This window comes from Pseudomonas sp. B21-041 (assembly GCF_024748675.1).
In the GTDB taxonomy this organism is placed as follows: Bacteria; Pseudomonadota; Gammaproteobacteria; order Pseudomonadales; family Pseudomonadaceae; genus Aquipseudomonas; species Aquipseudomonas neuropathica.
Map to the genome: position 1 here is coordinate 1737702 of NZ_CP087175.1, position 57671 is coordinate 1795372.

54 protein-coding genes and 1 pseudogene (2 of these 55 cut by a window edge) are annotated in these 57671 nt (G+C 60.1%); 53 read left to right on the forward strand and 2 right to left on the reverse strand.

Annotation, left to right across the window (positions count from 1 at the left end):
* The 53 genes and pseudogenes from LOY43_RS07720 to LOY43_RS07980 form a co-directional block, all read left to right on the forward strand.
* Nucleotides 1–41, forward strand: the 3' end of a protein-coding gene (locus tag LOY43_RS07720) for a sigma-54-dependent transcriptional regulator (RefSeq protein WP_220558314.1). 1525 nt of this gene lie to the left of the window's left edge; 41 of the gene's 1566 nt are visible here — the last part of the coding sequence; the start codon falls outside the window, past its left edge; its stop codon occupies nucleotides 39–41.
* Between the two features lie 299 nt (nucleotides 42–340).
* A complete protein-coding gene (locus tag LOY43_RS07725) occupies nucleotides 341–1081 on the forward strand; it encodes a flagellar basal body rod protein FlgF (protein ID WP_093439577.1) in 741 nt (246 codons plus the stop codon).
* Nucleotides 1082–1126: 45 nt separating this feature from the next.
* On the forward strand, nucleotides 1127–1912 hold the full coding sequence (gene flgG / locus LOY43_RS07730; protein ID WP_095050156.1) for a flagellar basal-body rod protein FlgG: 786 nt from the start codon (nucleotides 1127–1129) through the stop codon (nucleotides 1910–1912).
* 52 nt (nucleotides 1913–1964) lie between these two features.
* On the forward strand, nucleotides 1965–2660 hold the full coding sequence (gene flgH / locus LOY43_RS07735; protein ID WP_038363773.1) for a flagellar basal body L-ring protein FlgH: 696 nt from the start codon (nucleotides 1965–1967) through the stop codon (nucleotides 2658–2660).
* Nucleotides 2661–2687: 27 nt separating this feature from the next.
* Complete coding sequence (locus LOY43_RS07740) at nucleotides 2688–3776, forward strand: flagellar basal body P-ring protein FlgI (protein ID WP_176091703.1); 1089 nt, start codon at nucleotides 2688–2690, stop codon at nucleotides 3774–3776.
* An 11-nt stretch (nucleotides 3777–3787) separates the two neighbouring features.
* Nucleotides 3788–5080: a flagellar assembly peptidoglycan hydrolase FlgJ gene (gene flgJ / locus LOY43_RS07745; protein WP_220558315.1), complete on the forward strand. Its 1293-nt coding sequence runs from the start codon at nucleotides 3788–3790 to the stop codon at nucleotides 5078–5080.
* 24 nt (nucleotides 5081–5104) lie between these two features.
* Entirely contained in the window at nucleotides 5105–7150 is a 2046-nt protein-coding gene (gene flgK / locus LOY43_RS07750; protein WP_095050158.1) for a flagellar hook-associated protein FlgK, read from the forward strand.
* A 13-nt stretch (nucleotides 7151–7163) separates the two neighbouring features.
* Nucleotides 7164–8732: a flagellar hook-associated protein 3 gene (locus tag LOY43_RS07755; RefSeq protein ID WP_099758333.1), complete on the forward strand. Its 1569-nt coding sequence runs from the start codon at nucleotides 7164–7166 to the stop codon at nucleotides 8730–8732.
* Between the two features lie 108 nt (nucleotides 8733–8840).
* On the forward strand, nucleotides 8841–12434 hold the full coding sequence (locus LOY43_RS07760) for a glycosyltransferase (protein ID WP_258709426.1): 3594 nt from the start codon (nucleotides 8841–8843) through the stop codon (nucleotides 12432–12434).
* A gap of 938 nt (nucleotides 12435–13372) precedes the next feature.
* Nucleotides 13373–14146 carry a glucose-1-phosphate cytidylyltransferase gene (gene rfbF / locus LOY43_RS07765; protein ID WP_093439605.1) on the forward strand — a complete coding sequence of 258 codons (774 nt, stop codon included), beginning with the start codon at nucleotides 13373–13375 and terminating at the stop codon, nucleotides 14144–14146.
* Complete coding sequence (gene rfbG / locus LOY43_RS07770; protein ID WP_095050161.1) at nucleotides 14128–15210, forward strand: CDP-glucose 4,6-dehydratase; 1083 nt, start codon at nucleotides 14128–14130, stop codon at nucleotides 15208–15210. The genes rfbF and rfbG overlap by 19 nt, the downstream gene beginning before the upstream one ends.
* Entirely contained in the window at nucleotides 15207–15767 is a 561-nt protein-coding gene (gene rfbC / locus LOY43_RS07775; protein ID WP_095050162.1) for a dTDP-4-dehydrorhamnose 3,5-epimerase, read from the forward strand. The genes rfbG and rfbC overlap by 4 nt, the downstream gene beginning before the upstream one ends.
* On the forward strand, nucleotides 15764–16990 hold the full coding sequence (locus tag LOY43_RS07780) for a class I SAM-dependent methyltransferase (RefSeq protein ID WP_258709427.1): 1227 nt from the start codon (nucleotides 15764–15766) through the stop codon (nucleotides 16988–16990). The genes rfbC and LOY43_RS07780 overlap by 4 nt, the downstream gene beginning before the upstream one ends.
* Nucleotides 16987–17838 (forward strand): NAD(P)-dependent oxidoreductase, encoded by an 852-nt coding sequence (locus tag LOY43_RS07785; protein ID WP_095050164.1) that lies wholly within the window; start codon nucleotides 16987–16989, stop codon nucleotides 17836–17838. The genes LOY43_RS07780 and LOY43_RS07785 overlap by 4 nt, the downstream gene beginning before the upstream one ends.
* Complete coding sequence (locus LOY43_RS07790; RefSeq protein ID WP_258709428.1) at nucleotides 17835–18905, forward strand: class I SAM-dependent methyltransferase; 1071 nt, start codon at nucleotides 17835–17837, stop codon at nucleotides 18903–18905. Before LOY43_RS07785 ends, LOY43_RS07790 begins: the two co-directional genes overlap by 4 nt.
* A gap of 17 nt (nucleotides 18906–18922) precedes the next feature.
* Complete coding sequence (locus LOY43_RS07795; protein ID WP_093439633.1) at nucleotides 18923–19660, forward strand: cephalosporin hydroxylase family protein; 738 nt, start codon at nucleotides 18923–18925, stop codon at nucleotides 19658–19660.
* A 54-nt stretch (nucleotides 19661–19714) separates the two neighbouring features.
* Entirely contained in the window at nucleotides 19715–22630 is a 2916-nt protein-coding gene (locus tag LOY43_RS07800; RefSeq protein WP_258709429.1) for a TIGR00180 family glycosyltransferase, read from the forward strand.
* Between the two features lie 23 nt (nucleotides 22631–22653).
* A complete protein-coding gene (gene pseB / locus LOY43_RS07805; RefSeq protein WP_258709430.1) occupies nucleotides 22654–23655 on the forward strand; it encodes a UDP-N-acetylglucosamine 4,6-dehydratase (inverting) in 1002 nt (333 codons plus the stop codon).
* On the forward strand, nucleotides 23652–24809 hold the full coding sequence (pseC, locus tag LOY43_RS07810; protein ID WP_258709431.1) for a UDP-4-amino-4,6-dideoxy-N-acetyl-beta-L-altrosamine transaminase: 1158 nt from the start codon (nucleotides 23652–23654) through the stop codon (nucleotides 24807–24809). Before pseB ends, pseC begins: the two co-directional genes overlap by 4 nt.
* 31 nt (nucleotides 24810–24840) lie before the next feature.
* Complete coding sequence (locus tag LOY43_RS07815) at nucleotides 24841–25461, forward strand: pseudaminic acid biosynthesis-associated methylase (protein ID WP_034153278.1); 621 nt, start codon at nucleotides 24841–24843, stop codon at nucleotides 25459–25461.
* Nucleotides 25458–26153: a pseudaminic acid cytidylyltransferase gene (gene pseF / locus LOY43_RS07820; protein ID WP_258709432.1), complete on the forward strand. Its 696-nt coding sequence runs from the start codon at nucleotides 25458–25460 to the stop codon at nucleotides 26151–26153. Before LOY43_RS07815 ends, pseF begins: the two co-directional genes overlap by 4 nt.
* A complete protein-coding gene (gene pseG, locus LOY43_RS07825; RefSeq protein ID WP_258709433.1) occupies nucleotides 26150–27655 on the forward strand; it encodes a UDP-2,4-diacetamido-2,4,6-trideoxy-beta-L-altropyranose hydrolase in 1506 nt (501 codons plus the stop codon). Before pseF ends, pseG begins: the two co-directional genes overlap by 4 nt.
* On the forward strand, nucleotides 27648–28700 hold the full coding sequence (pseI, locus tag LOY43_RS07830) for a pseudaminic acid synthase (RefSeq protein WP_095050171.1): 1053 nt from the start codon (nucleotides 27648–27650) through the stop codon (nucleotides 28698–28700). The genes pseG and pseI overlap by 8 nt, the downstream gene beginning before the upstream one ends.
* Nucleotides 28701–28926: 226 nt before the next feature.
* Nucleotides 28927–29853, forward strand: a complete 927-nt coding sequence (locus LOY43_RS07835) for a ketoacyl-ACP synthase III (RefSeq protein WP_007920064.1) — start codon at nucleotides 28927–28929, stop codon at nucleotides 29851–29853.
* Between the two features lie 87 nt (nucleotides 29854–29940).
* Nucleotides 29941–31230 carry a motility associated factor glycosyltransferase family protein gene (locus LOY43_RS07840; protein ID WP_258709434.1) on the forward strand — a complete coding sequence of 430 codons (1290 nt, stop codon included), beginning with the start codon at nucleotides 29941–29943 and terminating at the stop codon, nucleotides 31228–31230.
* Entirely contained in the window at nucleotides 31227–31493 is a 267-nt protein-coding gene (locus LOY43_RS07845) for a hypothetical protein (protein ID WP_095050173.1), read from the forward strand. Before LOY43_RS07840 ends, LOY43_RS07845 begins: the two co-directional genes overlap by 4 nt.
* A 242-nt stretch (nucleotides 31494–31735) precedes the next feature.
* Complete coding sequence (locus tag LOY43_RS07850) at nucleotides 31736–32587, forward strand: flagellin domain-containing protein (protein WP_007920059.1); 852 nt, start codon at nucleotides 31736–31738, stop codon at nucleotides 32585–32587.
* 72 nt (nucleotides 32588–32659) lie between these two features.
* A pseudogene (locus LOY43_RS07855) lies at nucleotides 32660–33015 on the forward strand (flagellar protein FlaG).
* Nucleotides 33016–33097: 82 nt separating this feature from the next.
* Entirely contained in the window at nucleotides 33098–34540 is a 1443-nt protein-coding gene (fliD, locus tag LOY43_RS07860; RefSeq protein ID WP_095126505.1) for a flagellar filament capping protein FliD, read from the forward strand.
* A 129-nt stretch (nucleotides 34541–34669) separates the two neighbouring features.
* The gene (gene fliS / locus LOY43_RS07865; RefSeq protein WP_093439698.1) at nucleotides 34670–35068 is read left to right on the forward strand and encodes a flagellar export chaperone FliS; all 399 of its coding nucleotides are present in this window, start codon (nucleotides 34670–34672) and stop codon (nucleotides 35066–35068) included.
* 11 nt (nucleotides 35069–35079) lie between these two features.
* Nucleotides 35080–35376 carry a hypothetical protein gene (locus LOY43_RS07870; protein ID WP_016984299.1) on the forward strand — a complete coding sequence of 99 codons (297 nt, stop codon included), beginning with the start codon at nucleotides 35080–35082 and terminating at the stop codon, nucleotides 35374–35376.
* A gap of 172 nt (nucleotides 35377–35548) precedes the next feature.
* On the forward strand, nucleotides 35549–37024 hold the full coding sequence (locus LOY43_RS07875) for a sigma-54 dependent transcriptional regulator (protein WP_007920053.1): 1476 nt from the start codon (nucleotides 35549–35551) through the stop codon (nucleotides 37022–37024).
* A 125-nt stretch (nucleotides 37025–37149) separates the two neighbouring features.
* Nucleotides 37150–38343 (forward strand): PAS domain-containing sensor histidine kinase, encoded by a 1194-nt coding sequence (locus LOY43_RS07880; protein ID WP_175559666.1) that lies wholly within the window; start codon nucleotides 37150–37152, stop codon nucleotides 38341–38343.
* A 5-nt stretch (nucleotides 38344–38348) separates the two neighbouring features.
* Nucleotides 38349–39740, forward strand: a complete 1392-nt coding sequence (locus LOY43_RS07885; protein ID WP_095126506.1) for a sigma-54 dependent transcriptional regulator — start codon at nucleotides 38349–38351, stop codon at nucleotides 39738–39740.
* A 128-nt stretch (nucleotides 39741–39868) separates the two neighbouring features.
* Nucleotides 39869–40198 carry a flagellar hook-basal body complex protein FliE gene (gene fliE / locus LOY43_RS07890; RefSeq protein WP_038363826.1) on the forward strand — a complete coding sequence of 110 codons (330 nt, stop codon included), beginning with the start codon at nucleotides 39869–39871 and terminating at the stop codon, nucleotides 40196–40198.
* A gap of 15 nt (nucleotides 40199–40213) precedes the next feature.
* The gene (gene fliF / locus LOY43_RS07895) at nucleotides 40214–42001 is read left to right on the forward strand and encodes a flagellar basal-body MS-ring/collar protein FliF (protein WP_095050177.1); all 1788 of its coding nucleotides are present in this window, start codon (nucleotides 40214–40216) and stop codon (nucleotides 41999–42001) included.
* Entirely contained in the window at nucleotides 41994–43013 is a 1020-nt protein-coding gene (fliG, locus tag LOY43_RS07900; protein WP_016771079.1) for a flagellar motor switch protein FliG, read from the forward strand. Before fliF ends, fliG begins: the two co-directional genes overlap by 8 nt.
* Before the next feature lie 4 nt (nucleotides 43014–43017).
* On the forward strand, nucleotides 43018–43824 hold the full coding sequence (fliH, locus tag LOY43_RS07905; RefSeq protein ID WP_258709435.1) for a flagellar assembly protein FliH: 807 nt from the start codon (nucleotides 43018–43020) through the stop codon (nucleotides 43822–43824).
* Entirely contained in the window at nucleotides 43814–45172 is a 1359-nt protein-coding gene (gene fliI / locus LOY43_RS07910) for a flagellar protein export ATPase FliI (RefSeq protein ID WP_116254413.1), read from the forward strand. Before fliH ends, fliI begins: the two co-directional genes overlap by 11 nt.
* Nucleotides 45173–45178: 6 nt before the next feature.
* On the forward strand, nucleotides 45179–45628 hold the full coding sequence (fliJ, locus tag LOY43_RS07915; RefSeq protein WP_093439724.1) for a flagellar export protein FliJ: 450 nt from the start codon (nucleotides 45179–45181) through the stop codon (nucleotides 45626–45628).
* Nucleotides 45629–45786: 158 nt separating this feature from the next.
* Nucleotides 45787–46092 (forward strand): STAS domain-containing protein, encoded by a 306-nt coding sequence (locus LOY43_RS07920; protein WP_095050179.1) that lies wholly within the window; start codon nucleotides 45787–45789, stop codon nucleotides 46090–46092.
* 5 nt (nucleotides 46093–46097) lie between these two features.
* Complete coding sequence (locus LOY43_RS07925; RefSeq protein ID WP_095050180.1) at nucleotides 46098–47801, forward strand: fused response regulator/phosphatase; 1704 nt, start codon at nucleotides 46098–46100, stop codon at nucleotides 47799–47801.
* 31 nt (nucleotides 47802–47832) lie between these two features.
* Nucleotides 47833–48180, forward strand: coding sequence for an Hpt domain-containing protein (locus LOY43_RS07930; RefSeq protein ID WP_095050181.1), 348 nt, complete (start codon nucleotides 47833–47835; stop codon nucleotides 48178–48180).
* Nucleotides 48181–48284: 104 nt separating this feature from the next.
* The gene (locus LOY43_RS07935) at nucleotides 48285–49655 is read left to right on the forward strand and encodes a flagellar hook-length control protein FliK (RefSeq protein WP_095126508.1); all 1371 of its coding nucleotides are present in this window, start codon (nucleotides 48285–48287) and stop codon (nucleotides 49653–49655) included.
* Between the two features lie 1056 nt (nucleotides 49656–50711).
* Nucleotides 50712–51215 (forward strand): flagellar basal body-associated protein FliL, encoded by a 504-nt coding sequence (fliL, locus tag LOY43_RS07940; protein WP_007920033.1) that lies wholly within the window; start codon nucleotides 50712–50714, stop codon nucleotides 51213–51215.
* 9 nt (nucleotides 51216–51224) lie between these two features.
* The gene (gene fliM / locus LOY43_RS07945) at nucleotides 51225–52193 is read left to right on the forward strand and encodes a flagellar motor switch protein FliM (RefSeq protein ID WP_003222890.1); all 969 of its coding nucleotides are present in this window, start codon (nucleotides 51225–51227) and stop codon (nucleotides 52191–52193) included.
* Nucleotides 52194–52248: 55 nt separating this feature from the next.
* Complete coding sequence (gene fliN, locus LOY43_RS07950; RefSeq protein ID WP_008077656.1) at nucleotides 52249–52698, forward strand: flagellar motor switch protein FliN; 450 nt, start codon at nucleotides 52249–52251, stop codon at nucleotides 52696–52698.
* Entirely contained in the window at nucleotides 52699–53151 is a 453-nt protein-coding gene (fliO, locus tag LOY43_RS07955; RefSeq protein ID WP_093439747.1) for a flagellar biosynthetic protein FliO, read from the forward strand.
* Complete coding sequence (gene fliP / locus LOY43_RS07960) at nucleotides 53151–53909, forward strand: flagellar type III secretion system pore protein FliP (RefSeq protein ID WP_095050183.1); 759 nt, start codon at nucleotides 53151–53153, stop codon at nucleotides 53907–53909. Before fliO ends, fliP begins: the two co-directional genes overlap by 1 nt.
* Nucleotides 53906–54175 carry a flagellar biosynthesis protein FliQ gene (fliQ, locus tag LOY43_RS07965; protein WP_038363854.1) on the forward strand — a complete coding sequence of 90 codons (270 nt, stop codon included), beginning with the start codon at nucleotides 53906–53908 and terminating at the stop codon, nucleotides 54173–54175. Before fliP ends, fliQ begins: the two co-directional genes overlap by 4 nt.
* A 3-nt stretch (nucleotides 54176–54178) precedes the next feature.
* Entirely contained in the window at nucleotides 54179–54964 is a 786-nt protein-coding gene (gene fliR, locus LOY43_RS07970) for a flagellar biosynthetic protein FliR (RefSeq protein WP_093439752.1), read from the forward strand.
* A 3-nt stretch (nucleotides 54965–54967) separates the two neighbouring features.
* A complete protein-coding gene (flhB, locus tag LOY43_RS07975) occupies nucleotides 54968–56107 on the forward strand; it encodes a flagellar biosynthesis protein FlhB (RefSeq protein ID WP_093439755.1) in 1140 nt (379 codons plus the stop codon).
* 140 nt (nucleotides 56108–56247) lie between these two features.
* Nucleotides 56248–56484: a hypothetical protein gene (locus LOY43_RS07980; RefSeq protein WP_095050185.1), complete on the forward strand. Its 237-nt coding sequence runs from the start codon at nucleotides 56248–56250 to the stop codon at nucleotides 56482–56484.
* A 166-nt stretch (nucleotides 56485–56650) separates the two neighbouring features.
* Here LOY43_RS07980 and LOY43_RS07985 read toward each other — a convergent pair whose 3' ends face one another.
* Nucleotides 56651–57010, reverse strand: coding sequence for a DUF6124 family protein (locus tag LOY43_RS07985; RefSeq protein ID WP_116256755.1), 360 nt, complete (start codon nucleotides 57008–57010; stop codon nucleotides 56651–56653).
* 554 nt (nucleotides 57011–57564) lie between these two features.
* Nucleotides 57565–57671, reverse strand: the end of a protein-coding gene (locus tag LOY43_RS07990; RefSeq protein WP_258709436.1) for a hypothetical protein. The gene runs 1804 nt beyond the window's last position; the window shows 107 of its 1911 coding nt (coding positions 1805–1911); its start codon lies beyond the right edge, outside the window — the gene reads right to left on this strand; it ends in the stop codon at nucleotides 57565–57567.

The window sequence follows — 57671 nt, forward strand, 5'->3', positions numbered from 1 at the left end:
TGCGTGAATACGAAGTCGGCAAAGAGTCGGGCAGCACGTGATCGTTCCCACGCTCTGCGTGGGAATGCAGCCCGGGACGCTCCGCGTCCCAAAGCGGACGCAGAGCGTCCATTGAGGTATTCCCACGCGGAACGTGGGAACGATCATTCGAGGGATTGCCGCCAAGCGGCATAACACCGCCGGTTTTTCGACTTCGATACATTTCAAATTTCCCCTCGCCATCCCCCAAGTCCTTTGTTTACCGGGCCTTTGTGCGCCAGAAAAAAGTTGGTCTGCAAATTGCTTATGGCTCAGCAGTACAGCGGTGGGCGGCAAACGTCCGGCATGCAGAGGAAAGAGTGTGGACAAGTACCTTTATGTGGCAATGACCGGCGCCAGCCAGAACGCACTGGCGCAGAAGGCTCATGCCAACAACCTGGCGAACATCTCCACCAACGGTTTTCAGCGCGACCTGGAGCAGGCGCGTTCGATGCCGGTGTTCGGTGACAGCTTTCCGGCGCGTGCGTTTGCCATGAGCGAACGGCCCGCCACCGACTTCACCCCGGGCTCGCTGGTGCAGACCGGTCGTGACCTCGACGTCGCCGTCACCGGCAATGGCTGGATCGCCGTGCAGAACCCGAACGGCGGCGAAAGCTACGTGCGCACCGGCAGCCTCAACGTCGACGCCCTCGGCGTATTGCGCGCCGGCAACGGCATGCCGGTGATGGGCAATGGCGGTCCGATCGCCGTGCCGCCCGAGCAGCAGATCGAAGTCGGTGAAGACGGCACCATCAGTATTCGGGCGATGGGCGAAGGCCCGCGCGTCATGGCGGAGGTCGACCGGATCAAGCTGGTCAACCCGGACATCAAGAACATGAACAAGGGCCTCGACGGCTCGATCTACACCAAGGACGGCCAGCCTGCGCCGGCCGATGCCAACGTCAAACTGGTGTCGGGTTTCCTGGAGTCGAGCAACGTCAACGCCGTTGAAGAGATGACCTCGGTGCTGGCCTTGGCCAAGCAGTTCGAGTTGCACGTCAAGATGATGAACACCGCCAAAGACGACGACCAGGCCATGGCTCGGGTCTTGCAGATCAGCTAATTATCAGAACGTCGCGCCGAAAAACAGGCGCACGAGGAGAATCGAATGCTTCCGGCTCTATGGGTTGCCAAAACCGGTCTGTCCGCCCAGGACACCAACCTGACCACCATTTCCAACAACCTGGCGAACGTGTCGACCACGGGTTTCAAACGTGATCGTGCCGAATTCCAGGACTTGCTCTACCAGATCAAGCGTCAGCCGGGCGCTCAGTCGACTCAGGACAGCGAACTGCCGTCGGGTCTGCAACTGGGTACCGGTGTGCGCATTGTCGGCACCCAGAAAAACTTCACCGCCGGCAGCCTGCAAACCACCGAGCAGCCGCTGGACATGGCCATCGACGGTCGCGGTTTCTTCCAGATCCTGCAGCCGGACGGCACCACGTCCTACACCCGTGACGGTACCTTCCACCTCGATTCCAACGGCCAGATCGTCAACGCCAGCGGTTTCGCTCTGGAACCTGCCATCGTTATCCCGAACGACGCCCAGACCTTCACCGTTGGCCGTGACGGTACTGTGTCGGTGACCATCGCCGGTAACCCGGCAGCGCAAGTGATTGGCAACCTGCAAACCGCCGACTTCATCAACCCGGCCGGTCTGCAAGCAGTGGGTAACAACCTGTTCCTGGAAACCGCCGCTTCCGGCGCGCCGCAAGTCGGCACTCCGGGTCTGGCCGGTTTCGGTACCACCCTGCAGAACACCCTGGAAACCTCCAACGTCAGCACTGTTGAAGAAATGGTCAACATGATCACCACTCAGCGCGCGTACGAGATGAACTCCAAGGTGATCTCCACCGCTGACCAGATGCTCTCGTTCGTAACGCAGAATCTGTAATCAAGTCTATGAGGCGGCCATGAGGTCGCCTGCAACACCGTGAGGTAGGGTCATGAATCGCTTTGTATCTGTTCTGGCATTGAGTGGGGTCGTCTCGCTCGCGGGCTGCGTCGCTCCGACGCCCAAGCCCAATGACCCTTACTACGCCCCGGTGTTGCCGCGCACGCCGTTGCCGGCTGCCGCCAATAATGGCTCGATCTATCAGGCCGGCTTCGAGCAGAACCTGTACAGCGACCGCAAGGCTTTCCGGGTCGGTGACATCATCACCATCACCCTGAACGAGCGCACGCAGGCGAGCAAGAACGCCAACTCGCAGATGGACAAGAACAGTGACAACAAGGTCGGTCTGACCTCATTGTTCGGCTCCAGCCTGACCACTAACAATCCGATTGGGGGCAACGACCTGAGTCTGAACGCCGGCTATAGCGCCGACCGTTCGACCAAAGGCGACGCCAAGTCCGGGCAGAGCAACAGCCTGACCGGTTCGATCACCGTGACCGTCGCTGACGTGCTGCCCAACGGCATCATCGCCGTGCGTGGCGAGAAGTGGCTGACGCTGAACACCGGTGACGAACTGGTGCGCATCGCCGGCCTGGTGCGTGCCGATGACATCGCCACGGACAACACTGTGTCGTCGACCCGGGTCGCCGATGCACGCATCACCTACTCGGGTACCGGCGCGTTTGCCGATACGAGTCAGCCAGGCTGGTTCGACCGTTTCTTCCTCAGCCCGCTGTTCCCTTTCTAGGTGGCTACGTTGAATTTCAAGAGCCTCATGCTGGCTGCGGCGCTGATGTCCGCAGCCTTTGGTGCCCACGCCGAGCGGCTGAAAGATATCGCCAGCATTTCCGGCGTGCGTTCCAACCAGTTGATCGGTTACGGCCTGGTGGTCGGGCTTAACGGCACCGGCGACCAGACGACGCAAACCCCGTTCACCCTGCAGACCTTCAACAACATGCTCTCGCAGTTCGGCATCAAGGTGCCGCCGGGATCGGGCAACGTGCAGTTGAAAAACGTCGCGGCGGTGTCGATCAGTGCCGACTTGCCGGCGTTCGCCAAACCCGGTCAGCAGGTCGATATCACCGTGTCCTCGATCGGTAACTCCAAGAGCTTGCGTGGCGGTACGCTGTTGCTGACCCCGCTCAAGGGTATCGACGGCAACGTCTACGCAGTCGCTCAGGGCAACCTGGTGGTCGGCGGCTTCGACGCCGAAGGCCGTGACGGTTCGAAGATCACCGTCAACGTTCCGTCGGCCGGTCGTATCCCCGGCGGTGCCTCTGTGGAGCGTTCGGTGCCGAGCGGTTTCAACCAAGGCAACAGCCTGACGCTGAACCTCAACCGTTCCGACTTCACCACGGCCAAACGCATCGTCGACAAGATCAACGACATGCTTGGCCCTGGCGTTGCGCAAGCCATCGATGGCGGTTCGATCCGTGTCACTGCGCCGCTCGATCCGAGCCAGCGCGTCGACTACCTGTCGATCCTGGAAAACCTCGAAGTCGACCCGGGTCAGGCGGTGGCGAAAGTCATCATCAACTCGCGTACCGGCACCATCGTCATTGGCCAGAACGTGAAAGTGTCGCCAGCCGCCGTGACCCACGGCAGCCTGACCGTGACCATCACCGAAGACCCGATTGTCAGCCAGCCCGGCCCTCTGTCCAATGGCCAGACCGCTGTCGTGCCGCGCTCGCGGGTGAATGCCGAGCAGGAAGCCAAACCGATGTTCAAGTTCGGTCCGGGCACCACCCTCGACGAAATCGTTCGTGCGGTGAACCAGGTCGGCGCGGCGCCGGGTGACTTGATGGCGATCCTCGAAGCCTTGAAGCAGGCCGGCGCGTTGCAAGCCGACCTGATCGTGATCTGAGGCCGACCCTTATGGATATGCGCAAAAGCGGTCTGGTCAGCAGCAGCGATTCGGGTTCCTACTCGGACCTCAATCGCCTGAACCAGCTCAAGGTCGGCGACAAGAACAGCGATGCAAACCTGCGCAAGGTGGCGCAGGAATTCGAATCGCTGTTCCTTGGCGAGATGCTCAAGTCGATGCGCTCGGCGACCAACGCCTTGGGTGAAGACAATCCGCTGAACACGCCGGCGGCCAAGCAGTATCAGGAAATGTACGACCAGCAACTGGCCGTTTCCATGTCCCGCGAGGGCGGTGGTATCGGTCTGGCCGACGTGCTGATGCGCCAGATGTCGAAGAACAAACCGCTGGCGCCGGGCGAGGCCGCTGCCGCGTCCGCCGCCAAGCAGGAAGAAGCCAAGGCGAAAGCTGCTGCCGTGGCTACGCCGATTGCCGCCGGCACCGTTGCCACCAATGGCCCGTTGTCGCGGCTCAATGGCGAGCGACCGCTGTGGGCGTCGCGTTCGGTGAATGCGCCGAACACGCAACTGGCTCATCGCAACGATATGGAACTGATCAATCAGCGTCGCCTGGCTTTGCCACCAAAACTGGCCGATCGTTTGCTCGCCGGGCTGGTGCCGTCAGCCACGCCGGCAGCGGCAACGGCATTGCCGCAGCGTGCGACAACCGCTGCCAGCACTGGCGCCGGCCCGCTGTACAACGGCGATTGGCTGGCCCGCGCCGAGGGCGAAAAAGCTTCGGGCGGACAGATGCAGGTCTACGGTCGCGCCATGGCGCAGATTCCACTGGCGCCGGCGAAGAAAGCTTTCAGTTCCGCCGACGAATTCGTCAACACCATGCTGCCGATGGCCAAGGAAGCGGCCGACCGCATCGGCGTCGATCCGCGTTATCTGGTGGCGCAGGCGGCGCTGGAAACCGGTTGGGGCAAGTCGGTCATGCGTGCCCAGGATGGCAGTAGCAGCCACAACCTGTTCGGCATCAAGGCGAGCAGCAACTGGAAGGGCGATTCGGCCCGGGCGATCACCAGCGAGTTTCGCAATGGCGAGATGGTCAAGGAGACGGCGGAGTTCCGTTCCTACGCCTCGTACAAGGACAGCTTCCACGATCTGGTGACTTTGCTGCAGAGCAATAATCGCTATCAAGATGTCGTGAAGTCTGCCGATAACCCAGAACAGTTTGTACGCGAGTTGCAAAAGGCCGGTTACGCCACCGACCCGAACTACGCAAGCAAGATTTCGCAGATTGCCAAGCAGATGAACAGTTTCCAAAACTACGCTGCGGCGGGTGTATCCACCACGCCTTTATAAGGCACAAGGTATAAGGTCTGAACCATGAGTTTGCTCAATATCGGGATGTCGGGACTGTCGGCCAGCCAGTCCTCTTTGGCTACGACAGGCAACAACATTGCCAACGTCGACACCGCCGGTTATTCACGTCAGCAAACCGTGCAGGGCACCAAATCCTCGCAGCAGTTCGGCACCGTGTTCATCGGTACGGGCACGACCCTGGCCGACGTGCGCCGGGTGTACAACTCGTACCTGGAAAGCCAGCTGCACACCGCTACTTCGCTCGACAGCGAATCGGCTGCTTACCTGGCGCAGGCCACACCGCTGGACTCGATGCTGTCGGACACCAACACCGGCCTGACCGGTGTGCTGCAGAAGTTCTTCACCACGATGCAGGGCGTTTCGACGTCGGCGACCGATGACACCTCCCGCCAATCGGTGCTGACCGGTGCGCAGGCGCTGACCAGTCGCTTCAATACCATCGCCAAACAGCTCAACGACCAGAACACCACCATCAACGGCAGCCTTGGCGACATGACGGCCCAGGTGAACAAACTGGCCACCTCGATTGCCAACCTGAACCAGAAAATCGGCGAGATCTCCACCAGTGGCGGTGCGCCGAACGATCTGCTCGACAGCCGCAACGAAGCCGTGCGCCAGCTCTCCGAACTGACGGGTGCACAGGTCGTCGAGCGTGGCACCAGTTTCGACGTTTACATCGGCAGCGGTCAGCCTCTGGTGATCGGCAACACCACCAACACGCTGAGCATGGTCGCGAGCAAAGACGACCCGTCGCGCATGGCCATCCAGATGGATCGCGGTTCGAGCACCATCGACATCACCTCGGCGATGAGCGGCGGTGAAATCGGCGGCCTGTTGACTTACCGCAAAGAAGTCCTCGACCCGTCGCTCAACGAGCTGGGCCGCGTGGCGCTGGTGATCGCTGATCAGGTCAACAGTCAGCAAGCCCAGGGCATCGACAAGAACGGTGACTTCGGCGCGGCCATTTTCAACAACATCAACAGTGCCGCGCTGATCAGTTCGCGCAGCATCGCGCAGTCGGGCAACAGCACCGGTTCGGGTAACCTCGATGTCACCATCAAGGACACCGGCAAGCTGACCACCAGCGATTATCAAGTGACGTTCACCAGCGCCACTGACTACACCGTCAAGCGTTCCGATGGCACCGATATGGGCGCCTTCAGTACCACGACCAATCCGCCGCCTGTGATCGACGGTTTTACCCTTGCTCTCAAGGGTGGTGCGTTGAGCGCCGGTGACAGCTTCAAAGTCACGCCGACCCGCAATGCGGCGGCGAGCATCCAGACAGTGCTCACCGATCCGAAGAAAATCGCTGCGGCCGGTCCGTTGACCGGTGTGGCGAGCGCCAACGGTCTGGGCACTTTCACCCAGCCGACGCTCAACAGCAAAATCGATATCTACAACCCGACTGCCCAGGCTGACATGCAGGCGGCGCTGAAGAACTCGACGCCGGTCAAGCTGGTGTTCGGTGCGGTCACCGGGGGCAGCCAGTCCTACACCTTTGTGGATGCCAAGGGCGGCCTCATCAGCAGCGGCACTATCGTTCCCGGTCAATCGAACACGCTGGACCTGAAAGTCGGCATCGTCGATGCCAGCGGCAACCCGGTGATGGACACCAGTGTTACGCCGAACGTGCAGAAGACATTCTCCGTACAGACCACCGTTGGCGGCACGCCGAAGTCCGGCGAAACCTTCACCATGAATCTCACCGGTGCGGCGTCTTCGGACAACCGCAACGCGCAATCGCTGGTCGCCCTGCAAACGGCGCAGACCGTCGATACCGGTTCGGCGAGCAAGGGCATCAGCCTGACTGACGCCTACAACAAGCTGGTGACCAACGTCGGTACCAAAACCGCCCAAGGCAAGTCCGACAGCGCCGCGACCTCGGCGATTCTGGATAACGCCAAAGGCGCGCGCGATTCGCTGTCCGGGGTCAACCTGGATGAAGAAACCGGCAACCTGGTCAAATATCAGCAGTACTACACAGCGTCTTCGCAGATCATCAAAGCTGCGCAGGAAACTTTCGCCACGCTGATCAACAGCCTTTAAGGAGTCGTAATTCATGCGCATTTCCACCGCCCAGTATTACGGCACGCAAGCGTCGGACTATCAGCGTAACTTCAACAAGGCCGTCGCCACCGCCAGCGAGGCGAGCAGCCTGCAGCGCATCAATACCGCCGCCGATGATCCGATCGGTGCCGGGCGCTTGCTGCAACTGGGCCAGCAGGCCGCGATGCTCGATCAGTACAAGACCAACGTCGACAGCACCAAAAGTGCATTGACCGTGCAGGAATCCACGCTGGATTCGATCACCACCGCGTTGGCCCGCGCCAAGGAACTCGCCCTGGCCGCCAACAATGGCACGGCCACCGACAAGGACCGCCAGGCTTACGCTTCGGAAATGGGCCAGATCCAACAACAAGTGTTGGGTCTGATGAACGCCAAGGATGCCAGCGGCAACTACCTGTTCTCTGGTTCGAAGACTGACACCGCGCCGTATTCGCAGAATGCCGACGGCACCTACAGCTACAACGGTGACCAGACCACGATCAATCTGGGCATCGGCGATGGCATGACGATCGGCACCAACACCACCGGTTGGGCTGCTTTCCAGCAGACCATCAATACCGCGCGTACCAACGTCGCCATGACCGCGCCGGCAGTGGATGACGGTCGCGTCGTACTGTCCAACGGCACGATCGGTACCGTAGCCACTTACAACTCCAAGTTCACCGCTGGCCAGCCGTATACCGTCAGCTTCCTCAGCAGCACCCAGCTGAAAATCACCGATGCCCTTGGCAACGACGTGACGGCTGAGGCGAGCCAGAACGGTTTGGTCAGCAACAGCAGCGGTGCCAACCAGACGGTCAGCTTCCGTGGCGTCGACATGAAGCTGAACATCAACCTGAAGGCCGGTGATACCAACCCTGACGCGGTCATTGCCGGCCACAGCTTCCAGTTGTCTACCGCGCCTGACTCGTTCACTACCACGCGCAGCCCGGGTAACCCGTCGACCGCCGTGATTACCGGTTCGAGCATCACTGACCAGGCGGCGTACACTGCGGCATTCCCGCAGGGCGGCGCCGTTCTCAAGTTCACCAGCGCCACCGCATTCGATCTGTATGCTGCGCCGGTGACTGCGGACAGCAAACCGGTGTCCTCGGGCACTGTGGCCGGTAGCAACGCCACGGCGGCAGGCGTGACCTTTGCTCTGGGCAGCGCACCGGCAGCGGGTGATCAGTTCTCGATCCGCCCAAACGATCACCAGACCCAGAACGTGCTCGACACCCTCGGTCAGATGATTACTGCTCTGAATACACCGATCGATGGTGATCCGGTGGCCAAGCAGAAATTCCAGGGCGCCATGGAGGCGGGCCTCGGCAACATCGACGCGGCCAACAATCAAATCGGCGCTGCGGTGACCGAGATTGGTGCCCGTGGTCAGGCGCTGGAAATGCAAGCCACCACCAATGACAGTCTGAGCACCGCGAATACCACCACGCAAGGTTCCATTCGCGATTCGGATCCGGCTGAAGTGATGACGCGACTGACCCTGCAGCAGACCATGCTGCAAGCTTCGCAGCTTGCGTTCAGCAAGATCAGCCAGTTGGGTCTGTTCAACAAGATCTGATCCTCAACGGGCGCGTAAGCGCCCGTTTACCCTGCCACTCAGTCATGTTTTTTAGCGGAATCAAGGGCTCGCTGTTACGAGCGGGCTCGTACCGCCTGTGAGCCCGCCGTGAATTCACTCCCTCTTGTCAGTCTTGTCATTCCCGCCTTCAATCCGCGCTTCTTCGAGCGGACGCTGAACAGCGCTGTCAGCCAGAATTACGCCAATCTTGAAGTCATCGTGTGCGATGACAATCGTGGCGACGAGATTGAAGACATCGTTACGCGGGTGACGGAGCAGACCGGCTTTGCCGTGCGTTACGTGCGCAACCCTCGAACGCTGGGGCTGGTCGGTAACCTGAAGGCCTGCCTTGAGCAAGCCCGGGGCGAGTTCATCAAATTCCTGTGTGATGATGACCTGCTGTATTCGGCCTGTATCGAACAGCAAGCCCACGAGCTGCGGCGTGACGAAGTCAGTCTGGTGGTAGCGCAACGGTTGTTGTGGGATGCCAACGACATCATCCTGCCCGCACGTCTGGAAAACAGCTCATTGTCGCCGGCCAGTGGCTTGCTCAAAGGCGACGATGTACTGAGCATCTTTGAAAAATTCCCGGTCAACGTACTGGGTGGATTCAGTAGTGCGCTGTTTCGCCGTAGCGACGTTGTGGAGCTTTTGCCAGCCTTGACCGAGGAGGGGGCCTGCTTCGTTGCGACGCTGGATTTTGCCTTGTACGTCTGTCTGTTGCGGCGCGGCAATCTGGTGGTCTCCAACAACGTACTGAGTGCCGAGCGTCTCTACCCCGAGCGTCTGAGCGCGCAGCAACCGATGAAAGACGCGGCCGAGATCGAGCGCGAGTGGATCTCGCAAATGCTCAAGGTCCGCAGCGGCGAGTCGGCGCCGGCGCCGGGCTGGGTTCGTTATGTGCCGTTGACCAAGGCCGATGAGTCGCCTCGGGTCTGGCAGGAGCTGCCGCTGAGCCGTACCCTCGGCACCAAGCAGAGCCGTCAGGAGCTGGGGGTCGGAGTCGACAGCTTCAGTTTTGGCGAACTCTATGCACAATGGCTGGCGGTTCGGGTGTTGACCGAGGCGCAGCGCCAATGGCTGCCGGAAACCCTCGCTGGCTGGCCGCACCGACCGCGCATCGTGCCGATCATCATTGATGCCCAAGGCAGTCGCGATGGCCTGGAGCGCACCCTTGAGGCACTCGCCGCTCAGGATTACCCGCCGGAGCTGGTTCTGGTGCTGTCCACGGCTTGCAGCGAGGCGAAGCTGGACGATCGGGTGTTCCACATGCCGTTGCAGGGTGACGGCCTGGAGCAGATCAACGCTCTGCTGCCGCAACTGGAAGGCGCCGACTGGTTTTATCTGTTGCAGCCAGGTGACTGCCCGGTGGCGCCAGCATTGTTGGTGATGGCCGATCGCATTGCGCACGCAAGCTCATTGACATGCCTGTACAGCGACGAAGGCAGTCTGCGCGATGGTGAGTCGGCCGAGCCTGCGTTCAAGCCGGATTTCAACCTCGACCTCATGCGCAGCTACCCTTACGTCGGGCGAGCGCTGGCGTTCCAGCGCGAACGGTTCCTGGCGCTTGGTGGTTTTACCTCGACGTTCGCCGAACTCGCGCCCCACGATGTGCTTTGGCGCATGGTTGAAAGCGATGGCCTGCAAGTGGTCGGGCACATTGCTGAAGTGTTGCTGGAGTCGAAATTCGATCTGTCGCAATGGCTCACTGATCCTGGCGTTGCGCAGCAAAGTCCGCGAATCCTCGAAGCGCATCTGCAACGCCTTGGCATCGCTCACGACATTCGCGACCGTAACGGCGGGCTGCTCAATCGTGTCGACTATCACCATGCCCGGCGCCCATTGGTGTCGGTGGTCATTGTCACGCAGGACCAGACGGCTGCCTTGCAACGCTGCGTCGAGACATTGCTGGAAAAGACCGACTACACCGAGTACGAATTGCTCTTGGTCGATAACGGCAGCGAAAGCGCTGAAGCGTTGGCTTGGCTGGACGGTATGGCGCAACTGGGCAGCGAGCGGATTCGCGTGCTGAGCTACCCGCAAAAGGGTAACGCGGCAGCGGTGCACAACTATGCCGTCAGCCAGGCGCGCGGTGAGTATGTGTTGATGCTCAACGCCTTTGCGGTGATCACCCGGAACGACTGGCTCGACGAACTGCTCAATCATGCGCAACGCCCGGAAGTCGGGGTGGTTGGCGCCAAGCTGTTCAATCCGGACGGCGGCGTGCTGCACGCCGGCCTGATTCTTGGCTTGAACGGGCCGGTCGGGTTGCCGTTCTATGGCCAGCCGATGCAGTCGGAAGGGTACATGCATCGCCTGCAGGCGGTGCATGACCTGAGTGCCGTCGGCAGTGATTGCCTGATGATTCGCAAGTCGGTGTTCGAAGCTGCCGGCGGGCTGGACGAGCAGGACCTCAAACAAACGCTCAATGTCGTGGACCTGTGTCTGCGCGTTGGCCGCGACGGTTATCTGGTGGTGTTGAACCCTAATGCGATCCTGGCTGTGGGTGCGCGGCCAAATGCGATGGCGACACCGGAGGAAGAAGCGCAGCACGCCGAGGAGAGGGACACGTTTTACCAGCGCTGGCTGCAGCTGGTGGCGCGCGATCCGGCCTACAACGTCAACCTGACGTTGCAGGGCGTGGGCGCCACCAACTTCAGTCTGGAGCCGGGACTGCGCACGGGGTGGAGTGCATTCTCCAAGGCGCAGTTGCCCAATCTGCTGGTGGTGCCGATCAACGCTTCGGCCATCGGCCATTACCGCATGAGCCAGCCGATGATCGAGCTGGAAGCGGCCAATAGGGCGGAAGGGCGTATTTGCTACGGCTTGCCGTCGATCATCGATATCGAACGTCAGTCGCCTGATGTGATCGTTCTGCAAGGGCGCTACTCGGAGCACGCCATCGATGAAATCCCACCGCTGAAAAAGTACTTCAACGCTCGACGGATCTTCGAACTCGACGACTACGTCATTGATGTTCCCCACCGCAATGCGCACATACGCAACATGCCGAGCAAGCAGGACATGGAGCGCATGGTGCGCCGCGCGATCGGGCTGTGTGATCGTGCGGTCGTATCCACCGCACCACTGGCCAACGTGCTGTCGGACATGCACCACGACATTCGTGTCGTCCCTAACATGTTGGCCAAGGACTTGTGGGGCCACCTGCGCAGCCAGCGTCGGACCTCGAAGAAACCGCGGGTCGGCTGGGGCGGCGGCACCAGTCACCACGGTGATCTGGCGGTGATCGCCGAGGTTGTTCGTGAACTGGCCAATGAAGTCGACTGGGTGTTTTTCGGCATGTGCCCGGATGATCTGCGGCCGTACATGCATGAGTTCCATGGCGTCATCGGCCTGGACGTGTACCCGGCGAAACTGGCCAGCCTCAACCTCGATCTCGCGTTGGCGCCGCTGGAGTTCCATATCTTCAACGACTGCAAGAGCAACTTGCGGCTGCTGGAATACGGCGCCTGCGGTTACCCGGTGATCTGCACGGATACCGAGGCCTATCGCGGTTATTTGCCGTGCACGCGGATCAAGACCAACAGCACGGATGAATGGCTGCAAGCGATCCGTATGCACCTGGCCGATCCTGATGCCAGTTATCGCATGGGTGATGAATTGCGTGAGGTAGTGTTGCGCGATTACGTGTTGCGCGGCGATAACTTGCGCTACTGGGAATACGGCTGGCTGGCGGATTGATCGAGCGGGGCTTGGCGGCCTTTGGGCCGACCAAGCTCTTGGGGTTTTGGGGGTGTATCCGTTGCTGCGGGGGTTGCTGATTAGGGTTCCGCCCTTACGGCGGGTCACTTTTTCCAGACGCCGAAAAAGTAACCAAAAGGCTTGCTCCTACGTGCGGCCCACTCGCTAAAGCTCGGGGTCCCTTCGCTCCGGGATCGATCCGGGGGCATCGCCTACGGTTTGCTTCGCTGCACCTCCTCTCGATGTGTTTGGCTTCGCCAAACGGTCGCTGCGCTCCCACCCCGGATCAATCCCTCCGCTCAGCCTTCCGACGTCGCTCGTGGATCAAGATCAAGAGCTGCAGCCGAGCTAACGCTCATCCTGTTGAGTGGTGAGGAGCGGGGCGTGGTCGGCTTTGGATTTGTGGTGGGTTTTCCCCTCACCCCAGCCCTCTCCCGAGGGAGAGGGAGCCGATTTGTGGGCTTTTCAAGGTTTGAGTTCGACTCGGTATCGCACGTCGGCGTACTTCTCGCAATTTCCTCGGTCAGTCCCCTCTCCCTCTGGAGGGGAGAGGGGCCGATTTGTGTGCTTTTCAAAACCTGAGTTCGACTCGGTATCGCACGTCGGCGTACTTCTCGCAATTTCCTCGGTCAGTCCCCTCTCCCTCTGGAGGGGAGAGGGGCCGATTTGTGTGCTTTTCAAAACCTGAGTTCGACTCGGTATTTCACGTCGGCGTAGCTCTCCCAAACACCTCGGTCAGTCCCCTCTCCCTTTGGGAGAGGGTTAGGGTGAGGGGGCTTGTGGAGCTGGCGCGTTTCCTGCAAGTCCCCTGTAAATCGCCATAAAACGAGCGCTCGCGGTCACTCCAGCGGCGCCCGGAGCGGCAAAAGGTTTAGCCAGACGGCCCGCAAAGCTCAAGAAAGCCATGCGCAGCCCGGTGAAGAACAAGAGGGGAGACGATGAAGGCAGTTATTTTGGCGGGTGGCCTCGGCACGCGCATCAGTGAAGAGTCGCACCTCAAGCCCAAGCCAATGATCGAGATCGGCGGCAAGCCAATTCTCTGGCACATCATGAAGCAGTATTCCGCCCATGGAATTCACGACTTCGTGATCTGCCTCGGCTACAAGGGCTATGCGATCAAGGACTTCTTCGCCAACTACTTCCTGCACACCTCTGACGTCACCTTCAACATGCGTGAAAACCGCATGGACGTGCACCAGAATTACAGCGAGCCGTGGAGCGTCACGCTCATCGACACCGGCGAAGAAACCATGACCGGTGGCCGTCTGCTGCGTGCCGGCCGTTACCTCAAGGATGAAGAGGCGTTCTGCTTCACCTATGGCGACGGCGTTTCTGATATCAACATTGCGCAACTCGTCGATTTCCATAAAGGCCACGGCCGTCTCGCGACCGTCACTGCCGTGCAACCGCCGGGCCGCTACGGCGCGCTTGAGCGTCAGGGCGATCAAGTGCTGGGCTTCACCGAAAAGCCTCGCGGTGACGGTGGCTGGATCAATGGCGGCTTCTTCGTGCTCTCGCCGAAAGTGCTGCCATACATCGCCGATGACGCCACCACTTGGGAAGCCGAACCGCTGGCGCGTCTGGCCGCTGACGAACAGTTGAAAGCCTTCGAGCACGAAGGCTTCTGGCATCCGATGGACACCCTGCGCGACAAGAACCATCTCGAAGCGTTGTGGCAGAGCGGGGAGGCCCCATGGAAGCAATGGGCCTGAGTGCGGATTTCTGGCGCGGCAAACGCGTCCTCGTCACCGGACACACCGGTTTCAAAGGCAGCTGGCTGACCCTGTGGCTGCAAAGCCTCGGCGCGCAAGTCAGCGGCTTTTCCCTGGATCCGTCGACTGAGCCGAGCTTGTTCGAACTGGCGCGGGTGCATGAGGGCATCAACGATCAGCGCGGTGATCTGCGGGATCTCGGTGCCTTGCTGGAAATCATCGCCGACACCGAGCCTGAGATCGTTCTGCACCTGGCTGCTCAGCCATTGGTGCGCGAAGGCTATCGCGATCCGCTCGGCACGTACTCCAGTAACGTCATGGGCACGCTGAACCTGCTCGAAGCGATTCGTCAGGTCGGCTGCGTGCGCGCCTGTGTGCTGGTGACCACCGACAAGGTCTACGCCAACAAGGAATGGCTGTGGCCGTACCGCGAAGACGAAGCCCTCGGTGGCCACGATCCTTACAGCAGCAGCAAGGCTTGCTGTGAATTGCTCGCACAGTCTTATGCCGCGTCGTTTTTCCCGGCGGACAAGTACGCCGAGCACGGTCTGGCCCTGGCCACCGCGCGCGCTGGCAACGTCCTGGGCGGCGGCGATTTTGCCCCTGAGCGCCTGATTCCTGACGTGCTCAAAGCGTGGAGCGCCGACGAACCGGTGACCCTGCGTTATCCGCAAGCCGTGCGCCCGTGGCAGCACGCGTTGGAGCCGCTGGCCGGTTACCTGCAACTGGCCGCAGGTCTCTACGAACAAGGCCCGGAATACGCCGGGGCGTGGAACTTCGGCCCGGGTGAAGCGGACATGTGCAGTGTCGGCGAAGTGGTCGAATTGCTCGCCAGCCGCTGGCCGCAGGCGTGCGGTTTGCGCATCGAAAAAAGCGAACTGCACGAGGCCGGCCTGCTGCGTCTGGACAGCAGCCGCGCACGCCAAGTACTTGGCTGGCATCCGCGCTGGACCTTGCAACAATGTCTGGCCCAGACCCTCGACTGGCATCTGGCGTGGCAGAACGGCGATGACATGCGCAACGTCACTCTCGGCCAACTGAACCTTTACCGAGGCGCGTTGTGAGCGAATTCTCCCTGAAGGCATTGCCGCTGGCCGGACTGTTCAGCGTCCAGCACAAACGTTTCGAAGATCAGCGCGGGCACTTTGCCCGGCTGTTCTGCGAAGGCAGCCTGAGTGCGTTCGGCAGTGAGTTCCATATCCGTCAGATCAACCATTCCTGCACCCGTGAAAAGGGCAGTGTGCGCGGTCTGCATTATCAGAATGCCAATGCCCCGGAAGCCAAACTGATCACTTGCCTGCGCGGTGAAGTGTGGGACGTGGCGGTGGATCTGCGCCCAGACTCCGAGACCTTTCTGCACTGGCACGCCGAGCATCTGAAGGCTGGCGACGGCCGCAGCCTGTTGATTCCGGCCGGGTTCGCCCACGGTTTCCAGACCCTCACCGAAGACGCCGAATTGCTTTACCTGCACAGCGCCGATTACGCGCCGGAGCACGAGGCCGGGCTGTCGGTGAATGATCCACGGCTGGCGATTGCCTGGCCGTTGCCTGTCAATAATTTGTCAGCGCGTGACTCCAGCCATCCCGCGCTCGATCAACACTTTGCTGGAGTGCGTCTATGAACTGCCGTGGGTGCGCCGCACCGCTGAGCCTGCCGCTGATCGACCTCGGCACCTCGCCACCGTCCAACGCCTACGTCCACGCTGATCGCCTGGAGCAGGCCGAGCAATGGGTGCCGCTGAAGGTCGCGGTGTGTCAGCAATGCTGGCTGGTGCAGACCGAGGATTACACCAGCGCCGATAGCCTGTTCGACGCCGAGTACGCCTACTTCAGTTCGTTCTCCAGCACCTGGCTGGCCCATGCCGAGCGCTATGTCGCCGAGATGGTCGAGCGTTTCGGCCTGACCGCCGACAGCCGTGTGGTTGAAGTCGCCGCCAACGACGGTTACCTGCTGCAATACGTCGCCGCTCGCGGCATTGCCTGCCTGGGCGTTGAACCGACGCGCAGCACTGCACAAGCGGCACGCGAAAAAGGCCTGGAGATCCGTGAGCTGTTCTTCGGTCGCGACACCGCTGCGCAACTGAAAAGCGAAGGTTGGGGCGCTGACCTGATGGCGGCCAACAACGTGCTCGCCCATGTGCCGGACATCAACGATTTCCTTGTAGGCTTCGCGACGCTGCTCAAGCCGACCGGCGTCGCCACCTTCGAATTCCCGCAACTGCTGACGCTGATGGCTGGCGCGCAGTTCGACACGCTGTATCACGAACACTATTCCTACCTGTCGCTGACCGCCGTGCAGACCCTGTGCGAGCGCAATGGTCTGGAAGTCTTCGACGTCAGCCAACTGACCACCCACGGCGGTTCGCTGCGCGTGTTCGTCCAGCGCAAGGACGGCCAGCGCCGCCCGGTTCAGCCGGCGGTGCAACAACAGTTGCAGGCCGAGCTGGAGGCCGGGGTGAAAACCGCCGAGTACTACGCAACCCTCGCGCCCGCCGCTGAACGCATCAAGCATGACTTGCTGCGCTTTCTGTTGCAGGCCAAGGCCGACGGCAAGCGGGTAGTCGGTTACGGCGCGGCGGCCAAGGGCAACACCTTGCTCAACTACGCCGGGGTCAAACCGGACCTGCTCGCCTGGGTGGCTGATGCCAACCCGCACAAGCAGGGCAAATTCCTGCCGGGCAGTCGCATTCCGATCGTTGCGCCCGCGCAGATCGACATCGAAAAACCGGACTACGTGCTGGTGCTGCCGTGGAACCTGCTGCACGAAGTCAGTCAGCAACTGGCGCAAGTGCGTCAGTGGGACGGCCGCTTTGTGATCGCCGTGCCCGAGTTGAAAGTGCTGTGAAGGTACTGGTTACCGGCGCTACCGGTTTTGTCGGCCGCCATCTGGTTGCGGCGTTGCTGGCCCGTGGCTGTGACGTCCGGGCGGTGGCGCGCAACGCAGAAACCGCGCAAGGCATGCCGTGGATCAACGACGTCGAGTTTGTGAGCGCGGATATTCACGCCGCCGATCTCGATGTCGCTGCGTTGACCGCAGGTGTCGATGCACTGGCGCATCTGGCCTGGCCGGGTTTGCCGAACTATCGGGCGCTGTTTCATTTCGAGCACAACCTGATGGCCGATTACCGCTTTATCAAAAGCGCGGTCGAGGCGGGCGTGCAGCAGGTGCTGGTCACCGGCACCTGTTTCGAATACGGCATGCAAAGCGGCCCGCTCAGCGAAAGCTCCGCGCCGCAGCCGAGCAACCCTTACGGTCTGGCCAAGCACACGCTGCACCTGTTTTTGCAAAACCTGCAGCAGGAACTGCCGTTCACGTTGCAGTGGGCGCGCTTGTTCTATCTGCATGGCGAAGGGCAGAACCCCAACAGCCTGTTGGCGGCATTGGACCGGGCGATCGATACCGGTGAGCCGTCGTTCAACATGTCGGCCGGCGAGCAGTTGCGTGATTTTCTGCCGATTGAAAACGCTGCGGGTTACCTCGCCGCGATCCTGCAACGACACGACTTCGACGGCGTGATCAATTGCGCCAGCGGCCAACCGGTGTCGGTGCGTTCATTGGTTGAACAACGCCTGTGCGAACGTGGCGCGACACTGAATCTGAACCTCGGCCACTACCCGTATCCGACCCACGAGCCCTTAGCGTTCTGGGCGGTGACCGAGCGCTTGCAACAGTTATTGGGAGAGCCGCAATGAGGCACGAGTTGTACCGGGTCACCGACCTGCCGGTGCTGCAGAACCGCACCTTTGCCGATCCCGCGTCGGCGCAGGCCTCGGCCAGTGCCGACATGCTGTTGGTGCAGGACGAGCGCAGCGGTCTGATCTTCAACGCGGCGTTCGACGCCGACAAGCTCAGCTACGACGCCGATTACCAGAACGAGCAAGCGCATTCCGGCCAGTTCCAGAAGCACTTGAGTGACGTCGAAGGCATCATCGCCAAGCACTTCAAGGGCCAGGAGCTGATCGAAGTCGGCTGTGGCAAAGGCTATTTCCTGGAATTGCTCAAGGGCCTCGGCTATTCGATCACCGGCATTGATCCGGCGTACGAAGGCGAGAATGCCGACGTGATCAAGGCACCTTTCACTCGGGGCCTGGGTCTGGCTGCGGACGCCATCGTCCTGCGCCATGTGCTGGAGCACATTCAGGATCCGGTCAGTTTCCTCGTGGAAATCGCCAATGCCAATCAGGGCGGGCAGATCTACATCGAAGTGCCGTGCTTTGACTGGATCCTCGAACACAAAGCCTGGTTCGACCTGTTCTACGAGCACGTCAATTATTTCCGTCTCGATGACCTGCGCCGGATGTTCGGCACCGTGCACGAGGCCGGTCACCTGTTCGGTGGCCAATACCTGTACATCGTCGCCGACCTTGCGACGTTGCGCCTGACCCCGGAGCAACCGGTGCCGCGCCTGGCCCTGCCTGACGGCTTCACCGCCAGCCTCGATCGCGCCGTGCAGATCATTCAGTCCGCCCCCGAGCAGGGTTCGGCGATCTGGGGCGCTTCGTCCAAAGGCGTGATCTATTCGCTGTTCCTGCAACGTGCCGGTGTGGCGGTGGATCGTGTGGTGGATATCAACCCGGCCAAACAGGGGCGTTATCTGCCGTTGAGCGGCGCGCGGGTGTCCTCGCCGCAAGAGGCCATGGACGCGCTGCCCGAGGGCGCCAACCTGTTTGTGATGAATTCCAATTACCTCGAAGAGATCAAGCGGATGACCGGTGGACGCTACGTCTATCACGCCGTCGACAGCGCTTCGTTTCAGTGACCCTTGAGATTATTAAAATGACCGACAACAGCATCAACCAAGCCTTCGAAGCCGAGTGCCGGGAACAGATTGCCCAGCAGGGTGACGACCAGAAACTGACCGGCCTGGCCCGCGATTTCTTCAACGAATCGGCCAAGCACAAATACAGCTACCACTTCTCGTGGATGGGCCGTCCGATCATCCAGTTGCCACAAGACATGATGGCGATGCAGGAGATCATCTGGCAGGTCAAACCGGATCTGGTCATCGAGTGCGGCATCGCTCACGGCGGTTCGATTATCTACTACGCCTCGTTGCTGGAGCTGCAGGGCCACGGCGAAGTGCTGGGCATCGACCTCGACATTCGCCCGCACAACCGCGAAGCGATCGAAAGCCACCCGATGGCCAAGCGCATCAAGATGATCGAAGGCTCGAGCATCGACGCCGGCATTGCTGCCCAGGTGCAGGCGGCGGCCAAAGGCAAGAAAGTCATTCTGGTTCTGGACTCCAACCACACCCACGATCACGTACTGGAAGAGCTGCGTCTGTACGCACCGCTGGTGTCGGTCGACAGCTACTGCGTGGTCATGGACACCGTGGTTGAAGACATGCCGGCCGATTTCTTCCCGGATCGTCCGTGGGGCCCGGGCGACAACCCGAAAACCGCCGTGTGGAAATACCTGGAAGAGAACCAGGATTTCGAGATCGACCAGCAGTTGCAGAACAAGCTGTTGATCACCGTGGCGCCGGACGGCTATCTGCGTCGCGTCCGTTAATTCGCAACATCACCAAGCGTTGTTTCGGCGAGTCGCCGGTTGTGGAGAGAAGTTATGCAAGGCAAGTACAGTTCTGAACTGGCGCTACCGCTCGAAGAGCTATTGACCGTCGTCCTGATTACTCACAATCGGCCGGCGTTTTTGCGCCGGGCGGTGAAGTATTACAGCAGCTTGCCCTGCAGAATCATGGTGCTCGATTCGACACTCGAACGACCTGAAGGCGACTTTGACGCCGTCGATTACCACCATGTGCCGCAGTTCGCCTACTGGGGCATGCAGGCCAAACTGGCGTATGGCGTGGAGAAACTGACCACGCCATACATGGTGCTGGCGGCCGACGACGATTTCATCCTGCATGATTCGCTGGCAGAGTCCGTCGGTTTCCTGCATGCCAACCCTGACTACGGCATGTGCCACGGCTATTGCCTGATGTACCTGTCATTGGCCCATGGCGTGAACTACTACCGCCGCGACAAGAAAGTCCAGGAAGACTATGCGTCCGAGCGGGCGCAGGATCGCGTCCTCGACTACATGAACCAGTACATCCCGCCGTTCTACGCGGTGACCCGTACTGATCTGATGAAAAACTGGCACTCGGCGTTGCCGCCGGGGACCAATTTCCAGTGGCAGGAAATCGGCCACGTCTACTACCTGCTGGCCAGTGCCAAGGCCCGCATCCTGCCGATTCCGTACGTAGTGCGCGAGATCAACTACGGTGTCTCCGAGCACAATACCGATGTGTATCACTCGCTGACCTACGTCGACGCCAAATCGGTCGCCGAACGGGAGGCGTTTGCCGAGTTTCTCGTCTCGCTGCCTACCGCTATCGAAGGGCTGGATGCAGGGCAGGCCAAGGCCTTTGCCCTGGAGAGTTTCGAGGCAATGGCCGACAGCCTGAAGGCCGGGCGGGCGCTGACTGCCGAGCTGATTATCGAATCGACCTGGAACCAGGAACTGAAGGCGCCGGATCGTCGTTTTGGCCCGCTGCAGTACGTTGAAATGCCGTTCTACAACCAGGCATTCTTTGAACGTCTGGAACAGTTCGAATTCATGTTGCACACCCTGCCGGCCGGTCGCATGCAACTGGAAGGACTGGAAGGCGTGTGGGCCCGTCAAGCGCACCTGTTGCAGGCGCGCAATAACGACACGGCGGAAAGTGTGGTTGACCGGTTGTGGCAGGCCCATGATCTGAATGCGTTCAACCTGACCGTGGTCAAACGTCTGGCGACCCAACTGGACATCGTCGGCGACGAAAGCGCTGCGCAAGCCATGCGCGAGTGGATCGCCCGTCTCGAAGCGCTACTGGTCGAAGATCATCAGCCAGTCTTCGGCAAAATGAAGTCCGGTCGCCTGTTGCAGTGGCTGGCGGCTCGCGCGCCGACGATCGAACAACTCGAGTCGATAGGCCAACATCTGGCGACTGAAGGCGGTGGCCCGCAATTCGGCATTTTCCTGCTCGATCTGGACAACGACATCGACAAGTTGCAGGTGTCGCTCGACAGCCTGCTGGAAGGTCACTGCAAAGCGTTCAGGATTGTCGTGTTCACCACCGGCGAAGCACCGACGGCGACGACGGCACAAAACACCCTGCACTTTGTTCGTGTCACCCAAAGCAACTTTGTCGACAAGCTCAACCAGAGCGCTCAGCAGTCGCCAAGCGATTGGTTACTGCTGGGTGAAGCGGGTGACCAGTTCACCGCCAGCGGCCTGTTGCGCGCCAGTCTGGAGCTGATGTCGGCCGAAGGTGTGCGTGCGGTGGCCACCGATGAAATCCAGCGCAAGGACAATGGCGCGCTGGTTGACGTGTTCCGTCCGGGTTTCAACCTGGATCTGCTGCAAAGCGTGCCGGCACTGATGGCGCGCCATTGGTTGATCCGCCGCGAAGTGTTGCTTGACGCCGGCGGTTATCAGGCCGATTTCAACAAGGCGCTGGAATTCGACCTGCTGTTGCGCATCATTGAGCAGGGTGGCCTCGACGGTCTGGCGCATCTCGACGAGCCGTTGCTGATCACTCAGGCGGCAGAGCTTGAAGAAAACGCCCACGAACGTCAGGCGTTGCTGCGTCATCTGGGCAATCGCGGCTACAAGGCCAAGGTCACGTCGACGGCGCCGGGCACCTGGCAAATCGATTACCGCCACACCGAGCAGCCACTGGTTTCGATCATTGTGCCGGTCATCGATGATCTGCCAGTGCTGCGCCGCTGCCTGGAAGGCGTGTTGCTCAGAACCCGTTACAGTCGTTATGAAGTGTTGCTGGCGGCAAACGCCAATCAATCGGCAGCGGTCAACGACTGGCTGGGCACGCTGCGCCACGCCAAAGTCAATGTGTTGCGTGCCGATCAGCCGCTGAGCGAAGTCGCGCTGTACAACGCCGCCAGCGAGCAGGCTCAAGGTGAGTATCTGGTGCTGTTGGCCGCAGACAGTGAAGTCGTCAACCCGAACTGGATCGATTCGCTGCTCAACCACGCCCAGCGTCCGGAAGTGGGCATCGTCGGTGCGAAATTGGTCGACCGTGACGGCAAGGTGGCCCAGGCCGGCTTGATTCTTGGCCTGAACGACGGCGTGGGTTCGGCCTTCATCGGCGAAAGTCACACAGCAGACGGCTACATGCATCGCTTGGCCGTCGAGCAGAATTACTCGGCCGTGTCGAAGGTCTGCCTGATGGTGCGCAAAGGGCTGTTCAACGCGCTTGGCGGGCTGGATGAAGTGACGTTCGTCGAAGGTTATGCCGATGTCGATCTGTGCCTCAAGGCGAGTCAGGCCGGCTACCTCACCGTGTGGACGCCGTTGGTGCAGGTGCTGCATACCGGCGAGTTGCCGCAGGCGCCAGAAGCGCTGGCGGCACTGCGTGAGAAATGGAGCGGCGTCTTCGCGCAGGACCCGGCTTACAACGCCAACCTGGCGCTGAGCGGCAAAGGTTTCACCCTGGGTGAAAATGCCTCGATCAACTGGGCACAGTTGCTCGCTTAAGCGCGCCGGACAGGAATCAGCATATGTTCAACGGTAAATCGATTTTCATCTCCGGCGGCACAGGTTCGTTCGGGCGCAAATTCATCACGCGCCTGCTCGAGCAATACCAGCCCAAGCGCGTGGTGGTGTTCTCCCGTGACGAGTTGAAGCAGTACGAAATGCAGCAGACGTTCAACGCGCCGTGCATGCGTTATTTCATTGGTGACGTGCGTGACGCTGACCGTCTGCGTCAGGCCATGCGCGGCATCGACTACGTGGTGCATGCCGCGGCGTTGAAGCAAGTGCCGGCGGCGGAATACAACCCGACCGAATGCATTCGCACCAACGTCAATGGCGCGGAGAACATCATTGCCGCCGCCATCGACAATGGCGTGAAAAAGGTTGTGGCGCTGTCGACCGACAAAGCCGCCAGCCCGATCAACCTGTACGGCGCGACCAAGTTGCTCTCGGACAAATTGTTCGTCGCCGCCAACAACATTGCCGGCGAGCAGGAAACCCGGTTTGCCGTGGTGCGCTACGGCAATGTTGCCGGTTCCCGTGGTTCGGTGGTGCCGTTCTTCAGCAAACTGATCGCCGATGGCGCACAGGAACTGCCGATCACTGACGAACGCATGACGCGGTTCTGGATCACCCTCGACCACGGCGTGCAATTCGTCCTCGACAGCTTTGCGCGGATGCACGGCGGTGAAGTGTTTGTGCCGAAGATTCCGTCGATCCGCATTGTCGATCTGGCGCGCGGCATGGCTGAACACCTGCCGCACAAGAACGTCGGCATTCGTCCCGGCGAGAAGCTCCATGAATTGATGGTGCCGCTGGACGATGCGCGGATGACCCTCGAGTTCGAAGATCACTACACCATCCAGCCGTCGATTCGCTTTACCAGCGTCGATGTCGATTTTGCCGTCGACAAACTCGGCGAGCAGGGGCGTGCCGTGAGCGAGGATTTCGAGTACCGCTCCGACACCAATTCGCATTTCCTTTCGGTCGGGCAGATCGCTGATCTGCACGCGAAGCTCTCGGCATGATTCCCTACGGTCGGCAGAGCCTCGATCAGGCAGACATCGATGCCGTCGTCCAAGTGCTGCAGTCGGACTGGCTGACCCAAGGGCCGAGCATTGAGCGTTTCGAACAGGCAATGGCCGAGCGTTGCCAGGCTGACTTCGCCGTCGCGGTGTGCAACGCCACGGCGGCGTTGCACATTGCCTGTCTGGCCGCTGGCCTGGGGCCGGGTGATCGATTGTGGACGACGCCGAACACCTTTCTTGCCTCGGCCAACTGTGGACGTTATTGCGCTGCCGAAGTTGACTTCGTCGACATTGATCCGCTGACCTGGAACCTTGATGCGTTCGCCCTCGAAGCGAAACTCGATCAAGCCGAGCAGGACGGCACTTTGCCCAAAGTGCTAGTAGCGGTGGCGTTCTCCGGGCAGAGCTGCGACATGCGCAAGATTGCCGAACTGGCCGAGCGCTACAACTTCACCGTGATCGAAGATGCGTCTCACGCGGTCGGTGCGTCCTACGCCGGGCGGCCGGTCGGCTGCGGTGAGTTCGCAGCGATGACGGTGTTCAGCTTTCATCCGGTGAAAATCATCACCAGCGCCGAGGGCGGCATGGTGCTGACCAATCGGCCGCAACTGGCCGAGCGCCTGCAGCGTTTGCGCAGCCACGGTATGACCCGCGATGCGCAGCAGATGAGCGAACCGAGCCACGGCCCGTGGTACTACCAGCAGATCGAGCTGGGTTTCAATTACCGCATCACCGATCTGCAAGCCGCGCTGGGTTTGTCGCAACTGAGCAAACTCGACGACTTCATCGCCCGACGTCGTGACCTCGCGGCGCGATACGATCGCTTGCTGGCGTATCTGCCGGTGACGTTGCCCAGCTCTCAGCCTGAGGCGCAATCGGCTTGGCACCTGTATGTGATTCGGCTGCAGACCGACCGCATCGGCCTCAGTCATCGTCAAGTGTTTGAAGGCTTGCGTGCTGTCGGTGTTGGCGTGAATCTGCACTACATTCCTGTGCACCTGCAGCCGTACTATCGCGACCTGGGTTTCGCCGAGGGCGATTTCCCCGAGGCCGAGCGTTATTACGCCGAGGCGATCAGCCTGCCGCTGTTTCCGCTATTGAGCGATGCGCAACAGGATTACGTGGTTGAGCAATTGCGTCGGCTGACCGAATAATTGCCGCTGAGGCAAAGGATGAGTATCTGCAATGCGTCATTTGAGTGAGCAGGAAAAGTTCTGGCAGGGCGACTTCGGCAACCAGTACGTCGCGCGCAATGTCGGTCAGCCGCTAGTGGCGGCGAACCTGGCGTTGTTTGCCAAAGCGCTGAGTCGGGCTGCAGGCATCGAGAGCCTGGTCGAACTGGGCACTAACGCCGGCAATAATTTGCAGGCATTGCATCAACTGCTGCCGCGCTGTGAGCTGTTCGGCGTCGAGATCAACGACAGCGCCTGTGCTCAGGCACGGGCGTTGGACATTGCCCAGATCTGGCATGGCTCGCTGTTCGACTTCCCGCGCGAGCGCCGCTACGACCTGACCCTGAGTAAAGGCGTGCTGATTCACTTGGCCCCGGAGCTGTTGCCGACCGCTTATGCGCAGTTGTACGAGTTGAGCCAGCGCTACATCCTGATCGCCGAGTATTACAATCCGGCACCGGTGGAAGTGTCCTATCGTGGCAACAGCGGCAAGCTGTTCAAGCGCGATTTTGCCGGTGAAATGCTCGATCGCTATGCCGATTTGCACTTGCTGGATTATGGTTTCGTCTATCATCGCGATCCGCAGTTTCCTGTGGACGACATCACTTGGTTCCTGTTGGAAAAGCGCCCTTGAGCAACGTTGCAATCATCCCGGCCCGTGGCGGTAGCAAACGCATCCCGCGCAAGAACCTTTTGCCGTTCGACGGCGTGCCGATGATTGTCCGTTCGATCCGCACTGCGGTCGATTCCGGGTTGTTCGATCAGGTTGTGGTCAGCACCGACGATGCCGAAATTGCCGATGTGGCGCGAGCCCATGGCGCGCAGGTGCCATTTCTGCGCCCGGTAGACTTGGCCGATGATTTCACCGGCACGGCGGCAGTGATCGTGCATGCCTTGCAGCAGTTGCCGGCGTTCGATTACGCCTGTTGCGTGTATGCCACGGCGCCGCTGTTGCAGGTACGTTATCTGCGCCAGGGCATCGAGTTGCTGGAGCAGCGTTCAGACAAGTCCTTCGCGTTCTCCGTGTGCAGTTTCGGTTTTCCGGTGCAGCGTGCGTTGACGCTGGACGGGCAGGGTGGGTTGAGCGCTTTGTATCCGGAATTTCGCAATACACGTTCGCAGGATTTGCCCGAAGCATTTCAGGACGCCGGTCAGTTTTACTGGGGGCGCACTGAGGCGTGGTTGCGCGGCGAGGTGCTCTATTCGCCAGCCAGCCTGCCGGTGATTCTGCCCCGGCATCTGGTGCAGGACATCGACACCCTTGAAGACTGGAAGCGCGCCGAATACCTATACGCCGCGCTCAAGGCTGGTGGAGAGCTGCAATGAGAGTGCTGATTCGTGCCGACGCCTCGCCAACCATCGGCAGCGGCCACATCGCCCGCTGCCTGACGCTGGCGCGAGTGTTGCGCGGGCAGGGCAGCCACGTCGCGTTTGCCTGCCGCTGTCTGCCGGGGCATCGCCTTGATGCCTTGCGCGCCGAGGGCTTCGAGACTTTTGCGCTGCCTGAGCGCTATGCCGCTGAAGATCCACAGCAGGCCATCGAATCAATGCTGCCGTGGCAGGCCGACATCGACGCGTTGGCTGCGGTGCTCGAGGGGCACGCCGAATTCGACTGGGTGATTGTCGATCACTACGGCCTCGATCACCAATGGCAGACGGCTGCTCGACGGTGGGCACCACGGATTGCGGCAGTGGATGATCTTGCTACGCGGCGCTACAGCGTCGATCTGCTGCTCAATCAGAATCTCTCGGGCCTGCACGAAAATTATCAGCCGCTGTTGCCTGAAGGGTGTCGCACCTTGCTCGGCCCACGCTATGCCATGTTGCGTGAAGAATTCAGCTGCCCGGCCATCGAGATCAAACCCACGGCGCGAAGGGTGTTGGTCAATTTCGGTGGTTTCGATGCCGCGCGGCAAACCTACCACGCGATGCTCGCGCTGGCGGACTTTCCCGAGTTGCAGGTGGACTTCGTCGCAGGCGCCGATAACCCGGCATGGGCCAAGATGCAGGCCTTGGCCGAGACACGGCCGAACTGGCGTCTGCACAGTTTTGTCAGCAACTTCTACCAGCGCATGACCGAAGCTGATCTGTTTATCGGCGCCGGGGGCGGCACCAGTTGGGAGCGGGCGGCGATGGGGTTGCCGACGATCTGTATTGCCGTGTCGAACAACCAGCAGGCCAACGGCGAAGTCATGGCCGCGGCGGGCGCGCATGTGTTCATGGGCGCCCGTGAGCAGGTCAGTGTCGAGCAGTTGCGCGACGCAATTGGCTTTGTCAGCGGCAATCATTATTTGCGCCAGAGCCTGGCCGAACGCTCGCGGCAACTGGTCGACGGGCGGGGTGCCGAGCGTGTCGCGGTGGCACTGGCCGGTGCGGTGCTCAAGGTGCGTGCGGCGACTCTGGATGACGCGCAGTTGCTGTTCGATGGGCGCAATGCCGAAACGGTACGGCGCTGGTCGCTGGACAGCGGCGTGATCGATTGGCCGCAGCACCTGAACTGGTTGACGGCGAGTTTGCGCAATCCGCAACGCCTGTTGTTGATCGCCGAGGCGGACGACGGCGCGGTCGGCGTTGTGCGTTATGACCTGCGCGGGTTTGAAGCCGAAGTCTCGATCTACCTGCTTGAGGGACGTTTCGGCCTGGGTTGGGGCAAGGCGCTGCTGACGCGGGGCGAAGCGTTCGTCACCCGCCACTGGCCGCAAGTGACCGGCATTACCGCTCAGGTACTGCCGGGCAATCGTGCCTCGTTGAATGTGTTTCATGACGCCGGGTTCACTCAGAGTGCCTGTACGTTCACCCGTGTTTTGAAGGATCACCCGCATGACTAGTTTCAAGATCGGCAACCGCTTGATCGGTGCCGATGCGCCGCCCTTCATCATCGCCGAGATGAGTGGCAACCATAACCAGTCGCTGGACGTGGCCCTGCAAATCGTCGAGGCAGCGGCCAAGGCCGGGGCGCATGCCTTGAAACTGCAAACCTACACCGCCGAAACCATGACGCTGGATTTGTCTGAAGGTGAGTTCTTCATCAAGGATCCGGGCAGTCTGTGGGCCGGCACTTCGCTCTACGATTTGTATGAAAAAGCCCATACACCGTGGGAATGGCATGCGCCGATTTTTGCTCGTGCCAAGGAACTGGGGATGCTCGCGTTCTCGACACCGTTCGATGACAGCGCCGTGGACTTTCTCGAAAGCCTTGATGTGCCGGCCTACAAGATTGCCAGTTTCGAAAACACTGACTTGCCGTTGATCCGTCGTGTGGCCGCCACCGGCAAACCGCTGATCATCTCCACCGGCATGGCCAGCATCGCTGAGCTGGATGAAGCCGTGCGCGCTGCCCGCGAGGCGGGGTGCAAGGATCTAGTGCTGCTCAAATGCACCAGCACCTATCCGGCGACCCCGCTCAACAGCAACGTGCGCACGATCCCGCATCTGCGCGAATTGTTCGGTTGCGAAGTGGGGCTGTCGGATCACTCGATGGGCGTTGGTGTGTCCGTGGCCGCCGTGGCGCTCGGTGCGACCGTGGTGGAAAAACACTTCACCCTCGACCGTTCAGCAGGTGGCGTCGATGCGAGTTTCTCCCTGGAACCGGCGGAAATGGCCAGTCTGGTGGTGGAAACCGAGCGCGCCTGGCAAGCCATGGGCCAAGTGCATTACGGTGTCACAGAGGCTGAACGCAAGTCGTTGGTCTATCGCCGTTCGCTGTATGTCACGGCCGACATGGCCGCCGGTGACACCTTTACCGGGGACAATCTGCGCGCCATTCGCCCCGGCCTCGGTCTGCCGCCCAAGCACACCGACGCTGTTCTTGGTCGCCGCGCCCGCGCCCCGATCAAGCGCGGCACACCGCTGGACTGGTCGTTGGTCGAATAACCCGATCTGCACCGATTCGGCAAAATAGCGTGACCTGCGAGTCATAACGCGCATCTTCACTGTATTGTATTGATCGGGGAGATGGCGCCTGGCTCGTTTTCGATTCCAGTGATAGCCCTTTGCGCTCCCCGTGGCTGCCCGTTGTGGCGGCCGTTTTCTGTTTGTCGGCGCCCCTCGAAATCCTTGCGAGCGGTGGTCTTGGGCTGTTTTTTATTGGGAAGCCGTAATGATTGGCATAAAAAGCATTGCGAGCTACGTTCCTGTAGCCGGCGTGGACAATTACGCACAAGGTGCAAAATTCGAGAAGGATGAAGAATTCATCCTTGGCAAGATCGGCTCGGCATTCCTGCCGCGCAAAGACGCTGAACAAGAAACCTCCGACCTGTGCGTGGAAGCGGCCAATGCGCTGTTTGCCAGCAACCCGGATCTGAAACGTGAATCGATCGACGCCTTGATCGTCGTCACCCAGAACGGTGACGAAGAAGGCCTGCCGCACACGGCTGCAATCGTGCAGGACAAACTCGGTCTGCCGACCAACGTGGCGGCCTTCGACATTTCCCTGGGCTGCTCCGGTTATGTCTACGGCATCTACGCGATCAAGGGCTTCATGGAAGCCGCCGGCCTGAAGAACGGCCTGCTGATTACCGCTGACCCGTACTCGAAAATCGTCGATCCGGAAGACCGCAACACCACCATGCTGTTCGGCGATGCCGCAACCGCTACGTGGATGGGTGAAGATCCGACCTGGGCGCTGGGCAAGGCCAAGTTTGGCACCGACGGCTCCGGTGCACCGCACTTGAAAGTCACCGATGGCGTGTTCTTCATGAACGGTCGTCAGGTCTTCAACTTTGCGCTGCTCAAAGTCCCGGCACACTTGCACGAACTGCTCGACGATTCCGGTCTGAAAGCCGATGACATCGATGCCTTCTGCATTCACCAAGGCAGTGCGGCGATTGTCGATGCCGTGGCGCGGCGCTTCGAAGGCGAGCCGGAGAAGTTCATCAAGGACATGGTCGAGACCGGTAATACCGTGTCGTCGAGCATTCCGTTGCTGCTGGAGAAACACGTCATCGATTCCGACTGGCAGCGTATTGCCTTGAGCGGTTTTGGTGTCGGTCTGTCATGGGGCTCGGCGATCATCTATCGCCCTTGAGTCCGAGCAAAAACGGCGGATACAAAAATAGCGTTCAAGGTTAACCTTGAACGCTATTTTTTTGCCTGGAAGGGAGCGCGAGGCGCCATGAGCGAGTTTTTTCAAGCCAATGCCGAGGTGTTGCAACGGCGCTGGCCGGCGCTGTTCGAACGACTGGTGGCGCAAGACAGTACGGCCATTGCGGCTCAATTGGTTGAGGGGCTAGGCTCGACGCTGAGCATCAACGGCATCCAGCTCACCAGTCGTCACGATCGCCTCCAAGAAGCGCAGATTCAGGCGGCCAGCCTGCCGGACAAGGCGCAACTGCACGTCTATGGCACCGGTCTCGGTGATTTGCCCGGTGTGCTGCTTGAGCGGACGGGATTGCAACGCTTGTACGTGCACATCCTCAATGGCGCGCTGTTTGCGCTGGTGGTGCAACTGCTCGATCAGCGTCAGTGGCTGGAAGACCCGCGGGTCGAGTTGTTTTACGCTGCCGATCATCCGGACTTGTTCACGCCGTTTTTTGCCCTGCCTGCCGAGATGTTGCTGGCCGATGACTACAACGCGAAGATTCGCGATCGGCTGGTCAATGAAGTCCATCTGAGTTTTAACAATCGCGAATTCGACGCGCAGTCGCCGTTCATTCAACAGCGCTTGCAGGACTGCTTGCCGGTGCTGCTGGGTGATGACGATGTGGCGCAGTTGTTTGGTACCTGCACCGATCGCGAGATCTACGTGATCGCTACCGGGCCGACTCTGGAAGGGCACTTTGAACGATTGGCAGCGCTCCGGAATCAGGCTCAGCGCCCGCTGTTCATCTGTGTCGACACGGCGTATCGGCCGTTGATTGAGCACGGGATCGTTCCGGATCTGGTGGTGACCATTGATCAGCGCATCAGCTTCCGTCATTTGCCGTTCGAGGCGTCTGACGGTATCCCGCTGGTGTATTTGCCCATGAGCGATCCCGAAGTTTTGCGGGCCTGGAAGGGCAAGCGCTATGGCGGTTACTCGGCCAGTCCGGTGTACGCCGGGTTGCGTGAACAGCATCCGCGCGCGCTGCTGCACGTCGGCGGCAGCGTGATCCATCCGGCGGTCGATCTGGCGGTGCAAATGGGCGCGTCTCGCATCACGCTATTTGGCGCCGATTTCGCCTTCCCGATGAACAAGACTCACGCGGGCTGGAGCGATGGCGATCTGGGGCCACCGGTGAATCAGGCGCGGCATTGGGTGCGCGATGGCCATGGTCAGCGGGTGACCACACAGCTCAACTTTCGCGGTTATTTGTGTGTGCTGGAGCGCTATATCGCTGCACATCCACAGGTCGAATTTCTCAACAGCAGCCGCTCCGGGGCGCTGATCGCCGGAACCGACTTCAACCCGGAGTTTGTGCAATGAGTACGCTGAGCCTCTGTAAGGATGAATGTCGCCAGTGTGCGGGTTTGTTTCGCCTCGGGCGCGATGTCGAGGCGGCGCTGACGATGGTCGATGTGTTTGAAAAGGCCCAGCAATGTTTAGCGTCTGCCCCGGTAGAGGTTCAGCAGGTGTGGGCGCAGCTGTTAATGCAAATGCTCGAATGTCAGGAGCGCCAGGACTGGTTGGGGCTGGCTGATTATATGGAGTACGAATTGATCGAGTTGCTGGAAAGTGTTCCGGTCTGAGCAGGCCGACAGCACTGGCCCGCAGGTTTGCGCCGCAGTCGGTTTTATGACGTCATTTTATCGCGGCTGACGTACTGCTAAGTCTTTGTTTTCTCGGGGGTGGCAGGGTGATGGCAAATTTTTTTCAAAAAGCCCTCAAGCAACCTGCAAACCCGACGATAACTATTACGAAGGTTCTCTAGGCCATACCCGGCGGTTGCCAGGGCCGGAAGCCGCAGTACCCAACCAACGAGGAATTCGTCATGGCTTTAACAGTAAACACCAACACCACGTCGTTGAACGTTCAGAAAAACCTGAACCGCGCTTCCGACGCTCTGTCGACTTCGATGCAGCGCCTGTCTTCCGGCCTGAAAATCAACAGCGCTAAAGACGACGCCGCTGGCCTGCAGATCTCGAACCGTATGTCCTCGCAGATCCGTGGTAACACCCAAGCCATCCAGAACGCCAACGACGGTATCTCCGTTGCCCAGACCGCTGAAGGCGCTCTGCAAGCTACTACCGACATCCTGCAGCGTATGCGTGAACTGGCTGTTAAAGCACGTAACGGTACCAACGGCACTGCTGACCAGACCGCTACCAACGCTGAATTCGCTCAGATGTCCGACGAGATCACCCGTATCTCGGCTTCGACCAACCTGAACGGCAAAAACCTGCTGGACGGTTCGGCTGGTACTGTGACCCTGCAAGTGGGCGCAAACACCGGTTCGGCTAACCACATCGACCTGGTACTGAGCTCCAAGTTCGACGCAGTAAGCCTGTCGGTAGGTAGCGGTACTCTGTCCCTGACCGGTGCTACCGTAACTGGCGCTTCGCAGAACATCGACAACGCGATCACCGCGATCGACGCTGCAATCGCTGCCATCGGTGCAACTCGTGCCAGCCTGGGTGCTTCGCAAAACCGTCTGACCAGCACCATCCAGAACTTGCAGAACATCACCGAGAACACCACTGCTGCACAAGGTCGCGTACAAGATACCGACTTCGCCGCAGAGACTGCTAACCTGACCAAGCAGCAAACCCTGCAACAGGCTTCGACCTCCGTACTGGCTCAAGCCAACCAACTGCCTTCCGCTGTACTGAAGCTGCTTCAGTAATTTCGGAATGAGTTTGAGCGGGGGAGTGCGCTGGTCGCGCTCTCTCGCTTTTTTCGTTAGGAGGTGATGAGCATGGACATGAGCGTAAAGCTTAACGTGTCTTATCCGGCTCCCAAGCCAGTAACGCCGGTTGCTGACAAACCGTCAGAGACGCCTAAAGTTGCCAAGACTGAAGCGCCGGTCGCTGCCAAGAGTCAGGATTCGGACGACGCCAAATTGAAACTGGCGGTGCAGGAGATCGAAAAGTTTGTACAGTCGATCAAGCGCAATCTGGAGTTTTCCATCGATGAACACTCTGGAAAGGTCATCGTCAAGGTGATCGCAAGCGAGACGGGGAGGTCGTTCGACAGATTCCCTCCGCAGAGGCCCTCAAGCTGGCAGACAGCCTCGCCAATGCCAGTCACGTATTGTTTGACGCCAAAGTCTGATAGCTGGCATGAATTATGTTTGTCCGTTCTCGAGATGCGTGTAACGGTCAAAAGAATGGCAACAATCTGAAGGGAGATGCACATGGCAAGTCCAATTCTACCGGGTTCCGGACTGGGTTCCGGTCTGGACATCGGCGCGATCGTGACCGCGCTGGTAAACGCCGACAAGTCGCCGAAGCAGACGCAGATCGATTCTGCGACCAAAACCAACACCCTGAAGATTTCCGGTGTCGGTGCGCTGAAAAACGCATTGGCGGCCTACCAGAAGGCAATGACCGATCTGGGCAGCAAGACTAACCCTGCGTTTGCCGGTTACGCGGCGACCTCGTCTACCCCGACAACGCTGACCGCTACTTCCGATAACACGGCTGTTTCGGGCACATACAGTGTCGTGGTAAATAACTTGGCCACCGGCTCGAAAGTAGCTAGTGCATCCTTTGCCGGCGGCGCGGCCAGTGCCATTCCGAGTGGTACCCTGAAAATCAGTCAGAATGGCACTGATTACAATGTCGATATTCCGGCCAATGCCACCTTGCAGACTACCCGTGATGCCATCAACAAGGCGCAGGGTGTCAACGGTGTTTCCGCCAACATCGTGACCGACAGCTCGGGCGCTTCGCGTCTGGTGATCAGCTCCAACAAGACGGGCGCGGGCTCCGACCTGACGGTCAGTGGTATTGCCGGTCTGGAAATCGATGGCACCAAGGTCATGTCTGCGACCCCGGCCGCTGGTGACTCAGGGGCTGTGGGCGATATTGCCAAGGATGCGAAGCTGACCATTGATGGTCTTGCCGTTACCAGCAAGAGCAACACAGTGAGCGGCGCCATCAGTGGCTTGACCATGAACCTGGTGGAAGCCAGCCCCACCGCGGTCAAGGTCTCTGTCGATACCAACACCAAGGGCTTGCAGGCTTCGGTTCAGCAATTCGTCGACGCTTTCAACACGCTCAAGACCACCATCGATAGCCTGTCCAAGGCAACGCCGGACGAAGATGGCAAGTTGACGGTGCAGGCCGCGTTTACCGGTGATTCTCTGCCGCGGACGTTGATTGCAGACATTCGTGCCCAATTGACCACTTCGTCGCCTGGCGAGCTGGGTGTGCTGTCGCAGATCGGCGTCATGACCGATCGCGACACCGGTAAGCTGACGCTGGACGCGACGGCTTTCAACAAGGCCATGTCTCAGCCAGGCATGACTGGTCAGGTGCAGCAGCTGTTCTCCGGCACCGACGATAAAAACGGTCTGTTGGCGCGAATGAGCAAAGCGGTCGATCCGTACCTCAAAGCTTCTGCTGATGGTAAAACCACCAGCGGTCTGCTTGATCAGCGTATGACCATTCTGAACAACAACACCCGCAGCCTCACGTCGCAGCAGTTGGCGCTGGATCTGCGTGTCGCCAACCTGACCAAGACGTTGACTGCCAAGTACAACGCCATGGACTTGCTGGTAGGGCAGATGAAGGCTACGGCGAGCAATATTACGTCGTTCTTCAGCTCGCTTAACGCTCAGCAGTCCGCGAAGTAACGCGCGGGCACGACAAAAACCCGGCTACGCTTCATCGGCGTGCGCCGGGTTTTTGTCTTTTGATCTAAAGTTCTGTGATTCGTTGGCGATACACTGGTTATACGAGTCATTGTGGCAATGAGGTAGAACATGAATCCGATGTTAGCCCTTCGGCAGTATCAGAAAGTCGGCGCACACGCTCAGACATCCGAAGCGAGTCCGCACCGTCTGGTGCAAATGTTGATGGAAGGTGGTCTGGCCCGTATTGCTCAGGCCAAAGGCGCCATCGAGCGCAAGGACATTCCTGGCAAATGCACTTCGATCAGCAAGGCGATTGGCATTGTCAGCGGTCTGCGTGAAGGCCTTGATCTGGAAAACAGCGCAGATACCCTGGCTGATCTGGATGGGCTGTATATCTACATGATGAAGCGCCTCGCCGAGGCGAACATCAGCAGCGACCTGCGCATTCTTGATGAGGTTGCCGGCTTGCTGAGCACGGTCAAGGAAGGCTGGGATGCTATTGCCCCTGTGCCTGCTCCGCAGTTTTAAAGGAGATCGTCATGAGTCTTGTATTGCAGCGAATCGCCGATACCCGAGAGGCGTTGGTTACTGCCCTCGCTGAACGCAATTGGGAAGCCATTGGTGAACTGGATCTGGCTTGCCGTTCCTGCATGGAAGACGTCATGGCTGAGGCTGCGCTGGACGAGGTCGCGTTGCGCGACAACCTTGAGGAGTTGCTCCACGTCTACAAGGAGCTTCTTGAGGTGGCCATGGGTGAGCGGCAGGCGATAGCCAATGAGATGTCGCAGATCACGCAAGCGCAAAAGGCGGCAAAGGTTTACCATCTGTTTGGTTAATTAACCTCCAGTTAATCCAGACATGTGCGCCATAAATTTGACTGTGCACGGTTTTTTGACTTAACTAGTGGCTGTTTTCAGATTTCAGGCGTCTACAGGCACATGGTGTCCTGCAAGCGTCTCGCTTGCCCCTTATTTTGGGCATTGAGTTGACTAGGGAAGTTGCTATTGCATGTGGCGTGAAACCAAAATTCTGCTGATCGATGACGATAGCGTCCGCCGCCGCGACTTGGCGGTGATTCTAAATTTTCTTGGCGAAGAAAATTTACCCTGCGGCAGCCATGACTGGCAGCAGGCAGTCGGCTCTTTGTCGTCTAGTCGTGAGGTCATTTGCGTACTGATCGGGACGGTTAATGCTCCTGGTGCGCTTTTGGGCTTGCTAAAGACACTCTCAACCTGGGATGAGTTCCTTCCGGTTTTGTTGATGGGCGATAATTCTTCCGTTGACTTGCCTGAAGACCAGCGTCGCCGAGTGCTTTCGACCCTCGAAATGCCTCCCAGCTACAGCAAATTGCTTGACTCCCTGCACCGTGCTCAGGTCTATCGCGAGATGTACGACCAGGCACGCGAGCGCGGCCGTCATCGCGAACCCAATCTGTTCCGCAGCCTTGTCGGCACCAGCCGTGCGATTCAGCACGTGCGCCAGATGATGCAGCAAGTCGCCGACACCGATGCCAGCGTGCTGATCCTCGGTGAGTCCGGCACTGGCAAGGAAGTGGTTGCGCGCAACCTGCATTACCATTCCAAGCGCCGCGACGCACCGTTCGTGCCGGTCAACTGCGGGGCGATCCCGGCAGAGCTGCTCGAAAGCGAATTGTTCGGTCACGAGAAGGGTGCTTTCACCGGAGCGATCACCAGCCGTGCCGGCCGCTTCGAACTGGCCAATGGCGGTACGCTGTTCCTTGACGAAATCGGCGACATGCCGCTGCCGATGCAGGTCAAACTGCTGCGCGTCCTGCAGGAGCGCACCTTCGAACGCGTGGGCAGCAACAAGACCCAGAGCGTTGATGTGCGCATCATCGCCGCGACCCACAAGAATCTCGAAAGCATGATCGAGATCGGCACCTTCCGCGAAGACCTTTACTATCGCCTGAACGTGTTCCCGATCGAGATGGCGCCGCTGCGTGAGCGCGTCGAAGACATTCCGTTGCTGATGAACGAACTGATCTCGCGCATGGAGCACGAGAAGCGCGGTTCGATCCGCTTCAACTCGGCAGCGATCATGTCGCTGTGCCGTCACGGCTGGCCGGGCAACGTCCGCGAGCTGGCCAACCTGGTGGAGCGCATGGCGATCATGCATCCGTACGGGGTGATCGGCGTGGTCGAGTTGCCGAAGAAATTCCGCTACGTCGACGACGAAGACGAGCAAATGGTCGACAGCCTGCGCAGCGATCTCGAAGAGCGCGTGGCGATCAACGGCCATACGCCGGACTTCACCGCCAACGCCATGCTGCCGCCGGAAGGCCTGGACCTGAAAGACTACCTCGGTGGTCTGGAGCAAGGCCTGATTCAGCAGGCGCTGGACGATGCCAATGGCATTGTGGCGCGTGCGGCTGAACGCCTGCGTATCCGTCGCACCACCCTGGTGGAGAAGATGCGCAAGTACGGCATGAGCCGGCGCGATGGAGATGAACAGGCGGAGGATTGACGCCTGTTTTTCAACTGCTTCATTTATAAGCAGTTTTTTTTAGGCACGGGTATTGCTACAGCCCTCGCAACGTTCCGTTTAACTGACGGTCAGCCAAGCGAGAAAGCACAATGCCCCACGCCCAGATGTCTACTGCCTCCAGTCCCGAGGGGCAGCCGTCCTCCGTAGAGCAGGCAAGCCGACAGGGCCTGGAGCAGGCATTCGAGCTGTTCAGCCAGATGTCCAGCCAGCTGACGGACTCCTACAGCATGCTTGAAGCGCGGGTGACCGAGCTCAAGGGTGAGCTCGCAGTCGTCAGTGCCCAGCGCATGCAGGAGCTGGCGGAAAAAGAACGCTTGGCCAACCGCCTGCAAAATCTCCTTGATCTGTTGCCCGGTGGCGTCATCGTCATCGACGGTCACGGCATGGTGCGCGAATCTAATCCTGCCGCTATCGAACTGCTCGGCTTGCCGCTTGAGGGCGAGCTGTGGCGCCATGTGATTGCGCGTTGCTTTGCCCCGCGTGAAGACGACGGTCATGAAGTTTCCTTGAAAAATGGTCGACGCCTGTCGATTGCCACCCGTTCGCTGGATGCCGAGCCGGGGCAGCTGGTGCTGCTCAACGACCTGACAGAAACCCGTCATCTGCAAGATCAACTGGCACGCCACGAGCGCTTGTCCTCGCTGGGGCGCATGGTCGCCTCGCTGGCCCATCAGATCCGCACGCCGCTGTCAGCCGCTTTGCTCTACGCCAGTCATTTGACTGAGCAGCAATTGCCGGTCGCTACCCAACAGCGTTTCGCCGGGCGCCTGAAAGAGCGCCTGCACGAGCTGGAGCACCAGGTGCGCGACATGCTGGTCTTCGCTCGCGGTGAGTTGCCGCTGACCGATCGCCTGACCCCGAACACCTTGATGCAGGCTCTGCAAGCGGCGGCGCTGACGCATGTCCAGGATCTGCCCATCCGCTGGCAGTGCGACAGTCATGCCGGTGAGCTGCTGTGCAACCGCGACACGCTGGTCGGAGCGCTGCTGAACCTGATCGAAAACGCCATTCAGGCCAGTGTCGGCGACGTCCGCCTGAAAGTGCATTGCTACACCCGTGACAACAACCTGCATCTGAGTATCAGCGACAGTGGCAGCGGCATCGAGCCTGCGGTTCTGGCGCGGCTCGGCGAGCCATTTTTTACCACCAAAGTCACCGGCACCGGCCTCGGCCTGACCGTGGTCAAGGCTGTGGCCCGTGCGCATCAGGGAGAATTGCTGCTGCGTTCGCGGGTCGGGCGCGGCACGTGCGCGCAGGTGATCCTGCCGCTGTTTTCCGCTGTACACGGAGCTGAGTAAAAGACATGGGCATCAAGGTTTTGCTGGTCGAGGATGACCGCTCATTGCGCGAGGCGCTGGCCGATACGTTGTTGCTGGCCGGGCACGATTACCACGCGGTCGGTTGCGCTGAAGACGCGCTGACGGCGGTGGCGCGTGAGGCGTTCAATCTGGTGGTCAGCGACGTCAACATGCCGGGCATGGACGGTCACCAGTTGCTCTCGCTGTTGCGGGCCCGCCAACCGCAATTGCCGGTGTTGCTGATGACGGCGCACGGCGCGGTCGAGCGTGCGGTCGATGCGATGCGCCAGGGCGCGGCCGACTATCTGGTCAAGCCGTTTGAACCCAAGGCCTTGCTGGATCTGGTGGCACGGCATGCGCTAGGCAGTATTGGTACAAGCGACGGCGACGGTCCGGTGGCCGTCGAGCCGGCCAGTGCGCAGTTGCTGGAGCTGGCAGCGCGGGTGGCGCGCAGCGATTCCACGGTGCTGATCTCTGGCGAATCCGGCACCGGTAAAGAAGTGCTGGCGCGTTACATTCATCAGCAATCCCATCGCTCCAGTCAGCCGTTCATCGCGATTAACTGCGCGGCGATCCCGGACAACATGCTCGAAGCCACGTTGTTCGGCCACGAGAAGGGTTCGTTCACGGGCGCCATTGCCGCACAAGCCGGCAAGTTCGAACAAGCCGACGGTGGCACGCTGTTGCTCGACGAAATCTCCGAAATGCCCCTCGGCCTGCAAGCCAAACTGCTGCGCGTGTTGCAGGAGCGCGAGGTCGAGCGCGTCGGGGCACGTAAACCGATTGCTCTGGATATTCGCGTGGTCGCGACCACCAACCGCGATCTGGCGGGCGAGGTGGCGGCGGGGCGGTTCCGTGAAGACCTTTTTTACCGTCTGTCGGTTTTCCCCTTGGCCTGGCGTCCACTTCGCGAACGCACTGCCGATATCCTGCCGCTGGCCGAAAGGTTGCTGGCCAAACACGTCAATAAAATGAAGCACGCGGCGGCGAAACTCTCGCCTGAAGCGCAGACGTGCCTGACCGCTTACCCGTGGCCGGGCAATGTGCGTGAGCTGGATAACGCCATTCAGCGTGCGCTGATCTTGCAGCAGGGCGGCTTGATTCAGCCGCAGGATTTCTGTCTGGCCGGTCCCGTGACGTACACCACGATGCCCGTCGTCGCGCCGGTGTCAGCGGTGCTTCGCGAGGTTGAAATCGAAGCGGATTCGGCCGGTGCACTGGGCGATGACCTGCGCCGCCGGGAGTTTCAGATGATCATCGACACCCTGCGTGCCGAGCGCGGCCGACGTAAAGAAGCGGCGGAAAAGCTCGGTATCAGCCCGCGCACCCTGCGCTACAAGCTGGCGCAAATGCGCGATGCCGGAATGGACGTCGAAGGTTATCTGTTCGCCACCTGACGTCTGGCGCAACGATTTGAAAACGCTTTTCTGAAAGGGGTGCCCATGAGCTGGCACCCTTGTTGCTAATACCTGTGTACCCGCCGAGTGAGTGTCAAAAAATTGCGGGCCGCCCAAGAGAGTAGACCATGAGCCAAGGTATTGAATTTAATCGGTTGATGATGGACATGAAGGCCATGAAACTGGACGCCATGTCTGCACCGAAATCGACGACCGCTGTCCCTGAACTGGCGGGCAGCAGCTTTTCCGACATGCTCGGTCAGGCGATCAACAAGGTCAGCGATACCCAGCAGGCGTCGACTCAGTTGGCCAACGCATTCGAAGTGGGCAAGAGCGGCGTCGATCTGACGGACGTGATGGTCGCTTCGCAAAAAGCCAGCGTGTCGTTCCAGGCTCTGACCCAGGTACGCAACAAGCTGGTTCAGGCTTATCAAGACATCATGCAGATGCCGGTTTAAGGACGAGATTGAGTCATGGCAGAAGCAGTCGCCGATAACGTTCCGGCCAAGGCCACCCCAATAGACGGCAAACCGCCGCTGTTCGGCTTGTCCTTCCTGGAAAACCTCTCCGAGATGACCATGCTGCGTCAGGTGGGCCTGTTGGTCGGCCTGGCTGCGAGCGTGGCGATTGGCTTTGCCGTGGTGCTGTGGTCGCAGCAGCCGGATTACCGTCCGTTGTACGGCAGCCTTGCCGGCATGGACGCCAAGCAGGTCATGGACACCCTGGCCTCTGCTGACATTCCTTACACCGTCGAACCGAACTCCGGCGCCTTGCTGGTCAAGGCCGATGACCTGTCCCGTGCGCGGATGAAACTCGCCGCTGCTGGTGTCACTCCCAGCGACGGCAACATCGGTTTTGAAATCCTCGACAAGGAACAGGGGCTGGGCACCAGTCAGTTCATGGAAGCGACGCGCTACCGTCGTGGCCTCGAAGGTGAACTGGCGCGGACCATCTCCAGCCTGAACAACGTCAAGGGTGCCCGCGTGCACCTGGCGATTCCGAAGAGTTCGGTGTTCGTGCGAGATGAACGCAAGCCAAGTGCTTCGGTTTTGGTCGAGTTGTATTCCGGTCGTTCGCTGGAGCCGGGTCAGGTGGTGGCGATCATCAACCTGGTGGCCACCTCCGTTCCTGAATTGAGCAAGTCGCAGATCACCGTCGTAGACCAGAAGGGCAACCTGCTCTCTGATCAGGCGGAGAACTCCGAAATGACCATGGCCGGCAAGCAGTTCGATTACAGCCGCCGCATGGAAAGCATGCTCACCCAGCGCGTGCACAACATTCTGCAGCCGGTATTGGGCAATGATCGCTACAAGGCTGAGGTCTCGGCCGACATCGATTTCAATGCCGTCGAGTCGACTGCCGAGCAGTTCAACCCGGATCAACCGGCGTTGCGCAGCGAGCAGTCGGTCAACGAACAACGCACCGCCAGCAATGGCCCGCAAGGTGTGCCGGGTGCTCTGAGCAACCAGCCGCCGTCGCCAGCCTCGGCGCCGCAAACCACCGGTGGCGCCGCAGCGCCGGCCGCTATGGTGCAGCCAGGCCAGCCGTTGGTTGATGCCAACGGTCAGCAGATCATGGACCCGGCCACCGGCCAGCCGATGCTCGCGCCATACCCGGCAGACAAGCGTCAACAATCGACCAAGAACTTCGAACTCGACCGTTCCATCAGCCACACCAAACAGCAGCAGGGTCGCCTGAATCGTCTGTCGGTGTCGGTGGTGGTCGACGATCAGGTCAAGGTCAACGCGGCCAACGGCGAAACCACACGCGCGCCGTGGAGCGCCGACGAATTGGCGCGTTTCACCCGTCTGGTCCAGGACGCCGTCGGTTTCGACGCCAGCCGTGGCGACAGCGTCAGCGTGATCAACATGCCGTTCTCCGCCGAGCGCGGCGAAGTGATTGCCGATATTCCGTTCTACTCCCAGCCATGGTTCTGGGACATCGTCAAACAAGTGCTGGGTGTGTTGTTCATCCTGGTGCTGGTGTTTGGTGTGCTGCGTCCGGTGCTCAACAACATCACCGGCGGCGGCAAAGGCAAGGAGCTGGCCGGTCTTGGCAGCGACGTGGAACTCGGTGGGATGGGCGGCCTGGACGGCGACCTGGCCAACGACCGCGTAAGCCTCGGTGGTCCGCAGAGCATTCTGTTGCCGAGCCCAAGTGAGGGTTATGACGCGCAACTGAATGCAATCAAGAGTCTGGTGGCCGAGGATCCGGGTCGCGTGGCTCAGGTCGTGAAAGAGTGGATTAACGCAGATGAGTGATAACCGAGCCGCTACCGTCAAACTGACCAAGGTCGACAAAGCCGCGATTCTGCTGCTGTCCCTGGGTTCGACCGACGCCGCACAAGTGCTGCGCCACATGGGCCCGAAAGAGGTTCAGCGTGTCGGCGTGGCCATGGCCCAGATGGGCAACGTCCATCGCGAGCAGGTCGAGCAGGTCATGAGCGAGTTCGTCGACATCGTCGGCGACCAGACCAGCCTCGGCGTCGGTTCCGACGACTACGTGCGCAAAATGCTCACCCAGGCTCTGGGTGAAGACAAGGCCAACGGCCTGATCGACCGCATCCTGCTCGGTGGCAACACCAGTGGCCTCGACAGCCTGAAATGGATGGAGCCGCGCGCCGTTGCCGACGTGATCCGTTACGAACACCCGCAGATTCAGGCGATCGTGGTGGCGTACCTCGACCCGGATCAGGCCGGTGAAGTGCTGGGCAACTTCGACCACAAGGTACGTCTGGACATCATCCTGCGCGTCTCGTCGTTGAACACCGTACAACCAGCAGCACTGAAAGAGCTGAACCAGATTCTCGAGAAGCAGTTCTCCGGCAACTCGAATGCCTCGCGCACCACCCTGGGCGGCATCAAGCGTGCGGCAGACATCATGAACTTCCTCGACAGCTCGATCGAAGGCCAGCTCATGGATTCGATCCGCGAAGTCGACGAAGACCTGTCCGGTCAGATCGAAGACCTCATGTTCGTGTTCAACAACCTCGCCGATGTCGACGACCGTGGCATTCAGGCGTTGCTGCGCGAAGTGTCCTCGGACGTGCTGGTGCTGGCCCTCAAGGGTTCGGACGAAGGCGTCAAAGAGAAGATCTTCAAGAACATGTCCAAACGTGCTGCCGAACTGTTGCGCGACGACCTCGAGGCCAAAGGCCCGGTGCGCGTCAGCGACGTCGAAACGGCACAGAAAGAAATCCTCACCATTGCCCGTCGTATGGCCGAAGCCGGCGAGATCGTACTCGGTGGCAAAGGTGGCGAGGAAATGATCTAAGCCCATGGACAAGCACGACGACGATGTGACGGATCTGATCCGTGCCCGCGATGTCCGTGGTTTCGAATCCTGGGCCATGCCCAGCTTCGACCCGCCGAAGCCGGAACCCGAGCCCGAGCCGGAACCCGAACCGCCGGAAATGGAAGAGGTGCCGCTGGAAGAAGTCCAGCCACTGACCCTGGAAGAACTCGAAAGCATCCGTCAGGAGGCTTACAACGAGGGCTTCGGCATCGGCGAGAAAGAAGGCTTTCACAGCGCCACACTCAAGGTTCGTCAGGAAGCTGAAGTGGCGTTGGCGGCGAAGCTGGCCAGCCTTGAGCAACTGATGGCGAACCTGTTCGAGCCGATCGCCGAGCAAGACACCCAGATTGAGAAATCACTGGTCGACCTCGTGCAGCACATCACCAAACAGGTGATCAAGCGCGAGCTGGCCATCGATTCCAGCCAGATCGAACACGTCATGCGCGATGCGCTCAAGCTGTTGCCGCTGGGCGTCGACAATGTGCGCCTGTACGTCAATCCGCAGGACTTCGAGCAGGCCAAGGCTTTGCGCGAACGTCATGAGGAAACCTGGCGCATTGTCGAAGACGAAGCGCTGTTGCCGGGTGGCTGCCGGGTTGAAACCGAGCACAGCCGCATCGATGCCAGCATCGAAGCCCGCGTCGCTCAGGTCATGGCCAAACTGTTCGATCAGTTGCACGAGCAGGCTTTGCACCCGGCCGAGGCGGATCTGACTCTGGACATTCCAGAAGATGTAAAACCGGCGGCCACACCTGACGAGCCGCTCGCGGACGAACCCGATGCGCCTTGAACGCACCAGTTTCGCCAAGCGCCTGAGCACTTACGCTGAGGCCACCGAGATTGCCGGCGCGCCGATTCTTGAAGGTCGCCTGCTGCGCATGGTTGGCCTCACCCTCGAAGCCGAAGGCCTGCGCGCCGCCATGGGCACGCGTTGCCTGGTAATCAATGATGACAGCTATCACCCGTCCCAGGTCGAAGCGGAAGTCATGGGGTTTTCCGGCGGCAAAGTATTCCTGATGCCGGTCGGCAGTGTCGCCGGTATCGCTCCCGGTGCCCGCGTGGTGCCGCTGGCTGAAACCGGCCGCTTGCCGATGGGCATGAGCATGCTCGGGCGCGTCCTCGACGGCGCCGGTCGTGCGTTGGACGGCAAGGGCGGGATGAAGGCCGAAGACTGGGTGCCAATGGACGGCCCGACGATCAACCCGCTCAACCGTGACCCGATCAGCGTACCGCTGGATGTTGGTATCCGTTGCATCAACGGTTTGCTGACGGTCGGTCGCGGCCAGCGTTTGGGTCTGTTCGCCGGTACCGGTGTCGGTAAATCGGTGTTGCTGGGCATGATGACCCGCTTCACCGAGGCCGACATTATCGTCGTTGGCCTGATCGGTGAGCGGGGTCGAGAAGTTAAGGAATTCATCGAGCACATCCTCGGTGAAGAAGGTCTCAAGCGTTCCGTGGTCGTCGCATCCCCTGCGGACGATGCGCCGCTGATGCGTCTTCGCGCCGCCATGTATTGCACGCGAATTGCCGAGTATTTCCGCGACAAGGGCAAGAACGTCCTGCTGCTGATGGATTCGCTGACCCGTTTCGCCCAGGCGCAGCGGGAAATCGCCTTGGCCATCGGCGAACCGCCGGCAACCAAGGGGTATCCGCCGTCGGTGTTCGCCAAATTGCCGAAACTGGTTGAGCGTGCCGGTAATGCGGAGAAGGGCGGTGGTTCGATTACCGCGTTCTATACGGTGTTGTCCGAAGGCGATGACCAGCAGGACCCGATTGCCGACTCGGCTCGAGGCGTACTTGATGGTCACATCGTGCTGTCCCGGCGTCTGGCTGAGGAAGGGCACTATCCGGCCATCGACATCGAAGCGTCGATCAGCCGGGTAATGCCTGCGGTGGTTTCGCCGGAACACATGCAGCGCGCGCAGTACTTCAAACAGTTGTGGTCGCGTTATCAGCAGAGCCGCGATCTGATCAGCGTCGGCGCCTACGTTGCCGGCGGCGACCGCGAGACCGATCTGGCGATTTCCCTGCAACCGCAGTTAGTGCGCTACCAGCGTCAGGGCCTCAACGACAAAATCAACATGGGTGAAAGCCAGGCCTATCTCGAGACCTTGTTCGCCCCTGCGGCGGGCGGGTAACCGGCCATGGCCGTCAGCCGCGCTGCGCGCTTGGCTCCGGTGGTGGACATGGCCGAACAGGCCGAAAAAACCGCCGTGCAACGGCTGGGCTATTTTCAGGGTCAGGTCAAAGTCGCAGAAAGCAAACTCGCCGACCTCAATGCCTTTCGTCTGGATTACTCGCAGCAATGGATCGTGCGCGGCAGCACCGGCGTGAGCGGGCAATGGCTGCTCGGTTTTCAGGGCTTTCTGGCGCAACTCGACACCGCCGTCGACCAGCAGCGCCAGAGTCTGGTCTGGCACCAGAACAAGCTCGACAAGGCGCGTGAGGAATGGCAGCAGGCGTTCGCCAAGGTCGAAGGTTTGCGCAAACTGGTGCAACGTTATCGCGAAGAGGCGCAACGCCTTGAAGACAAGCGCGAGCAGAAGCTGCTTGATGAGTTGTCTCAGCGTTTGCCGCGACAGAATCCGTTTTAAAGCAAGATCAAAAGATCGCAGCCTTCGGCAGCTCCTACAGAGGATCAGTGTAGGAGCTGCCGAAGGCTGCGATCTTTTGATCTGTCTTCTAACCTTGCCGCAACCCTGTGCAAGTGCTAAACCTTGTACAGGTTCGTCAATGACAAGGAAGCCAGTCAATGTCAGTCGTTACAGAAGTCTCTCCGGATGGTCACAAACTGACGATCTCGGTCAGGGGGCGGTTCGATTTCGGGCGCCATCAGGAGTTTCGCGAGTCCTATGAGCGACTCCAAAAGAAACCTGAGTCCATCGTGGTCGATCTGAAAGAGGCCACCTACCTCGACAGCTCCGCACTGGGCATGCTGCTCCTGCTGCGGGATCACGCCGGTGGCGATAATTCGGACGTGCGAGTCGTCAACAGCAACTCCGATGTGCGCAAGATCCTCGCCATCTCCAATTTCGACAAACTCTTCGACATCAGTTGACGGCCATGCAGGCGCAAGAGCCGCTGACCCTGTTGATCGCCGAAGACAGCGCCGCCGATCGCCTGTTGCTGTCGACCATCGTCCGTCGTCAGGGCCATAACGTCTTGACGGCGGCCAACGGTGCCGAAGCGGTCGATCTGTTTCGCCGGCAGCAACCCGATCTGGTCTTGATGGACGCGATGATGCCGGTCATGGACGGCTTCGAAGCCGCGCGGCAGATCAAGGCGCTGGCGGGCGAGACGCTGGTGCCGATCATCTTCCTCACGTCGCTGACCGAAAGCGAAGCGCTGGCCCGTTGTCTGGAGGCCGGTGGCGACGACTTTCTGGCGAAGCCTTACAACCAGGTGATCCTCGCCGCCAAAATCAAGGCGATGGATCGCTTGCGCCGCTTGCAAGCAACCGTGCTGCAGCAGCGCGACCTGATCGCCAAACACCATGATTACCTGCTCAACGAACAACGTGTGGCCAAAGCCGTTTTCGACAAAGTGGCGCATTCCGGTTGCCTGAGTGCGCCGAACATCCGCTACCTGCAATCGCCCTATGCCTTGTTCAACGGTGACCTGCTGCTGGCGGCCTACACGCCGGCAGGGGACATGCATGTGCTGTTAGGCGATTTCACTGGCCATGGCCTGCCGGCAGCCGTCGGGGCGATGCCCCTGGCCGAGGTGTTCTATGGCATGACCGCCAAGGGCTACGGCCTGGCGGAAACCCTGCGCGAGATGAACGCCAAGCTCAAACGCATCCTGCCGGTGGACATGTTCTGCTGCGCCACGTTGCTGTGCCTGAGTTTTCAGCGACGCTCGGTCGAAGTGTGGAACGGCGGCATGCCTGACGGCTATCTGCATCGGATCGCCAGTGGTGAGCGTGTACCGCTGGCAGCGCGGCACTTGCCACTGGGTGTGCTGAGTGCGCAGGCGTTCGATGATCGTACGGAAGTGCATCCGATGGCTGTCGGTGATCGGGTGTTTCTGTTGTCCGACGGGGTGATCGACACCAGTGACGCCAGTGATCAGCTGTTCGGCGTCGAGCGTTTGCAGCAGGTGTTCGCCGCCAATCGCGAGCCGGATCGCTTGTTCGAGGATATCGAGCAGGCGCTGCGGGATTTTCGTGGCGAGGCGCGCGACGATGTCAGCATGGTCGAGGTTAGCCTGCTGGAGCCGGCGCAGGTCAAACCGTCGGCGCCGGTGTATTCCGACAGCGGCCAGTCGTGCCCGCTTGACTGGTCGGTGAGCTTCGAATTCCGTGGTGCCACACTAAAGCGTTTCAATCCGTTGCCGTACCTGTTGCAGTTGCTGCTTGAGGTGCATGGGTTGCGGGCGCAGAGTGGTGCTTTGTACAGTGTGCTGGCCGAGTTGTATTCCAATGCGCTGGAACATGGCGTGCTGGGTCTGGACTCCAGCCTCAAGCGCGATGCGGCGGGTTTTGCTCGCTATTATCAGCAGCGCAACGATCGGCTGGAGGCGCTGCAGGATGGCTTTGTCCGTGTGCATCTGCAGGTGCAGCCACAAGGCGGGGGCGGCCGGCTGGTGATTCGCGTTGAGGACAGCGGCAAGGGTTTTGATGTGGCGCGAGTCATGGAAAGGCCGCTGGACGGTGTCCGTTTGTCGGGGCGCGGCGTCAGTCTGGTCCGGCAATTGGGGCATAACGCCAGTTGGTCGGACGAAGGTCGTAGTGCCTGCGTGGAGTTTTCCTGGGAGGTTGAGGCATAATTCGCGCAATTCTTGATCAAGGAGTGAACAAGTGACTGACCAACATGTGGATCGCGACGTACTCGATACATTGCGTGACGTCATGGAGGAGAACTATCCGGATTTGCTGGATACCTTCCTGATAGATTCCGAAAGTCGCGTGCAGGTGCTGCAAACGACCGCCGATGCCGAAGTGCTATCGGAGGTTGCTCACAGCTTCAAGGGTAGCGCCAGCAATATGGGCGCGGTTCGACTGGCCGTGCTGTGCCAGAAGCTGGAAAGCGAAGCAAGGGACAAGAGTCCGGCAGAAAACGTCAGGCTGGTCGCCGATATCAGCGTCGAATTCGCTGAAATTCGCACTGTTTACGAAGACGAGCGACAGCACGCCACTACCCACTGATCCCGCCGTCCGGCGCTTTTTACGAGCGCCGGGCAAATCTGGCCCGGCACTTGCAGTTATCTCTGCAACTGTACCTACGATCCCAGTGCAGCGGAGACCGTTTCATGCCTGCGACCCCCAACATCCTTCTTCAGAATGCCGCTCAGGCCAAGGCGCAGGCCGCCTCGGCCAAATCGTCGGCTATGGCCGTAGACACCGGGGATAAAGCCTCAAGCTTCGCTAAAGTGTTCGCCGATCAGGGGTCAAACAAGCCTGTCGCCACCGCTGACAATTCGCCCAAGTCGGCGCGCGACAAGGTCGCTGACAACAGCGGCAAAAAGGACATCGCCAAAGATCCGTCTGCCGCTGCACAACCGGCGGTTGCCGATAGCGGCAACGACTTGCCTGCCGACAAAACCGCAGCGACCGATGACAGCAGCGCCAGCAGCGACGACAACACAGGCACCGCCCAGACGCCAGTCGTAGACGCGGCGCCGGTTGATCCGACGCTCGATCCGGCATTGGCAACCGCTGTGCAGCCGGTAGTCACGACGCCAGTTGTGCAGAATCCGGCGGTCGTCGCGACTGGCCAGCCTGAAACCGAAACGCCTGCGCTTGCCGCTCTGCCGGGGACGGTCAAAGATCCGGCACCGGCCACTGACAGCGATTTCGACCCTTCGGCCGATCCGCTCGACTCAATGCCGGCCGTGCGCATGGCGATGGAGCAGGGCGGGCACATTTCCGCCGCCAGCCAGGCGCAACCGAAAGCGTCGCCGGCTCAGGCTCAGGCCGACGGTGAATTGACTTCCGCGCAAACCTTCGCCGCCGGCATGGCCAGTATGCTCGACGTGCAAGCCGACAAGGACAGCACCAGCCAGGGTGGTGACAAAGCGTTCAGCGGCTTGATCGACGACGGCCTCAAAGATCTCAAAACGGCGACCAGCGATACCCGCGTCGATGACTTCGCCAACCGTCTGGCGGCACTGACGCAGGCGGCCACGCCGAAGACTGCGAACGCGGTACCGGTGAATCAGCCGATCGCCATGCACCAGAGCGGCTGGACTGAAGAAGTGGTCAATCGCGTCATGTATCTGTCGAGTGCCAATCTGAAGGCGGCCGACATTCAGCTGCAGCCGGCTGAACTGGGGCGATTGGATATTCGCGTCAACATGGTTCCGGACCAGCAGACCCAAGTGACCTTTATGAGCGCGCATCCAAGCGTGCGAGAAGCGCTGGACGGCCAGATGCATCGCCTGCGCGAAATGTTCAACCAGCAGGGCATGGGTCAGGTCGACGTCAATGTCTCCGACCAGAACCGTGGCTGGCAGGGGCAACAAGGTCAAGAACAGGCGCAGCAGGGCCAGAGTGGTCGCACCAGCGCGGCCGGCGGTCGCCTCGATTCGGCGGATGACGAATTGGTGCCTGCAACCATTGCTGAAGCCGCCGCTCAAACCACCAGCGTGATTGGCAGCAGCGCGGTCGACTATTACGCCTGAGCAAAATCAAGAGCCCCTCACCCTAGCCCTCTCCCAGAGGGAGAGGGGACTGATAGGGGGATGCTTGCGGATTACGCCGACCGGATACTGCTGTTGTGAATCCATAATCGACTCGGTCTTTCAGGTCGATGTTTGACGTCTTGCACCTCAGTCGGCCCCTGAAAACCCTCACCCTAGCCCACTCCCCGAGGGAGAGGGGACTGATTGGGGGATGCTTGCGAAGTACGCCGACCGGATACTGCTGTTGTGAATCCATAATCGACTCGGTCTTTCAGGTCGATGTTTGGCGTCTTGCACCTCGGTCGGCCCCCTGAAAACCCTCACCCTAGCCCTCTCCCGGAGGGAGAGGGGACCGATTGGGGGATGCTTGCGAAGTACGCCGACCGGATACTCCTGTTGTGAATCCATAATCGACTCGGTTTTTCAGGTCGATGTTTGACGTCTTGCACCTCAGTCGGTCCCCTGAAAACCCTCACCCTAGCCCACTCCCCGAGGGAGAGGGGACCGATTGGGGGATGCTTGCGAAGTACGCCGACCGGATACTGCTGTTGTGAATCCATAATCGACTCGGTCTTTCAGGTCGATGTTTGACGTCTTGCACCTCAGTCGGCCCCTGAAAACCCTCACCCTAGCCCTCTCCCAGAGGGAGAGGGGACTGATTGGGGGATGCTTGCGAAGTACGCCGACCGGATACTCCTGTTGTGAATCCATAATGGACTCGGTTTTTCAGGTCGATGTTTGACGTCTTGCACCTCGGTCGGCCCCCTGAAAACCCTCACCCTAGCCCTCTCCCAGAGGGAGAGGGGACTGATTGGGGGATGCTTGCGGAGTACGCCGACCGGATACTCCTGTTGTGAATCCATAATCGACTCGGTCTTTCAGGTCGATGTTTGGCGTCTGACACCTTGGTCGGCTCCCTCTCCCTCCGGGAGAGGGCTGGGGTGAGGGTGCCTTTGACTTTAGCGTTGTCTGCGCTACGGCCGACACTTCTGGCATAACACTTGCTCTTGCCTTGCCGTGCGACTGTGAAAACCCGATTAGTGACGGATTATTGGCATGGCGAAGAGCGAAACAGCAGCAGTGAAAGACCCCGCAACCAAAGGCAAACTCAAGCTGATCATTGTGATCGTGCTGGCGTTGCTGCTGGCCATTGGCGCGTCCGTGGGGGCGACCTGGTTCTTCATGCACAGCGCTCAGAGCAAGCCTGCCGAAGCCGCTGATGCAGCGCCTGTCGGCAAGCAGCCGGCGATTTTCGAGCCGATGGCGCCGGCCTTTGTTGCCAACTACAACCAGAACGGCCGTCAGCGCTACATGCAGGTGAGCATCACCATGCTGGCGCGTAATCAGGCCGATCTGGAAGCGCTCAAAGTGCACATGCCGGTGATCCGCAACAACCTGGTGATGCTCTTCTCCGGTCAGGATTTCGCCACCTTGGCGACCCCGGTCGGCCAAGAGATGTTGCGCCAGAAGGCCACCGCCAGCGTCCAGGAAGTGGCGCAGAAAGAGCTGGGCAAAGTGGTGATCGAACAGTTGCTTTTCACTAATTTCGTACTGCAGTAGGAACACGACATGGCCGTGCAGGATCTGCTGTCCCAGGATGAAATCGACGCGCTGTTGCACGGCGTCGACGATGGTCTGGTACAGACCGATAACGCTGCCGAACCCGGCAGTGTCAAAAGCTACGACCTGACCAGTCAGGACCGCATCGTCCGTGGACGCATGCCGACTCTGGAAATGATCAACGAGCGTTTTGCCCGCTATACCCGCATCAGCATGTTCAACATGCTGCGCCGCTCGGCGGACGTTGCCGTCGGTGGCGTGCAGGTGATGAAGTTCGGCGAATACGTGCATTCGTTGTACGTACCGACCAGCCTCAACCTGGTCAAGATCAAACCGTTACGCGGCACCGCGCTGTTCATCCTTGACGCCAAACTGGTGTTCAAACTGGTGGACAACTTCTTCGGCGGCGACGGCCGTCACGCCAAGATCGAAGGGCGTGAATTCACCCCGACCGAACTGCGTGTGGTGCGCATGGTGCTGGAACAGGCTTTCGTCGATTTGAAAGAAGCCTGGCAGGCGATCATGGAAGTCAATTTCGAGTACATCAACTCGGAAGTGAACCCGGCTATGGCCAACATCGTCGGCCCAAGCGAAGCGATCGTGGTCTCCACGTTCCACATCGAACTCGATGGCGGTGGCGGCGACCTGCACGTGACCATGCCGTACTCGATGATCGAGCCGGTGCGCGAAATGCTCGACGCCGGTTTCCAGTCCGACCTCGACGATCAGGACGAGCGCTGGGTCAACGCGCTGCGTCAGGACGTCCTCGATGTCGACGTACCCATCGGCGCCACCGTGGCGCGCCGCCAGTTGAAACTGCGCGACATCCTGCACATGCAGCCGGGTGACGTGATCCCGGTCGAAATGCCGGAAGACATGATCATGCGCGCCAACGGCGTGCCGGCCTTCAAGGTCAAGATGGGCTCGCACAAAGGCAACCTCGCGTTGCAAGTGATCGAGCCGATCGAGCGTCGCTGAAACGGCGCTCCTACCCCAAGCATTTAACTGAATTTTTGCCCGCCGAGGACAAATGATGAACGACGATATGAACGCCCAGGACGACCAGGCACTGGCTGACGAATGGGCTGCGGCCCTGGAAGAAACCGGTGACGGTCAAGCTGACATCGACGCCCTGCTGGCCGCCGACGCATCCAGCGGCTCGCGTCTGCCAATGGAAGAGTTCGGCAGCGTGCCGAAGAACAACGATCCGGTGACCCTCGATGGCCCGAACCTGGACGTGATCCTCGACATCCCGGTGTCGATCTCGATGGAAGTCGGCAGCACCGACATCAACATTCGCAACCTGCTGCAACTCAACCAGGGTTCGGTAATCGAGCTTGATCGTCTGGCCGGTGAGCCGCTCGACGTGCTGGTTAACGGCACGCTGATTGCGCACGGTGAAGTAGTTGTGGTCAACGAGAAGTTCGGCATCCGCCTGACTGACGTGATCAGCCCAAGCGAACGCATCAAGAAGCTGCGCTGAGTGAAACGGTTTCTCTGGGCTTTGCTGGCATTGCCATTGAGCGTGCTGGCCGCCGAGCCTTCAACGGCGACCACAGTGCCAGCCGCCACCGCGCCGATGGTCAACAGCGGCGTGGCCGGGCAACTGACGCAACTGGTATTCGGCCTGTTGCTGGTGCTGGGGTTGATCTTCTTCCTCGCCTGGCTGTTGCGCCGGGTGCAGCAGGCAGGTCCGGCAGGCAAGGGCCAGGTGATCGAGCTGATCGGTTCGCGCGCGCTCGGCCCGCGTGACCGTTTGCTGCTGGTGCAGGTCGGCAACGAGCAGATTCTGCTCGGCCTCAGCCCCGGCACCATCACCGCGCTGCATGTGCTCAAAGAGCCGGTCGAGGTGCCGAATACCAGCGAGAAAGCGACCCCGGAATTTGCCCAGCATCTGCTGAAGATTCTCGGCAAGGATCAGAAGGATAAGAAGTAATGGGTGCGTTACGCATCGTCTTGACGCTGGCCCTGTTGCTGGCCGCGCCGCTGGCATTCGCCGCCGATCCGTTGTCGATCCCGGCGATCACGCTGGGCACCAACGCCGATGGCGCGCAGGAGTATTCGGTCAGTCTGCAGATCCTGCTGATCATGACCGCCCTGAGCTTCATTCCGGCGGCCGTGATTCTGATGACCAGTTTCACCCGGATCATCATTGTCTTCTCGATCCTGCGTCAGGCCCTCGGTCTGCAACAGACGCCGTCGAACCAAATCCTCACCGGCATGGCGCTGTTCCTCACCATGTTCATCATGGCCCCGGTGTTCGACCGGGTGAACAAGGACGCGCTGCAACCGTATCTGGCGGAAACCCTTACCGCCCAGCAAGCGGTCGAAAAGGCCCAGGTGCCGATCAAGGACTTCATGCTCGCCCAGACCCGCACCAGCGATCTGGAGCTGTTCATGCGCTTGTCCAAGCGCACCGACATTGCCACGCCGGATCAGGCGCCGCTGACCATTCTGGTGCCGGCGTTCGTCACCTCCGAGCTTAAAACCGCGTTCCAGATCGGCTTCATGATCTTCATTCCGTTCCTGATCATCGACCTGGTCGTGGCCAGTGTGCTGATGGCGATGGGTATGATGATGCTCTCGCCGCTGATCATCTCGCTGCCGTTCAAAATCATGCTGTTCGTGCTGGTTGATGGCTGGGCGCTGATCATCGGCACCCTGGCCAGCAGTTTTGGAGGTGTCTCGCCATGACGCCGGAAGTTGCGGTCGATATCTTTCGTGAAGCCCTTTGGCTGACCACATTGATGGTCGCGATTCTGGTAGTGCCGAGCCTGTTGGTCGGCTTGCTGGTGGCGATGTTCCAGGCCGCTACGCAGATCAACGAACAGACCCTGAGCTTCCTCCCGCGTCTGCTGGTGATGCTGGTGACGTTGATCATCGGTGGTCCGTGGATCGTGCAGACGTTCATGGAATACATCATCCAGTTGTACAAAAACATCCCGATGGTCATCGGCTAAGCCATGCAATCGCTGCTTCAGCTGACCGACACCCAGATCAGTACCTGGGTGGCCTCGTTCATGTTGCCGCTGTTTCGCGTCGCCTCGATGCTGATGGTCATGCCGGTGTTCGGCACGACGTTGGTGTCGCGCCGGGTGCGCCTGTATTTCGCCGTGGCCATCACCGTGTGTATTGCGCCGAGCCTGCCGCCGATGCCGGCGGTCAGCCCGCTGGATCTCAGTGGCTTGCTGCTGATAGCCGAGCAGATTCTGGTCGGTGCGGTGCTGGGGTTTTCCCTGCAACTGTTTTTCCAGGCCTTTGCCGTCGCGGGGCAAATTGTCGCGATTCAGATGGGCATGGGCTTCGCCTCGATGGTCGACCCGGCCAACGGTGTCTCGGTGGCGGTGATCGGGCAGTTCTTCACCATGCTGGTGACTTTGCTGTTCCTGTCGATGAACGGCCATCTGGTGGTCTTCGAAGTCCTCACCGAAAGCTTCACCACGCTACCGGTCGGCAGCGGTCTGATGACCGCGCATTACTGGGAACTGGCCGGCAAACTCGGCTGGGTGCTGGGCGCCGCATTGTTGCTGGTGTTGCCGGCGGTGACGGCGTTGCTGGTGGTCAACATCGCGTTTGGCGTGATGACCCGCGCGGCGCCACAACTGAACATTTTCTCCATCGGTTTTCCGCTGACCCTGGTGCTCGGTCTGTTTATCGTCTGGGTCGGTCTGGCGGACATTCTCAATCAGTACCAGCCGCTGGCCACCGAGGCCTTGCAGTTGTTACGCGAACTGGCACGGGCGCGCTGAGTCATGGCAGAGAGCGAAAGCGGTCAGGACAAAACAGAAGACCCCACGGAGAAACGTAAAAAGGACTCTCGTGAAAAGGGTGAAATTGCCCGTTCCAAAGAACTCAACACCCTGGCCGTGACCATGGCCGGTGCCGGTGCGCTGCTGGTGTTTGGCGGCATGCTGGCCGAAGACCTGATGGAGCTGATGCGCCTGAACTTCACGCTGTCGCGCGAAGTGATCATGGATCAGGGTTCCATGGGCGCGTTTCTGTTGCAGTCGGGCCAGATGGCGCTGCTGGCGATCCAGCCGATCATGATCACTCTGTTGCTCGCCGCGTTGATCGGGCCGATTTCCCTCGGTGGCTGGCTGTTCGCAGCGGGCTCCATGGCGCCCAAGTTCAGCCGGATGAACCCGGCGGCAGGCCTGAAGCGGATGTTCTCGTTCAAGGCTGTGGTCGAACTGCTCAAGGCCCTGGCCAAGTTCCTGATCACACTGGGCGTGGCGTTGGCAGTGTTGTCGGCGGACGTCGATGACTTTTTGCGGATCGCCCACGAGCCACTTGAAATGGCGATCATCCACAGCGTGACGCTGGTCGGCTGGAGCACATTGTGGCTGGCCTGCGGCCTGATCATCATCGCGGCTGTCGACGTGCCGGTGCAGCTCTGGGAAGCCCACAAGAAACTGCTGATGACCAAGCAGGAAGTGCGCGACGAGCACAAGGATCAGGAGGGTCGCCCGGAGGTCAAACAGCGCATCCGCCAGACCCAGCGCGAAATGTCTCAACGGCGCATGATGGCGGCGATTCCCGACGCCGACGTGGTCATCACCAACCCGACCCACTACGCCGTCGCGCTCAAGTACGACTCGGAGAAGGGCGGCGCACCCGTGCTGCTGGCCAAGGGCAGCGACTTCCTCGCCCTGAAAATCCGCGAAATCGCCGTAGCCAACAACGTCATGCTCCTCGAATCGCCGGGGCTGGCGCGTTCGATCTACTACTCCACCGAACTCGAGCAGGAAATTCCTGGTGGTCTGTATCTCGCGGTCGCGCAGGTCCTGGCCTACGTCTACCAGATCCGCCAGTACCGTGCGGGCAAGGGCAAACGCCCGGATCCGCTCAAGGACGACTTGCCGATTCCGCCGGATCTGCGTCGCGACTCCTGACGTCGTTGTGCAGCCATTGGTCTGAGATCTCCCTTTACTGTCAACTCTGACAGGTGCGCTCGTCGTGATTTTGCAGTTTGATGCAAGGTGGCGCCGTGAACCTGGCGCGGTCATGCGGGCGAGTGCAAGGGAGCACGACAATGAAAGGTATTTTCAGCAGTTATGACGAAAAAACCGGAAGGGGCACCATCACGCCGAAGCCCTCGGGACGATGTATTTCCTTTGCCGAAGCCACGGGGTTTTTTCTGACGGCCAAAGAATACCGATTCAGCATTCCATTGCCCGATGCCCTGCGGGCGAGCGTCAAAGTGGGCGGCGAGGTCGAGTTCGAATTGCCCAAGAGCAAGAATGGAAAAGTAAAAATCCTCCGGTATTGACCACTGTTCGCAAAGCCGCTGAAAACGGGGCGGCGGTTTTTTATGATCGTTCCCACGCGCAGCAAAGGAATGCAGCCCGGGACGCTCCGCGTCCCTTCCAAAGCCGAACGCGGAGCGTCCGTTGAGGCATTCCTTTGCTGCGCGTGGGAACGATCATCGCGTGTCGCTACTGCGGCACCTCCAGATTATCCATCACCCGATTCACCGCCAGCTCGCCGAGCATGATCAATTGCGCGATACCCAACAGCGTCCTGCGTTGCGACGCGGGGATGAGGTGGGCAAAGTCATGGGCGATGGTTCTGGCCGAGGCGAGTGTTTCGCTGGCATCGGCCAGCAGCTCCTCGTTTTTGAAGTCGGCGTTAACGGCGTACATCCGACGGGTTTTACGTGGCGGTGGGGTGGAGCCGGGTGGGCAGAGGTAATGGTCGAGGGCGCGTTCGGCGGCGTCGTTGAGCTTTTTTGAATCGAGGGATTCGTAGGGGGAGGTGGGGTCGGTTTCGGGTGGATTGGGTGTTGGTTTGATCATGGTGAGACTCCGTGGTTGATTTAGCCGCCACGGCTCATCGCTAAACAAGTAAAGGTGGCGGCTGTACGCAGGTTAGCGATCCGGGTCACAGAAACCCCGGGTAGACCCGAAGGTCTCCCACGCACAGCCACCATGACGCCAAGTGCAGATAGACAAAGCTGCAATTGAGACTGGGGATTGAGCGTCTGTAGGGTATCGGATCGCTAAACCCGATCGCTGATTCGTCAGCGACCGACCCACAATAGAACCCGACCCGAAGGCGCACAAGCCGGCGGATTCTGGGGTAGCTGTAGGCAATGGCGCAAGAATTTGTAGCCTGTAAGGCGTGTCTGGAAGTTTCTTTTAAACGCCTGAGTTTAAAAGGCGATTTGCGCTGACTTAACTGACCCCTTCGCGAGCAAGCTCACTCCCACATTTGGAATGCGTTTCCCTGTGGGAGCGAGCTTGCTCGCGAATGGGCCATCCCGGTCAGTGCCATTCAGGTCTGGCTTCTTTTTACCCCCCCCCTTTTTTTTAACTTTTACCTTTAGCCTTTTAAAACCAAGCGCGTCTGATCAATACGGTCTGAGACACCATGAAACCAGATTTCTACTCAAATCCGAATGGCATATGACTCCTCCATTACGATACCCAAATATCGATCCCCAGCCGCTTGGGCAGC

What these genes read in the sequence shown, in the direction of transcription:
- flgG (WP_095050156.1), top strand. Translation starts at nt 1,127, where the DNA reads ATGCTTCCGGCTCTATGGGTTGCCAAAACCGGTCTGTCCGCCCAGGAC.
- flgH (WP_038363773.1), top strand. Translation starts at nt 1,965, where the DNA reads ATGAATCGCTTTGTATCTGTTCTGGCATTGAGTGGGGTCGTCTCGCTC.
- LOY43_RS07740 (WP_176091703.1), top strand. Translation starts at nt 2,688, where the DNA reads ATGCTGGCTGCGGCGCTGATGTCCGCAGCCTTTGGTGCCCACGCCGAG.
- flgJ (WP_220558315.1), top strand. Translation starts at nt 3,788, where the DNA reads ATGGATATGCGCAAAAGCGGTCTGGTCAGCAGCAGCGATTCGGGTTCC.
- flgK (WP_095050158.1), top strand. Translation starts at nt 5,105, where the DNA reads ATGAGTTTGCTCAATATCGGGATGTCGGGACTGTCGGCCAGCCAGTCC.
- LOY43_RS07755 (WP_099758333.1), top strand. Translation starts at nt 7,164, where the DNA reads ATGCGCATTTCCACCGCCCAGTATTACGGCACGCAAGCGTCGGACTAT.
- rfbF (WP_093439605.1), top strand. Translation starts at nt 13,373, where the DNA reads ATGAAGGCAGTTATTTTGGCGGGTGGCCTCGGCACGCGCATCAGTGAA.
- rfbG (WP_095050161.1), top strand. Translation starts at nt 14,128, where the DNA reads ATGGAAGCAATGGGCCTGAGTGCGGATTTCTGGCGCGGCAAACGCGTC.
- LOY43_RS07780 (WP_258709427.1), top strand. Translation starts at nt 15,764, where the DNA reads ATGAACTGCCGTGGGTGCGCCGCACCGCTGAGCCTGCCGCTGATCGAC.
- LOY43_RS07790 (WP_258709428.1), top strand. Translation starts at nt 17,835, where the DNA reads ATGAGGCACGAGTTGTACCGGGTCACCGACCTGCCGGTGCTGCAGAAC.
- LOY43_RS07795 (WP_093439633.1), top strand. Translation starts at nt 18,923, where the DNA reads ATGACCGACAACAGCATCAACCAAGCCTTCGAAGCCGAGTGCCGGGAA.
- LOY43_RS07800 (WP_258709429.1), top strand. Translation starts at nt 19,715, where the DNA reads ATGCAAGGCAAGTACAGTTCTGAACTGGCGCTACCGCTCGAAGAGCTA.
- pseB (WP_258709430.1), top strand. Translation starts at nt 22,654, where the DNA reads ATGTTCAACGGTAAATCGATTTTCATCTCCGGCGGCACAGGTTCGTTC.
- pseC (WP_258709431.1), top strand. Translation starts at nt 23,652, where the DNA reads ATGATTCCCTACGGTCGGCAGAGCCTCGATCAGGCAGACATCGATGCC.
- LOY43_RS07815 (WP_034153278.1), top strand. Translation starts at nt 24,841, where the DNA reads ATGCGTCATTTGAGTGAGCAGGAAAAGTTCTGGCAGGGCGACTTCGGC.
- pseG (WP_258709433.1), top strand. Translation starts at nt 26,150, where the DNA reads ATGAGAGTGCTGATTCGTGCCGACGCCTCGCCAACCATCGGCAGCGGC.
- pseI (WP_095050171.1), top strand. Translation starts at nt 27,648, where the DNA reads ATGACTAGTTTCAAGATCGGCAACCGCTTGATCGGTGCCGATGCGCCG.
- LOY43_RS07835 (WP_007920064.1), top strand. Translation starts at nt 28,927, where the DNA reads ATGATTGGCATAAAAAGCATTGCGAGCTACGTTCCTGTAGCCGGCGTG.
- LOY43_RS07840 (WP_258709434.1), top strand. Translation starts at nt 29,941, where the DNA reads ATGAGCGAGTTTTTTCAAGCCAATGCCGAGGTGTTGCAACGGCGCTGG.
- LOY43_RS07845 (WP_095050173.1), top strand. Translation starts at nt 31,227, where the DNA reads ATGAGTACGCTGAGCCTCTGTAAGGATGAATGTCGCCAGTGTGCGGGT.
- LOY43_RS07850 (WP_007920059.1), top strand. Translation starts at nt 31,736, where the DNA reads ATGGCTTTAACAGTAAACACCAACACCACGTCGTTGAACGTTCAGAAA.
- fliD (WP_095126505.1), top strand. Translation starts at nt 33,098, where the DNA reads ATGGCAAGTCCAATTCTACCGGGTTCCGGACTGGGTTCCGGTCTGGAC.
- fliS (WP_093439698.1), top strand. Translation starts at nt 34,670, where the DNA reads ATGAATCCGATGTTAGCCCTTCGGCAGTATCAGAAAGTCGGCGCACAC.
- LOY43_RS07870 (WP_016984299.1), top strand. Translation starts at nt 35,080, where the DNA reads ATGAGTCTTGTATTGCAGCGAATCGCCGATACCCGAGAGGCGTTGGTT.
- LOY43_RS07875 (WP_007920053.1), top strand. Translation starts at nt 35,549, where the DNA reads ATGTGGCGTGAAACCAAAATTCTGCTGATCGATGACGATAGCGTCCGC.
- LOY43_RS07880 (WP_175559666.1), top strand. Translation starts at nt 37,150, where the DNA reads ATGTCTACTGCCTCCAGTCCCGAGGGGCAGCCGTCCTCCGTAGAGCAG.
- LOY43_RS07885 (WP_095126506.1), top strand. Translation starts at nt 38,349, where the DNA reads ATGGGCATCAAGGTTTTGCTGGTCGAGGATGACCGCTCATTGCGCGAG.
- fliE (WP_038363826.1), top strand. Translation starts at nt 39,869, where the DNA reads ATGAGCCAAGGTATTGAATTTAATCGGTTGATGATGGACATGAAGGCC.
- fliF (WP_095050177.1), top strand. Translation starts at nt 40,214, where the DNA reads ATGGCAGAAGCAGTCGCCGATAACGTTCCGGCCAAGGCCACCCCAATA.
- fliG (WP_016771079.1), top strand. Translation starts at nt 41,994, where the DNA reads ATGAGTGATAACCGAGCCGCTACCGTCAAACTGACCAAGGTCGACAAA.
- fliH (WP_258709435.1), top strand. Translation starts at nt 43,018, where the DNA reads ATGGACAAGCACGACGACGATGTGACGGATCTGATCCGTGCCCGCGAT.
- fliI (WP_116254413.1), top strand. Translation starts at nt 43,814, where the DNA reads ATGCGCCTTGAACGCACCAGTTTCGCCAAGCGCCTGAGCACTTACGCT.
- fliJ (WP_093439724.1), top strand. Translation starts at nt 45,179, where the DNA reads ATGGCCGTCAGCCGCGCTGCGCGCTTGGCTCCGGTGGTGGACATGGCC.
- LOY43_RS07920 (WP_095050179.1), top strand. Translation starts at nt 45,787, where the DNA reads ATGTCAGTCGTTACAGAAGTCTCTCCGGATGGTCACAAACTGACGATC.
- LOY43_RS07925 (WP_095050180.1), top strand. Translation starts at nt 46,098, where the DNA reads ATGCAGGCGCAAGAGCCGCTGACCCTGTTGATCGCCGAAGACAGCGCC.
- LOY43_RS07935 (WP_095126508.1), top strand. Translation starts at nt 48,285, where the DNA reads ATGCCTGCGACCCCCAACATCCTTCTTCAGAATGCCGCTCAGGCCAAG.
- fliL (WP_007920033.1), top strand. Translation starts at nt 50,712, where the DNA reads ATGGCGAAGAGCGAAACAGCAGCAGTGAAAGACCCCGCAACCAAAGGC.
- fliM (WP_003222890.1), top strand. Translation starts at nt 51,225, where the DNA reads ATGGCCGTGCAGGATCTGCTGTCCCAGGATGAAATCGACGCGCTGTTG.
- fliN (WP_008077656.1), top strand. Translation starts at nt 52,249, where the DNA reads ATGAACGACGATATGAACGCCCAGGACGACCAGGCACTGGCTGACGAA.
- fliP (WP_095050183.1), top strand. Translation starts at nt 53,151, where the DNA reads ATGGGTGCGTTACGCATCGTCTTGACGCTGGCCCTGTTGCTGGCCGCG.
- fliQ (WP_038363854.1), top strand. Translation starts at nt 53,906, where the DNA reads ATGACGCCGGAAGTTGCGGTCGATATCTTTCGTGAAGCCCTTTGGCTG.
- fliR (WP_093439752.1), top strand. Translation starts at nt 54,179, where the DNA reads ATGCAATCGCTGCTTCAGCTGACCGACACCCAGATCAGTACCTGGGTG.
- flhB (WP_093439755.1), top strand. Translation starts at nt 54,968, where the DNA reads ATGGCAGAGAGCGAAAGCGGTCAGGACAAAACAGAAGACCCCACGGAG.
- LOY43_RS07980 (WP_095050185.1), top strand. Translation starts at nt 56,248, where the DNA reads ATGAAAGGTATTTTCAGCAGTTATGACGAAAAAACCGGAAGGGGCACC.
- LOY43_RS07985 (WP_116256755.1), bottom strand. Translation starts at nt 57,010, where the DNA reads ATGATCAAACCAACACCCAATCCACCCGAAACCGACCCCACCTCCCCC.